This is a genomic window from Rahnella sp. RFA10(1/100), assembly GCF_004195115.1.
Lineage (GTDB): Bacteria > Pseudomonadota > Gammaproteobacteria > Enterobacterales > Enterobacteriaceae > Rahnella > Rahnella perminowiae.
This window is the reverse complement of record NZ_SEWR01000002.1, coordinates 1-57671: the sequence shown is the minus strand read 5'-3', so window position 1 is coordinate 57671 and position 57671 is coordinate 1. Positions and strand designations below refer to the sequence as shown.

The window sequence follows — 57671 nt, the reverse complement described above, 5'->3', positions numbered from 1 at the left end:
TCCTGTTCATGGACCGTGACAGCCTGCCTACCGAAGAAGAGCAATTCCAGGCATACAAAGCCGTTGCTGAAGCGATGGGGTCACAGGCGGTTATCGTACGTACCATGGACATCGGCGGTGATAAAGACCTGCCGTACATGAACCTGCCGAAAGAAGAAAACCCGTTCCTGGGTTGGCGCGCAATCCGTATCTGCCTTGATCGCAAAGAAATTCTTCACGATCAGTTGAAAGGCATCCTGCGTGCCTCTGCCTTCGGTAAATTGCGCATCATGTTCCCGATGATCATTTCAGTCGAAGAAGTGCGTGAACTGAAAGCAGAACTTGAACTGCTGAAAGCGCAACTGCGTGAGAAAGGTCAGGCATTCGATGAAACCATTGAAGTGGGTGTGATGGTTGAAACGCCAGCAGCAGCTGTGATTGCGCATCACCTGGCGAAAGAAGTTGATTTCTTCAGTATTGGTACAAACGATCTTACCCAGTATACTTTGGCAGTGGATCGCGGTAACGAGCTGATTTCTCATCTGTACAACCCAATGTCACCGTCTGTGCTTGGTTTAATTAAACAAGTTATTGACGCATCTCATGCTGCCGGTAAATGGACAGGGATGTGCGGCGAGCTAGCCGGCGACGAACGTGCTACACTTCTTCTATTGGGCATGGGGTTAGATGAGTTCAGCATGAGTGCTATCTCTATCCCACGCATCAAGAAAATTATTCGCAATACAAACTTCGAAGATGTGAAAGCGCTGGCAGACCAGGCCCTGGCCCAACCTACGGCGCAAGAGTTGATGAACCTGGTTAACAAGTTCATTGAAGAAAAAACACTCTGCTAATTGCGCGATGCTGGTAAAGCTGCCCAAATTAATGCTTAGGAGAAGATCATGGGTTTGTTCGATAAACTGAAATCATTGGTTTCTGATGATAAAAAAGACGTAGGTACCATTGAGATTGTGGCACCGCTGTCTGGTGAAATTGTCAATATTGAAGACGTGCCTGACGTTGTTTTCGCTGAGAAAATCGTAGGTGACGGTATTGCTATTAAACCTGCTGGCAACAAAATGGTTGCTCCGGTTGATGGCACTATCGGTAAAATCTTCGAAACTAACCATGCTTTCTCAATCGAATCCGACAGTGGCATCGAGTTGTTCGTGCACTTCGGTATCGACACCGTTGAACTGAAAGGCGAAGGCTTCAAACGCATCGCTGAAGAAGGCCAGCGCGTTAAGAAAGGCGATTTGGTTATCGAGTTTGATCTGGCGCTGCTGGAAGAGAAAGCGAAGTCTACTCTGACTCCGGTTGTTATCTCTAACATGGACGAGATCAAAGAGCTGATTAAACTGACGGGTAGCGTGACTGTGGGCGAAACCCCGATCATCCGCATCAAAAAGTAATTCGCTCAGCGAGAAATAAAAAACGGCGCCTAATCAGCGCCGTTTTTTATTGCCTGTAAATATCTGTCCGCAAAATAATTAGAGTGACAGGACAAAAGGCTATAGCTTTTTGAACAGCGCTTGCGCTGGCCCCAATGCATCTTCAGCCCGGATTATGACGCAGGCTTCCAGTGCGGGACTTGAAGGCTGATAATTAGCCCATGAGGCTGCGCGTTACGGGCATCCACTTTACCTTCATGGGCCAACATCACTTTACGGGTGATAGCCAGCCCAAGGCCATAGCCTTTGCCTGACAGCGGCGATTTAACGCGCACGAACGGGTCAAAGATACTCGAAAGCTTATCCTCTTCCACACCCGGCCCCTGATCGGCCACTTCAATCTGCAAATACTGCTCAATCTGTGCCAGTGAAACACTGATAGTTTGCCCGCGGGCCGAAAAGCGCAGCGCATTACGCACTACGTTATCTACCGCACGACGCATCAGTTCAGCATTGCCTTTTACCGTGTAATCCAGGTTATCCGGAGACGGGGGATACATCGCAATTTCAACACCCGGCAACTGCGCTTCATAGCGCGCATCGTTAACCACGGCTTCCACCAGCCCGTAGAGATCAAAGTACTCTTCATCAGGAATTTCACTGCTTTCGGTGCGCGATAACGCCAGCAGTTCGCCGATCATTTTATCCAGCCTCCCCGCCTCGTGTTCTATGCGGCTCAGGGAGCTTTCGACGTTCGACGGATTCTGCCGCGCCAGACCGATGGCCAGTTGCAAGCGCGCCAGCGGGGAGCGCAGTTCGTGCGAGACATCATGCAGCAGCTCTTCCCGCGCCCTGACCAGCACTTGCAGGCGTTCAGCCATCGAGTCGAAATCGCGCGCCACTTCGGACAATTCATCGTGCCGCTTACCCATGCTGCTAAACAGACGTACCGATAAATCGCCTTGCGCCACCCGATCAAAAGCTTTACGCATTTGCAGCATCGGCCGTGTCAGGTTCCACGCCAGAACGGCACTGAACAGCAACCCGCCAAGCCCGCCCAGCCACAACAATGGCGGTGGCATATTCAGCAGTTCGCGGTGGTGCTTTCGTGGCCGGTATTCATCCATCAGCCCCGCCACGTCATAACGCAGACGGTAACCCTGGCCGTCGGGCCCCTGCACAAACTCCACCACTTCATGCGGCGTTTTTCCGGGCTCAAGCTCCTGCATGCTGCTACCTTTTGCCGGCAGCAAAGACGGTGACACCGAAAAGAACTGCCGGTCATCTTGCGGCCAGTCAGCAATCATGGCATTCAGTGCAGGCATACCGCCGGAATGCAGCGTGGACACAGCCGAAGTAATTTGAAGTTTCACAAACCGGCGGGCAATACCACTTTCCGGCGGTTCATGCGGATTGTAGAAAGCAAAAACCACCCAGAGCCCCTGAGCGATTGCCACGAAAGTAAACCAGAAACCCAGCAATATTTTCCAGAACAACCTGCCGCGCAGTCGTTTAGCGGATTCGATAGCCAATGCTGCGCACCGTTTCAATAGTCAGCATATCGCCACCTTCAAGTGACCCCAGTTTCTGGCGGATGTTACTGATATGCACATCAATACTGCGGTCATACGCTTCACGCGGACGCCCGAGACCTTTTTCCGACAATTCATCTTTGGAGACCACACGTTCAGGCGAACGCAACAGTAATTCCAGCAGGTTGAACTCAGAAGCGGTCAGATCGAAGGGCACGCCGCGCCATTCACTGCTCCGGGTCGCCGGATTCAGCGTCAGATCACCATAGTTGACCGAGGACGTATCAGCGTGTGATTGCTGCTGTTCTTCCACACGACGCAATACAGCACGCAAACGTGCCACCAGTTCACGTGGATAGCACGGTTTCGGCATATAATCATCCGCCCCCATTTCCAGACCGATGACGCGATCAATGTTGTCCCCTTTCGCGGTCAGCATGATGATCGGCAGCCGGCTGTTTTTACGCACCTGACGCAATACATCAATACCGCTCATGTCTGGCAGCATAATATCCAGGATCATCGCGGTGTATTCGCCAGACATCGCACCTTCCACACCCGCTTTACCGGTCAGCACCAGAGACGCATCAAAACCTTCTGCAATCAGGTATTCACTGAGCATGGTGCCTAATTCAAGGTCGTCATCGACTAATAAAATTTTCATTGTTCATTTCCGCCTGGCTAAAATTTTGGTCATTTTTACCACTAAGCCAGCCATTCGCAGCCGCTTTTACTCTAATTTTACATTCAACAGCTGAATATAGAATTAAACATTAAAAACCCCAGTGGATAAATAACGGTCACCGCGATCACAAATAATCGCCACTATCACGCTGCCCGGATGGCTTCTGGCCACGCGCAACGCACCCGCTACCGCGCCGCCGGAACTCACCCCACAGAAGATACCTTCCGACCGCGCCAGCGCCCGCATGGTATCTTCTGCTTCGTTTTGTCCCATATCCATCACTTCATCGACCAGTTCCGGATTGAAAATGCCCGGGAGATAGGCCTGCGGCCAGCGGCGTATACCGGGAATACTGCTGCCTTCAGAAGGTTGCAACCCGACAATCCTGACGCCAGCATGCTGGCTGCGCAGATAACGGCTGACACCGGTAATGGTGCCGGTGGTGCCCATGCTGGACACAAAATGGGTGATCCGTCCGTGCGTCTGTTGCCAGATTTCAGGGCCTGTTGTCGTGAAGTGCGCGAGCGGATTATCAGGGTTATTAAACTGATCCAGCACTTTCCCCTGCCCCTGTTTTTCCATTTCCAAAGCAAGATCGCGCGCGCCTTCCATGCCCTGCGCACGACTGACCAGCAACAGTTCGGCACCATACGCCCGCATCGATGCCTGACGTTCGAGACTCATATTCTCCGGCATCAGCAATTTCAGCTTGTAGCCTTTGAGTGCAGCAATCATCGCCAGCGCAATCCCGGTATTTCCGCTTGTGGCTTCAATCAGCGTATCACCAGGGCGAATTTCACCCCGTTTTTCCGCCTGCTCAATCATAAACAGTGCGGCACGATCTTTTACCGATCCGGCAGGATTATTCCCTTCCAGCTTAACCCAAATCTCGCTGTCCAGACCCTGCGTCAGACGCTGTAATCTCACCAGAGGGGTATTGCCGATGTAATGTTCGAGCGTACTCACGGGCCCGCCTTATATTAAAAAATTATATCTGCCGATAAAAAATACATAAACAGATATCAGACGATAAAAAGGGCGGCCCGATGACCGCCCTGAGAAAAATTCTGATCAAAAAATATCAGGCACTCTTCGCTAACGCAACGGGTTGCAGAGGCTGGTCGCCCGCATACAGACGGCCATTCAGCCCGCCGACATAGAACCGATCGCCGCGCTGAGGTGCGCTGTTACCGTGGGTTTCGGAAAGCACAACCGAAAGCGGTTCGTCGTGCCAGCCCTCGGCCTGCACGATAAGCTGCCAGAAATGGCCACGCGGGCTGACTTCGAGCACCTTCACCGGCAACGGGCAACGCGCTGTACTGTGCGGCGTAATTTCCATTTCCCATGGACGCAGGAATAAGTCGACTGCGCCCTGATGCAGCGGCGGATTATCCAGTGGCCAGTGGTATGCACCGACGTACAGCTGAGAGCCCCGGATTTCACCGCTGATCTTGTTGACTTCACCCATGAATTCCAGCACGAAACGGGTTGCCGGTTCACGCCAGATTTCCTGCGGTGCGCCGACCTGTTCGATATTGCCCTGGCTCATTACCACCACACGATCAGCCACTTCCATGGCTTCTTCCTGATCGTGCGTCACGAACACGCTGGTAAATTTCAGTTCTTCATGTAACTGCCGCAGCCAGCGGCGCAACTCTTTACGCACCTGTGCATCCAGTGCGCCAAAGGGTTCATCGAGCAGCAGAATTTGCGGTTCAACCGCCAGCGCACGCGCCAGTGCCACACGTTGTTTCTGACCACCGGAAAGTTGTGCCGGATAACGGTTTGCCAGATGGCCTAACTGCACCATTTCCAGCAATTTAGTAACTTTCTGTTTGATCGCACCGGCATCCGGACGCTCGCGGCGCGGCAACACCGTCAGACCAAACGCGATATTATCGAACACGGTCATATGACGGAACAGCGCGTAATGCTGGAATACAAAACCGACCTGACGATCGCGGGCATGAAGGCGCGTCACGTCTTTGCCGTGGAAGCTCAGGTGGCCGGCGTTTTGATTTTCCAGCCCGGCGATAATACGCAGCAGCGTGGTTTTACCTGAACCGGAAGGCCCGAGCAGCGCAACCATCTCTCCGGAAGCAATATCGAGCGAGATATCATTGAGCACCTTAGTGCGGCCAAAATATTTGTTGATACCGTTAATTTCAATGCTCATGACTTCCCTCCCGCTCAAGACGGTCATTGTGGCGCTTCAGACGCCATTGCAGGCCGCTTTTCAGAAATAATGTGACAATTGCCATCAGGGTTAACAGCGCAGCGGCAGTAAACGCGCCTGCAGTGTTGTAATCCTGATGCAGTAATTCGACTTGTAGAGGCAGCGTGTAGGTTTCGCCACGGATAGAACCGGACACTACCGATACTGCGCCAAACTCCCCAATGGCGCGGGCGTTGGTCAGCACCACACCGTATAACAATGCCCAGCGGATATTCGGTAATGTCACGCGGCGGAACATCTGCCAGCCTGACGCCCCCAGCAACACTGCCGCTTCATCTTCATGACTGCCCTGGCTTAACATCACCGGCACCAGCTCACGGATAACAAACGGACAGGTGACAAATACTGTCACCATCACCATACCCGGCCAGGCGAACATAAACTGAATATTATGGGCATCCAGCCAGCCGCCAATCGGACCGTTGGTGCCGTAAAACAGCAGATACAATAGCCCTGCCACCACCGGCGACACCGCGAACGGAATGTCGATAAGCGTCAGTAACAGCTGACGTCCCGGAAAATTAAAGCGGGCCACCAGCCAGGCCAGCAGTGTGCCGAAAATCAGGTTAACCGGCACGGTGATCAGCGCCATCAGCACCGTCAGCCAGATGGAGTGCAACATGTCAGTGTCAGACAGGTTCTTCCACACGGCAGCAAGGCCGTCGGAAACCGCGAGTACGAAAATGCTAATCATCGGGATCAGCAACAACAGAACACAAATCAGCACACCGGTGCCGATCAGTGACCATTTGACCCAGTCAATACGCTGGCGTTTTTCGCCTGCAAAAGCCGGAACATCAGACATTACTGGCCTCCCAGACGACGGCCATAACGGCTCTGTAAGGTATTAATCGCAAACAACAGCAGCAACGATGCCGCGAGGATCACCGAAGCGATGGCGCTGGCTGCCGGGTAATCAAATTCCTGTAAGCGAATAAAAATCATCAGTGAGGTCACTTCGGTTTTCCACGCAATGTTACCGGCGATGAAAATGACCGCGCCGAATTCTCCCAGACTGCGGGTAAAGGACAACGCCGTACCCGCCAGAAGCGATGGCATCACTTCAGGCAACACCACACGACGGAAGCTCTGCCAGCGCGATGCACCCAGTGTTTCAGCGGCTTCTTCATATTCCGGGCCTAATTCTTCCAGCACCGGTTGCACGGTACGAACCACAAACGGGATGCTGGTAAATGCCATCGCCACGGCAATACCCAGCCAGGTATACGCTACTTTGATATCAAAATGCGCCAGCCACTGACCGTAAAAACCGGTGGTAGAAAACAATCCTGCCAGCGTTAAACCGGCCACGGCCGTCGGCAGGGCAAACGGTAAATCCATCAGACCATCCACCAGGCTTTTACCGGGGAACTCATAACGGGTCAGGATCCATGCCATCAGCATGCCGAAGAAACAGTTAAAAATACTCGCCACACCTGCCGCCAGCAGCGTCACTTTATAGGCCGCCACCACCTGACCGTTGGTGATGACATCCCAATATTGCGCCAGTGTCATTTGTGACAACTGCATCACCAGCGCACTCAGCGGCAGCAACAGCACGAGGCACACGAACAACAAACTGCTGCCGAGGCTCAGGGTAAATCCGGGTAATACGCGTTTGCTCGACAACAACATTACTTGTGACCTTGCGCTAACAGTTTGTCCAGCTCACCGCCGGTACTGAAATGGGTTTCCATCACTTGTGGCCAGCCACCGAACTGATCTTCAACTTTGAACAATTTAGTTGCCGGGAACTGCTCTTTCGCTGCCGCCATTGCTGTTTTGTCATACACACGGTAGTTAAAACTGGTGATGATTTTCTGCGCCTGCGGGCTCCACAAATAATTCAGATAATCTTTTGCAGCTTTCTCTGTGCCATTTTTCTCGACATTTTTATCCACCCAGGCGACCGGGAACTCCGCCAGGATATCCACCTTCGGAACAATGACTTCGTATTTATCATCACCGTACTGCTTACGGATGTTGTTCACTTCCGATTCGAAACTGATCAGTACATCACCCAGTCCGCGTTCGACAAAAGTGGTGGTGGCGCCACGGCCGCCGGTATCAAATACCTGCACGTTTTTCAGGAAACTCGCCATCTTTTCGCGGGTCTGCGCCTGGTTTTTATTATCCTCCAGATTGAAGGCGCCCCAGGCACCGAGATAGGTATAACGGCCATTACCGGAGGTTTTAGGATTCGGGAAAATCAGGCTCACGCCCGGACGCGCTAAATCGTCCCAGCTGTGAATATTTTTTGGATTGCCCTTGCGCACCAGAAACGCCATGGTTGAATAGAACGGCGAACTGTTATTAGGCAAACGGCTTTGCCAGTTGGCCGGGATCAGATTGCCACGGTCATGCAAAATCTGCACATCCGTCACCTGATTGTAAGTGACCACATCGGCCTTAAGTCCCTGCAAAATGGCCAGTGCCTGCTTGGACGAACCGGCATGCGACTGTTTGATATCGAGTTTGTCGCCATTATTTTGGTCCGCCCACTGTTTCTGAAAAGGCGGGTTCAATGCGGCAAACAGTTCACGGGAGACATCATAAGAGCTGTTGAGCAATTCAGTGGCCGAAGCCGCCCCGCTGGCCAGCAACACTGCCGCGACAGATCCTTTAAGCAGGCTGCCTGTAAACCACGCTTTAACAAACCCTGTTTCTGTTTTCATGCTCAGCCTTTGGTGAATTCATCGATTTGCGATACGCATATGAACCGCTCAATACTACACAGTGTATTTATAACTGAGGGTCAGGCTGTAACGGTTTTATATACCATTTGGTGATTTTCAAGCATGAAAAGCTATAAGACGTTAACAAACGCGAAGGGAATAACAGGAGGGACAGAAACAGCGCGTTCGCAACGGAACGCGCCGGGAGGTGTTAAAGCGCTAACAGGCGGGTCAGGGAGGGGGCAAAATAATAGCTGCCGGTCACCGGACGGGTGAAGCGCAGCATAGCATCGCGTTTGCCATCAAGATCGCCAAACATGCTCAGCAGTTGTTTCTCAATATTCCACAAACGGGCGCAATAGCTGATGAAATACAAGCCGTGTTCACCACTGGCCGTACCGTAAGGCAGGCTCTGGCGCAGGATTTTCAGGCCCTTGCCGTCTTCTTTCAGATCAACACGGCTGACGTGGGAGGTGGCCGGACGGGTTTCTGAATCCAGCTCTTCATCCGTTTCTTTAGTACGCCCTATCACTTCTTCCTGTTGTTGCACAGTGAAGCGTTCCCATTGCATCAGATTATGTTTCCAGCGCTGGACCATCACGTAACTGCCACCGGCATCGACGCTACCCTCAGGGATAATGGCCGCCTGAGCGCGGGCTTCTGCTTTCGGGTTTTCAGTGCCGTCGACAAAACCACTGAGGTCACGTTCTTCCAGCGCACGGAATCCGTGAGTTTCTTCTTCGACAGTGATTGAACTGCCGAATGCTTTTAATGCCGCCTGTGCCAGCGCAAAATTCACGTCATGACGCAGCGACTGAATATGCAGCAACATATCACGCTGCGTCGCCGGTGCCAGCCCGTTGCCCAGCGGCTCGAAAGGTTTCAGTTCTTCTGCACCCTGATTGCCGGATAAATCACGCCATACATCGTTGCCAAAGGCAATGACCGCACCAAGATGTTCTGCGGGAAATTTTTTCTGCATGTCTTCCAGTACGGCCACAAATGCACGGCAGCCCTGCCGGAGCGCATCCAGGTCACCCTGAGCTTTCGCTTCGATGTAAATCGCGAAACGGCAATGTTCGGGTAAAATGCCGCTCTGAACCTGAGTCATTTTCTCATCCTCGTTAATTTGACCGGCGACATCATACCGGATGTCAATAAAAATGCCTTGCGCGAAGGCAAGGCATTGAGGGCTTTTTAAACACAGATTCCCGTTTTATTGCGCGTTATTTGCCGGATTAGCACGCCAGATGATTTTGCTGACCTTCCAGTCTTTCAGGGCATCATCCGAAGGCATCAGCGAATCCGGACCATGCCAGATACCGCTGAACACATAGGTTACGTGAGCACTTTGCGGCGCTTTACACTCGACGTTTTCGGCATCATCCCCTTCGCCTTTGACGCAGACATCGAAGGCCTTGCTGTAAAGCGTGCTGAAAGGTGTGCCGATTTTGACACCCCATTCACTTTCAACTTTCGGATCCACCACATCAACGCGTTGAACATTGCCTTTCGGCTCACCGCTGATGGACATTTTCACGTCTTTGCCGTCCATCGCCTGGAAGAAACTCAGCATTTTTCCATCGCTCATCGACATCCCGCTGCGCAGGGTATAGTCGCCGTCCAGCGCGTCTTTAACGGCTGTTTCTGTCAGCGGTGTGCTGCTGGTTATTCCGCCCACGCCTTTATCGCTGACTGTCAGGCTGCTGCCAAACCAGTTAAGCGGATTCATACCCGACCAGGAAATATCTGGCCACGACATGTTAGACAGTGATGAACAGCCCGTAAGAATTAACGGCAGCGCCAGCAACATCGGGCGAACCCGTATGCGAACAGTCATTCGGTACACTCCTTGACTCCCCGTTCCCGTCGGCCGGTGCGGCCTGGCGGATAAACCGGCAGTGAAATTATTGTTTATTTATGCATGAGGGTTTAGCGCCAGTTCGAGTACTTTTCTGGTTAAAAAGTTCATCCCCGAATGGAATATGCATCAGGCCAGACGGCGCGTGGCATCAAAACAGGCGCGCAGACGGCGGCTCATGAGCCAGTAAGCCAGCGCCGCTGCATCCAGCAAGGCCAGCACGATATCCACGCCGGAAATCGTATCTGTACTTTGCCATAACCCCAGCCCCTGCAAGGCAAATGTGACAAACATGCCAGCCAGCAGCAACCAGTAACCGGCCTGCCAGATACGCGGCCATACATGACGACGCCCGCTGAGTAAAAACAACAGCGCGGGTGGCAATCCGAGTAACATTCCGGACCAGAAATTTTGCGACTCAGGATAAAACAACGCCAACAGGTCACTGCCCTGCTGGCGCGACGCCCCGACCATCACAAATAATATCCAGGTCCGCGCCTGCAAAATCAAAATAGTCCAAAACCACAATGGCAAGCGCAACATACCATGGTCGTTATAATCATCCGGGTTCATAAAAAGGACAACGTTCCTGCAAATGAAGTTAAGTTTTTAAAATATATCAAGAGCATACCTAAAATAATTCGAAGTACAGAAAAACAGCCAGCGGAGTGATCCGATGAACTTACTCAGGTAAGTGATTCACATCACTGAGCGCAGCCAACACCTCTGCAATTTTAAGTATGCCGGGTATAGGCTTAAGAAACTGTTAAGAACTGTCTGCTTTACTGGTCTCCAACGCGGCAACACATCCGAAAAGATGTCATCGTTGCCGGTACTCTGGAAACGTTAACTTAAGGAAGACTATTATGATGAAGAAGATCACGCTGGCAACCCTCATTGCACTTTGTTCAGCCACTGCCTTTGCCCAGCAGGCTGGCGGATTTAACGGCCCGTCGGCGCAGGAATCACAAACCCAGCCTGCCCCACAGGGTGGCTTCACGGGTACCACGGCGCTGAGTACAGTGAAAGACGCGCAAACCATGAAGGATGATCAGTGGATCATGCTGGAAGGGTTCATCGATCAGCGTATCGACCATGATAAATACATTTTCCGCGACAATACCGGCACCCTCAATGTCGAAATTGACGGCAAACGCTGGCAGGGACAGAACGTGTCACCCAAGGACAAAATCCGCATTGAAGGTAAAGTCGATAAAGACTGGAATTCTGTCGAAGTGGATGTCAAAAGCGTAAAACTGATCAAGTAACTCAGAAAACGAAGCCCCGGCGGATCACTCCTGCCGGGGCTTTTTTATTCGCCGGAATAACGGTTTAGTATTCCTGATCTTCGATCAGTCGTTTACCCAGTAAAAGCGTATCCGAAATTTCATAACCCAGTTTTTCATACATGCTGACTACCGCATCGTTTTCAGCACGCACCATTAAATTCATTTTCGGGCAACCACGGGCGATTAACTTCTTCTCCAGACGGTTTACCAGCGCATTGGCAATGCCACGGCCGCGATAATCCGGATGTACCCCCAGATAATTGGCTGATCCGCGATGACCATCGTAGCCGCCCATCAGCGTCGCCACCACTTCACCGCCCACTTCCGCCACCAGGAAAAACTCAGGGCTGTGGTTAATTTTACGTTCAATATCCAGCTCTGGATCATTCCACGGACGCAGTAAATCGCAGCGTTCCCATAAGGTCAGTACTTCTTCGAAATCTTCTTGACGGTATACGCGAATTTCCATCACTGTTCGCCGCTGTTAATCGGGGTTTATATGATTATCGCGTGATCTGTTTGATACGCAACATCAAAATCACCAATTGTGTACTTTATAAACCGTTTTGAGCGATAAAATCTTTACATAAAACACCATGACGCTCTGTCTGTCCTGGATAGTTATTCGGTCATGACATCATTCACGACACATTATTCATAAAAAGTAATAGTTCTCAGGTCGAAACGATAAAAAAGATACTCTATAACATAGGGCATTCTGCATTTTTTCTGACGGTAACGGACTGATGTTAAACCCCCTGAATAAATTTTTGCATTTCCAGCCTTTGCCTGCCGCCGCCACCCGTCGCCAGCTGCTACTTTCCGGGCTTGGTTTGGCGATTGCCGCTTTCGGTTCACGTTCTGCCAGCGCCGCGCAGCATGAACACATCACCCAATCTGCACCGGCCCCTAAACCTCCGGGTGCGAAAAAACTGGTGATGATTGACCCCGGACACGGTGGCATCGATTCCGGTGCGGTGGGTCATGAAGGCTCGGAAGAAAAACATGTCGTGCTGGAAATCGCCAACTATGTGCGGGAATTCCTGGGCGAGCAAAGTCATATTGACGTTAAACTGACCCGCGATTCTGATCACTTTATACCGCTTTATCAGCGGGTTGAACTGGCTCATCAGCATCAGGCCGATTTATTTGTTTCGATTCATGCCGATGGTTACACCAGCCCGACGGCTTCAGGCGCGTCTGTTTTCGCCCTCTCTAATCGCGGGGCCAGCAGCGCGATGGCGCGGTATATGTCTAAAAAAGAAAACGATGCCGATCTGGTCGCGGGCGCGAAATATGCCAAAGAAGACAATAATTATCTGCAACAGGTATTGTTCGATCTGGTGCAAACCGACACCATCAAAAACAGTCTGACACTGGGGCATCATGTGCTCGACAGAATCCGTCCGATACACCATCTGCACAGCCAGCAGACCGAACAGGCGGCATTTGCTGTATTAAAATCCCCGTCGATACCGTCGATTCTGGTGGAAACATCGTTTATTACCAATCACCAGGAAGAACAGTTACTCAGCACTACGGCGTTCCGTCGTGAAATCGCGCAGGCCATTTCACAGGGGATCGTAAATTTCTTCAGTTACTTCGATGCCAACGAACGTAAGCCCCGGTAACGTCTTTGCACTGCTAAAAGCAGGCGTCTCTAGCCGACGCGGATGTTTTTGGGTATATAATCACTTCCTCTTTTTGATTCAGCGCCCGCAAGGCGCTGAATGCCTCTTAAGTCAACGTCTGCGAGTTTGCCCGTGAGCCAATCCATTCCCGACATCCAGCAAGTTAAAACTTTTCTGCTTAAACTCCAGGATCACATTTGCCAGCAACTGGCTGCCGCCGATGGCAAGGGCCGGTTCGCTGAAGATCAATGGGTACGGGAGGAAGGTGGTGGTGGCCAGAGCCGGGTGCTGACCCATGGCGCAGTGTTTGAACAGGCAGGTGTCAACTTTTCGCATGTTGCCGGTGCAACCCTGCCCGCTTCCGCAACCGCGCATCGACCTGAACTGGCTGGTCGCAGTTTTCAGGCCATAGGCGTTTCACTCGTTATTCATCCGCTGAATCCTTACGTGCCAACCAGCCATGCCAACGTACGCTTTTTCATTGCGGAAAAACCCGGTGAAGCGCCGGTCTGGTGGTTTGGCGGTGGCTTTGACCTCACGCCATACTACGGTTTTGAAGAAGATGCCCACCACTGGCACCAAACTGCACAACAGCTTTGCCAGCCGTTCGGCGATGATGTCTATCCGAAATACAAAAAATGGTGTGACGATTACTTCTTTATTAAACACCGTAACGAAGCACGCGGTATCGGCGGCTTATTCTTTGATGACCTTAATTCGCCGGATTTCGCCACTTGTTTCAGTTTCATGCAGGCTGTGGGCAACGGCTTTACCGACGCCTATATGCCCCTGGTAGAAAAACGCAAAGCTCTGCCGTGGGGCGAGCGTGAGCGCCAGTTCCAGCTTTACCGCCGGGGGCGTTACGTTGAGTTCAATCTGGTATGGGATCGCGGAACCCTGTTTGGCCTGCAAACCCGTGGCCGCACGGAATCTATTTTAATGTCGATGCCTCCGCTGGTGCGTTGGGAATACGGCTATCAGCCGGAAGAAGGCAGCCCGGAAGCCGCACTTTATAACGACTTTCTGCCGGTTCGCGACTGGCTGGCTGAAAAGGGAGAGCCAAACTGATGCAAATCTGGGTTGATGCAGACGCCTGTCCGAATGTCATCAAAGAAGTGCTGTTCCGCGCCGCCGAACGTACCGGCATGATGGTGACGCTGGTTGCCAACCAGACCATCCGTACACCTCCGTCAAAATTCCTGCGCACCTTACGCGTAGAAGCGGGCTTTGACGTAGCAGATAACGAAATTGTAAAACGCACTGAGCCAGGTGATCTGGTGATCACCGCCGATATTCCGCTGGCAGCGGAAGTCATTGAAAAAGGCGGCGTGGCGCTGAATCCGCGCGGTGAGCGTTATACCACCGAGACCATCAAAGAACGCCTGAACATGCGTGATTTTATGGACACCATGCGCGCCAGTGGCGTACAAACCGGCGGACCGCCCGCGCTTAATCAGCGCGACCGTCAGCAATTTGCCAATGAACTGGATAAGTGGTTGCAACAGGCCAAAAACTAATTCCCCTTCATGCAATTCGAATGATTTTGGGGACTGATAAAAGTGGATAAATTGAAAAGGATGTAAAAAATGGTCAAAAAGATCATCCTTGATTGCGATCCTGGGCACGACGATGCTATCGCGATGTTACTGGCACACGGTAACCCAGACATCGAACTGCTGGCTGTCACAACGGTCGTCGGTAATCAGACGCTGGAGAAAGTCACCCGCAATGCCCTCGCCGTGGCACGTGTGATTAACCTGACTGGCGTGCCGTTTGCGGCGGGCGCAACCCGTCCGCTGGTACGTCAGGTTGAAATTGCTGACGAAATCCATGGTGAGTCCGGTCTGGATGGTCCGGTGCTACCGGAAGCGACCCTCACTCTTGAACCTGTTCATGCTATCGATCTGATAATTGATCTGATCATGTCTCACCCGCCAAAAACCATTACGCTGGTGCCCACCGGTGGGCTGACCAATATTGCTATGGCTGTACGCAAAGAGCCTCGTATTGTTGAACGTGTGAAAGAAGTGGTACTCATGGGCGGTGGTTACCACGTGGGAAACTGGAGTGCAGTCGCAGAATTCAATATCAAAATTGATCCTGAAGCCGCGCATATTGTATTTAACGAGAAATGGCCGCTGACGATGGTCGGGCTTGATTTAACCCATCAGGCACTGGCTACCCCTGAAGTTGCCGCACGCATCGCCGCTGTAGGTACTCAGCCGGCTAAATTTGTCGGCGAACTGCTGGATTTCTTTGGCCTGAGCTACAAAGACCGCCAGGGCTTTGATTCACCACCGGTTCACGATCCGTGTGCCGTGGCTTATGTCATCGATGCGAACGTAATGACCGTGCAAAAGGTGCCGGTAGATATCGAACTGACGGGCACCTTAACACTGGGTATGACCGTCGCCGATTTCCGCGCACCGCCCCCGCCGGATTGCCATACGCAGGTGGCAGTCAAACTCGACCATCAGCGTTTCTGGGATCTGATCGTCGATGCGCTGGAGCGTATCGGCGAAGTGAAATACTGAGACGGCGATTGAGAAAAACGAGCATCGCTTTGATGCCCGTTTTTTACGCTAACAGTTGCGTGGTTATAAAGGTTCGGTTTGGGCTTCCACGACCGCCAGCGCTACCATATTGACTATTCGCCTGACCGAGGCAATTGGCGTCAGAATATGTACCGGTTTCGATACCCCCATCAGGACCGGTCCGACAGTTACCCCTTCCGAACACGATACCCTCAGCAGGTTGTAACTGATGCGCGCTGATTCCATATTCGGCATGATGAGAATATTTGCCGATCCTTTCAGCGGGCTGTCCGGCATCACATCCTGACGAATACTTTCCACCAGCGCCGCGTCACCGTGCATCTCACCGTCGATTTCCAGATCAGGATCGCGCTCATGAATCAATTCCAGGGTACGGCGCATTTTCAGCGCGGCCGGGCTGTCTGAGGTACCAAAACTGGAGTGCGACAACAGCGCGACTTTCGGCTCAATCCCAAACCGTCTCACCGTTTCTGCTGCCATCAGCGTGATTTCTGTCAGCTGTTCAGGGGTTGGATCATCATTGACGTAGGTATCAGCAATAAAGGTATTGCCGCTCGGCAGCAGCAGCGCATTCATCGCCCCGGCAACATGCGTACCTTTGCGAAAACCGAACACATTCGCCACGATATCGTAATGCTCATGATAGGTACCAACCGTGCCGCAAATCATCGCATCGGCTTCGCCGCGCAGCAGCATGATGGCAGAAATCAGCGTCGGATTGCCGATCACAGCCCGGCGCGCCTGTTCCTGAGATACACCGCGCCTTTTCATCAACGCATAATATTCGCGCCAGTATTCATTAAAACGCGGATCAGATTCGTTGTTCACCACTTCAAAATCCCGGCCTGCTTCCAGTTGCAAACCGAGTTTTTTGATGCGCATGGCAATGACGCTCGGCCGTCCGACCAGAATCGGCTTCGCCAGCCCGAGGGAAATCAGTTCCTGCGTAGCGTGCAGCACGCGTTCCTCTTCTCCTTCCGCCATTACCACCCGTTTGGCGTCTTTCTTAGCCTGCGAGAAAATAGGCTTCATGAACAGATTGGTTTTGTAGACGAACTCGGTAAGTTTTTCGGCATACGCCTCCAGATCCTCAATCGGGCGCATAGCCACACCGGACTCCATCGCGGCTTTCGCTACGGCGGGCGCAATTTTCACGATCAGGCGCGGATCAAAAGGCTTAGGAATAATATATTCAGGTCCGAAAGACAGCTCTTCTTCACCGTAAGCGGAAGCCACCACATCGCTTTGCTCGGCCATTGCCAGATCCGCGATAGCATGAACACAGGCCAGTTTCATTTCTTCATTGATGGTGGTTGCCCCGACATCCAGCGCACCACGGAAAATGAACGGGAAGCACAAGACATTGTTCACCTGATTCGGATAATCCGAACGGCCGGTACAGATAATGGCGTCGGGTCGCACTGCTTTTGCCAGCGGCGGTAAAATCTCCGGCTCAGGGTTAGCCAGCGCCAGGATCAGCGGATCTTTGGCCATGGTTTTCACCATCTCCTGCGTCAAAACTCCGGGGCCGGAACACCCCAGAAAAATATCGGCGTCCGGGATTGCATCCCCCAATGTGCGCTGGCCGTTATCTTCAATCGCATAAGCCGCTTTGGTTTCAGCCATGTTGTCTTCGCGCCCCTGATAAATCACACCACGGGAGTCGCAGGCCGTGATGTTATGGCGTTTCAGCCCCAGCGCCACCAGTAAATTCAGGCACGCAATGGCAGAAGCCCCCGCCCCTGAAACGACCAGCCGCACATCGGAAATGCTTTTCCCCACCACGCGCAGACCATTTAACACTGCGGCGGTACAGATAATGGCGGTGCCGTGTTGATCGTCATGAAACACCGGAATTTTCATGCGCTCCCGGAGCTTTTTCTCAATGTAAAAGCACTCCGGCGCTTTGATATCTTCAAGGTTGATGCCGCCGAACGTCGGCTCCAGCGCGGCGATCACATCGATCAGTTTATCGGGATCGTTCTCATCCACTTCAATATCAAACACATCAATACCGGCGAATTTTTTGAACAATACGCCCTTACCTTCCATCACCGGTTTCCCGGCCAGGGCACCGATATTTCCCAGCCCGAGAACAGCGGTACCGTTGGAAATCACCGCCACCAGATTGCCGCGTGCGGTGTACCGGTAAGCCGCCAGCGGATCTTTAGCGATCTCCAGACAGGGAGCGGCAACGCCCGGAGAATAGGCCAGCGCCAGATCACGTTGTGTCGCGAGAGGCTTGGTGGGTGAAACCTGAATTTTGCCAGGCACCGGAAACTCATGAAAATCGAGCGCACTTTGTTTGAGTTGTTCGTCCATTGCAGGATCCTTTTCGTGTTTCTTATTTTTTGCAGAGACAACAGGGTACGGGAAACATCAGCATCTGATTTTCCTGCTGACAAGTATAGATAACCCTGCCATGGCTAAGGGTGAATCACGACCAAAACTTAGCCGTTACATTGATTACTTTTCATTCATGGAAGACGTCTCGTAAAAATGCACTAAGCTTAAAGTTTGTCCTTGCGCTTTTCTCGCCAGACGCTCAGTTTGTCGGGCAACAGGGCCGCCATTGTTGAGACCCATTGCAGTAATCAGAAAAAGCGCATTCAGTTTGTTAACCGAATGATGCAGGGTAGGAGCCCTACGAAAGAGAGTCGTCAGACCTTATTGCTGTATCGTTTTTTCTCGCCAAGGAGCTAAGAGATGAACCAGTTAGACGCACTAAAAAAAATCACCACCGTCGTTGCCGACAGCGGTGACATTGAATCTATCCGTCATTTCGAGCCTCAGGATGCGACGACCAATCCTTCGCTGATCCTCAAAGCAGCCGACCTGCCGCAGTACCAAAACCTGATTAAAGACGCGCTGGACTACGCCCGCAAGCAAGGTGGCAGCAAAGAAACTCAGGTGATCAATGCGACAGATAAACTGGCCGTTAATATCGGGGCCGAAATCCTGAAAAGTGTGCCGGGGCGCGTCTCGACAGAAGTGGATGCCCGCCTGTCATTTAACCGGGATTTGTGTATCGAAAAAGCCCGCAAACTGATCGGTTTATATCAGGATCATGGCATCGATAAATCGCGCATCCTGATTAAACTGGCATCAACGTGGGAAGGTATCCAGGCCGCTAATGAACTGGAAAAAGAAGGCATCAACTGCAATCTGACCTTGCTGTTCTCTTTTGCTCAGGCACGGGCCTGCGCCGAAGCCGGGGTATATCTGATTTCGCCTTTTGTTGGCCGTATCTATGACTGGTACAAAGCCAAAGAGCCCAACGCCACCTACGACGTCGAAAAAGATCCGGGCGTAGAATCTGTCCGGAATATCTACGACTACTACAAATCCCACGGTTACGAGACTGTCATCATGGGCGCGAGCTTTCGCAAAGTGGAACAAATTCTGGCCCTGGCAGGTTGTGACCGCCTGACGATTTCACCAAACCTGCTGGAAGAACTGAAAGCCAGTGATGCACCGGTTGAACGCAAACTGCAGCCGTCTTCTCAGGCAGATAAAAAGCCGGCACCGCTGACACAGGCTGAATTCCTCTGGGAGCATCATCAGGATGCTATGGCCGTAGAAAAACTGGCCGAAGGTATCCGTTCATTTGCCGTCGATCAGAAGAAACTCGAAGATATGCTGTCGGCACAACTTTAGTTTTAACTGAATGTAAGTTTTGAATTTTAGCGTTGAAAAAAACAGATGGAGTGAATATGCCCTCTCGTAAAGAACTCGCAAATGCGATCCGTGCACTGAGCATGGATGCCGTTCAAAAAGCGAACTCAGGCCATCCCGGAGCCCCCATGGGAATGGCGGATATCGCTGAAGTGTTGTGGCGTGATTATATGAATCACAATCCAACCAACCCTAAATGGGTCGATCGCGACCGCTTCCTGATGTCAAACGGCCACGGTTCAATGCTGCAATACAGCCTGCTGCATCTGACGGGTTACGATCTGCCGATGAAAGAGCTGGAAAACTTCCGCCAGCTGCATTCTAAAACGCCAGGACATCCGGAATTTGGCTATACGCCGGGCGTGGAAACCACCACCGGCCCGCTGGGTCAGGGGATTGCGAACGCCGTAGGTTTCGCGATTGCCGAACGTACACTTGCGGCTCAGTTTAACCGTGAAAATCACGACATCGTCGACCACTATACCTACGTCTTTTTAGGCGACGGTTGCATGATGGAAGGTATCTCACACGAAGCCTGTTCGCTTGCCGGCACCATGAAACTCGGCAAGCTGATTGCGTTTTATGATGACAACGGTATCTCTATCGACGGTCATGTTGAAGGCTGGTTCACCGATGACACCGCCAAACGCTTCGAAGCCTATCACTGGCATGTGATCCGCGGTATTGACGGGCATGATCCTGACGCGGTGAAAGCGGCTATCGAAGAAGCCCGCAAAGTCACTGACAAACCGTCACTGTTGCTGTGCAAAACCGTCATTGCTTTCGGTTCACCGAACAAAGCCGGTACTCACGGTGCCCACGGTGCTGCGCTGGGTGATGATGAAGTTGCAGCCACCCGTGAACATATCGGCTGGCACTACCCGCCTTTCGAAATCCCACAAGATATTTATGACCAGTGGGATGCCAAAGAAGCCGGCAAAGCGAAAGAGAAAGCCTGGAATGAGAAGTTTGCCGCGTATGCCAAAGCCTATCCGGCACTGGCCGCAGAATTTGAGCGCCGCATGAGCGGCAAACTGCCTGCGCAATGGCAAAACGAATCGCAGAAATACATCGAAGAATTGCAGGCGAAACCGGCCAATATTGCCAGTCGTAAAGCCTCGCAGAATACGCTGGAATCCTTCGGTAAAATTCTGCCGGAATTCCTTGGCGGCTCCGCTGACCTCGCGCCAAGTAACCTGACAATGTGGTCTGGTTCCAAATCCATCGGTGATGATCAGGCGGGTAACTACATTCATTACGGTGTTCGTGAATTTGGCATGACCGCCATTACTAATGGTATCGCTTTGCATGGCGGTTTCCTGCCGTACTCCGCGACATTCCTGATGTTTGTGGAATATGCCCGTAACGCCGTTCGTCTTGCGGCACTGATGAAGATCCGCAACGTGTTTGTGTACACCCATGATTCAATCGGTCTGGGTGAGGATGGCCCTACGCACCAGCCGGTAGAACAAATGGCCAGCCTGCGCGTGACGCCAAATATGAACACATGGCGTCCGGGTGATCAGGTGGAGTCGGCTATCGCCTGGAAATACGCCATCGAACGTACTGACGGCCCTTCTGCGCTCATCTTCTCACGTCAGAACCTGACACAGCAGCCGCGTACGGCGGAACAGCTGGCTAACGTTGCACGCGGCGGTTATGTACTGAAAGATTCTGACGGTACGCCGGAGGTGATCCTGATTGCCACCGGTTCGGAAGTGGGCATCACGGTAGAAGCTGCGGACATTCTGGCTGCCGCGGGCACCAAAGTACGCGTGGTTTCCATGCCGTCTGCCGATGTCTTCGACCAACAGGACGCGGCTTACCGCGAATCGGTTCTGCCGAAAGCCGTGACCGCAAGGGTTGCGGTTGAAGCGGGTATCGCCGATTACTGGTACAAATATGTCGGCCTCAATGGTGCCATTGTCGGCATGACAACCTTCGGGGAATCTGCGCCAGCCGAGCAACTGTTTAAAGAGTTCGGTTTTACCGCTGATAATGTCGTCGCTAAAGCGCAGGCATTGCTGAAGTAATTCTCTGTACTTGATTCCCTCTCCCCAGGAGAGGGATTTCCTCTTCATTGCGCATCCTATCTGACTTGATGAATCGCCCTCTCTCCGGTAAAGTCCCGTCCCTTCTTTGGCATGGGGAACAATGATGTTTATTGGATTTGACTACGGTACAGCGAATTGCTCCGTTGCAGTGATGCGTGACGATAACGCTCACCTTCTGGCGCTAGAAAATAACGATCCTTACTTACCCTCCATGCTTTGTGCACCGACACGTGAAGCGGTCAGCGAATGGCTGAACCGTCACGGGCAGGTTCCCGCAGGCAGTGATGAAAATCTGGCGCTGCTGCGTCGCAGTATCAGCTTTAACCGCGAGGAAGATATCCCGGTTAATGCCAACAGCGTAAACTTCGGTTTGCGGGCACTTTCGACCTATATGGAAGATCCGGAAGAAGTGTACTTTGTGCGTTCTCCCAAATCGTTCCTCGGCGCAAACGGCCTGAAGCCACAACAGATCGCCCTGTTCGAAGATCTGGTTTGCGCGATGATGTTCCACATCAAACGTCAGGCTGAGTCTGTCCTGCAGGAAAGTATTGAACAGGCGGTTATTGGCCGCCCGATTAACTTCCAGGGCATGGGCGGTGATGAAGCCAATGCTCAGGCACAAGGTATTTTGCAGCGTGCGGCAGAACGTGCGGGTTTTCGTGATATCGCTTTCCAGTTTGAACCGGTCGCGGCCGGTCTGGATTTCGAAGCCACACTGACCGAAGAGAAAACGGTGCTGGTTGTCGATATCGGCGGCGGTACGACTGACTGCTCGGTACTGCTGATGGGGCCACAATGGCGTGATAAAGCAGAGCGTCAGAACAGCCTGCTTGGTCATAGTGGTTGCCGCATCGGCGGTAATGATCTGGATATCATGACCGCATTCAAACAGCTGACTCCACAATTTGGTATGGGCAGTGAAACCCAGAAAGGTATCGCTATCCCGGCCCTGCCTTACTGGAATGCCGTCGCGACCAACGATGTTCCGGCGCAACTGGATTTCTATAGTGTGGCGAACGGCCGCATGTTACGTGATCTGATCCGTGATGCAGCGCAGCCTGATTTGATCAAACGCCTGCTGAAAGTTCAGCAACAACGTCTGAGCTACCGTCTGGTTCGTGCAGCGGAAGAAAGTAAGATTGCATTGTCTGAACGTGAAAGCGTGACGGCAGCCATGGACTTCATTGAATCGGGTCTGGCAGAAACCATTACCCAGCAGCAACTGAGTGACGCGATTTCTCAGCCCCTGGAACGTATTCAGGAGCAGGTCAGTCTGGCACTCGCCAGCAGCGAAATTAAACCGGATGTGATTTATCTGACCGGTGGCAGTGCACGTTCACCGTTGCTGCGCGCCGCTTTGCAGGCGCAGTTACCCGGGATCCCGCTGGTTGGAGGAAATGATTTCGGCTCGGTTACGGCAGGTCTGGCGCGCTGGGCCCAAACGTTATTCCGTTAGGATTTAAAGAGGCCGATAAACGCAAACCGCCTGAATCCAGGCGGTTTTTTATGGTTCAGAGCCAGGACTTACCAGGCACTGGCATCATTTAACGTCCTGATATCAGACTCATCCAGCTTCAGGGTCGCAGCCTGCGCCAGTTCGTTTAGCTGTTGCAGAGAGGTCGCACTGACAATCGGTGAAGTGATACCCGGACGGGCAATCTGCCAGGCCAGTGCTACCTGTCCCGGCTGAGCACCATGCTTACCGGCAACCTGATCCAATCCGGCCAGTATTTTCAGGCCACGCTCATTCAGGCAACGCGCAATCACACTTTCACCGCGTTTACTCTTCCCTGCATCGGCTCTGGTACGGTACTTCCCGGTCAGAAAACCGGCTGCCAGGCCATAGAAGTTGATGACACCTAAGCCGTTATCCGTCACGACTTTTTCCAGCGCTTCTTCATATACTTTACGGTCATACAAATTATATTGCGGTTGCAGCGTTTCATAACGCGCCAGTCCGTTTTCCTGACTGACTTTCAGCGCTTCAACCAGACGTGGTGCGCTGTAGTTGGATGCCCCAACGGCACGCACTTTCCCTTCTTTAATAAGCCGGTCAAACGCCGCCATGGTTTCAGCCAGCGGTGTATCGGCATCGTCATCATGTGACTGATACAAATCAATATAATCCGTTTGCAGACGCTTCAGCGAGGCCTCTACCGCCTCTTTGATATAGCGTGGCGACAACCCGACTTTTCCCTCACCCATCGGTTTTCCGACTTTGGTGGCGAGAATAATCTGGTCACGCTTACCGGTTTTTTTCAGCCAGTTACCGATAATGGTTTCGGATTCACCCCCTTTATTACCTTCAACCCAGCTCGAATAGACGTCAGCTGTGTCAATGAAATTCAGTTGATGATCCAGCAAGACATCCAGCAGGTTAAACGAGGCTGCCTGATCGACGGTCCAGCCAAATACATTGCCACCGAAGGTTAACGGCGGCACCTGGATACCTGTACGACCCAGTTCTCTTTTGTTCATCATTATCTCCCTTTTAAACGCTCAAATCAGACTTACTTTGCATGCGAACGGTTGATGGTCAAAGGTCAACCTTAGCATTTTGATATAAAATGTCAGGCTGAAAGCTATTCTTTATAGTCAGAAGTATTGTCAAAAAATGGGAAAGACTCTCCTTATTTCCTCCATTTTCTGCTGAAACATTCTGGCTACACTGTAAGCCGGTCTGCAGGTTAATTCCCGCCTGAAATACCGCAACAATGATTGTGCTGATGCGATGACTCATGAAATCTGAAAACACTGACACTTTACCTCCTTCCACGCCGCTGCCAGCTTCAGTTCGCTGGCAATTATGGATCGTCGCCTTTGGCTTTTTTATGCAGGCCCTTGACACTACGATCGTTAATACTGCCCTGCCGTCGATGGCCCGCAGTCTGGGTGAAAATCCGTTGCACATGCATTCGGTCATTGTGGCTTATGTGCTGACGGTCGCGGTGATGTTACCGGCGAGTGGCTGGCTGGCGGACAAAGTCGGGGTTAAGTGGGTATTTTTTTCAGCCATTGTGCTGTTCACGCTCGGTTCGCTGCTGTGCGCACAATCGGAAAGCCTGCGCGAACTGGTGATGTCACGCATCGTTCAGGGGATTGGCGGCGCGATGATGGTGCCTGTTGGCCGGCTAACAGTGCTGAAAATTGTCCCGCGCAGCGAATACATGGCAGCGATGACAATGGTGACATTGCCCGGTCAGGTCGGCCCGTTACTGGGCCCGGCGTTAGGCGGTTTTCTGGTGCAATATGCAAGCTGGCACTGGATTTTCCTGATCAATTTGCCGGTCGGTCTGGCCGGATGCATCGCCACATTAATGATCATGCCGAACTATAAAATGCAAACCCGGCGCTTTGATATCAGCGGGTTTGTTATGCTGGCAGTGTGTATGGCCACGCTGACGCTGGCGCTGGAAGGCAGCCGCAGCATGGGGCTGACGGCGCTGGAAATCGTATTACTGGTCATCGCCGGTGGTGCGGCGCTGGGCATTTACTGGTTACACGCTCGCGGTAATCTTTCAGCACTGTTTTCCTTGCGCCTGTTCCATACACCGTCTTTTAAAATTGGCCTGACCGGCAGCTTGCTGGGGCGTATCGGCAGCGGCATGCTGCCGTTTATGACACCGGTCTTCCTGCAACTTGGAATGGGCTTTACGCCCTTCCATGCCGGACTGATGATGATCCCAATGGTGCTGGGCAGCATGGGGATGAAACGCGTGGTGGTCCGGCTGGTGAATCAGCTAGGTTATCGTTCGGCACTGGTCAGCGCCACATTGCTGCTGGCATTGATTACCCTGATTTTTCCGCTGGTGGCGATTTACGGCGCCGTATGGATGATCCCGATTGTGCTGTTCTTCCAGGGAATGGTGAACTCGCTGCGCTTCTCGTCGATGAATACCCTGACACTTAAAGATTTACCGCCACGCCTTGCCAGCAGTGGCAATAGCTTACTGTCGATGATCATGCAATTGTCAATGAGCCTCGGTGTCAGCGTTGCCGGTTTACTGATTGGCCTGTTCGCACACCAGCAAGCAATGACACCTGACAGCAGTACCCTGCACACCGCTTTTCTGTATTGCTATATGTCGATGGCGCTGGTGATTGCCCTGCCTGCCTGGGTATTTTCCAAAGTGCCGCCTGACAGGCAGAAAAACGCCATCATTAACCGGCGTCGTGCGGCGGCCGCTTCCCCCGATCCGATGAGAAAATCATGAAACCTGGTATCACCGCCAAGCTGTTTATGGCCATCTTTTGTACCTGCGCACTGGTGTTGATCATCATGAACTGGGGCGTGCGGATGAGCTTCGAAAGAGGCTTTATTGACTATATCCGTCAAAGCAACGAACAGCGCGTCGAACTGTTAGCGGACACGTTGCAGGAGCAATACAAGCAGCATGGCAGCTGGGAGTTTCTGGAAACAAATGATCGGTTGATCTACCAGCTGATGCGCTCCTTTGAACAAAACAGCAGTTCGAAAATGCCGCCACAGGGCTGGCGGACAAAATTCTGGATCCTCGACAGTCACGATCGCCGGATCGGCGGTTACGATCAACCGGTCCCGCCCGATCTGCAAGGGCCGCGTCGCGTGATGACCGTCAATGGCGTGATCATCGGTTCAGTAATTTCCACGCCCGCTGAGCGCCTGACCCGCGATGCCGATATCAACTTCGAGCGTCAGCAGAGCCGCACCAGTTGGATGATTGTCGCTTTTACCGCACTGCTGGCCGCCGTCGTAACCTGGGTGTTATCTCGCGGTATGCTCGCGCCGGTAAAACGGCTGGTTAATGGCACCCATCAGCTTGCTGCGGGAAATTTCAGCACCCGCGTGGAAGTCGACAGTGAAGATGAACTGGGGAAACTGGCGCAGGACTTTAACCAGCTGGCAATGACGCTGGAGAAAAACGAACAGATGCGCCGGGCATTTATGGCAGATATTTCCCATGAGTTACGCACCCCGCTGGCGGTATTGCGCGGTGAGCTGGAAGCCATGCAGGATGGTGTGCGTAAAATGACCGTCGGTTCACTGGAATCGCTGCAATCTGAAGTGGCGATTCTGACCAAACTGGTCGATGATCTGCATCAGCTTTCTCTGTCAGATGCCGGTGCGCTGGCTTATCGCAAAGTCGATACCGACGTTGTACATCTGCTACAACTGGCCGAGGCTGGCTCGCGTGACCGTTTCCACAGCAAACAGTTAACGCTCAACAGCCATCTGCCGGAAAGTGCTGAAGTCTTTGGTGACCCGCAGCGGCTGTCGCAGCTTTTCAATAATCTGCTGGAAAACAGCCTGCGCTATACTGATCCGAATGGCGGCCTGGAAATCCTGGGAGAAATCTGTGAAAAAACGCTGAATCTGATTTTCCAGGACAGCGCGCCGGGCATCAGCGATGAGCAGCTCATCCGTATTTTTGAACGGTTTTACCGTACCGAAGGCTCGCGTAACCGCGCCAGCGGCGGCTCGGGTTTAGGTCTGGCAATTTGCCAGAATATCGTCGAAGCCCACGGCGGGCAGATCAGCGCAAGCCACTCCCCGGCGGGTGGCGTACGCATTACGGTCGTCCTGCCTCTTTCTGTCCCACATGGCCCGAGAAACTGAATGAACGACTCTGCATTGTCCGGCCCTGCGCCGTTGAAAATCCTGATCGTGGAGGATGAGCCTAAACTCGCCCAGTTACTGATTGATTATCTCGAAGCGGCAGGTTATGCCACGCAGTGGTTACCCGACGGCAACGACGTGGTTACGCTGGTTAAAACCCAGCCCCCGGCACTGATTCTGCTGGATCTGATGCTGCCGGGCAGCAGTGGTTTAACGATATGCCGTGACATCCGCCAGTTCTCCGATGTGCCGGTCATGATGGTGACTGCCAAAACGGAAGAAATTGACCGTCTGCTCGGGCTGGAAATTGGCGCAGATGATTATATCTGTAAGCCTTATAGCCCGCGGGAAGTGGTCGCGCGCGTGAAGGTTATCCTGCGCCGTTGTGTACGTCCGGATGAGCACGTGACAAAAGATACCGGCCTGCATATTGATGAGGCTCGCTTTCAGGCCACTTTTCAGGGACACGAACTTGAGCTGACTCCGGCGGAATTTCGTCTGCTAAAAACCCTGTCTGTGAAACCCGGGTATGTCTTTACCCGGGAAGTGCTGCTCAATAATCTTTATGACGATTACCGCGTTGTGACGGATCGCACCATCGACAGCCACATCAAAAACCTGCGCCGTAAGCTCGAATCACTTGATGGTGAAAAGGCATTTATCCGCGCGGTATACGGCGTCGGTTACCGCTGGGAAGCGGAGCCTTGCCATTTAGTTTAATGTTCTTCGGGCCGGCAATTCAGGTTTGTAAAGTTACTGAAAGTCTGTCGGCCAGCTCACATTTCATACCTTAAATTTCCGCTATCGCCGCGAAAAAGTCTCCATTAACTACACTTATTTCTGAAAAATAACCCCTCTTATGGAGATTACCTTTATGGCTAATAGCCACTATGAGCTGATTAAGGCGAGGAACGGGCAATATCACTTTATCCTTAAAGCCGGTAACGGAGAGATTCTTCTCACCAGTGAAATGTATGCCAGCAAAGCATCAGCGGAAAACGGCATCTTATCGGTACAAAACAACGTCTCAGAAGAAGCCCAGTACGAGATCAAACCCACGAAAGACGGGCAGTTTTACTTTGTCCTGAAAGCAAAAAATCATCAGGTCATTGCCATAAGCGAGATGTACACCGCACCCCGCACCGCTAAAAAAGGGGTGCTGTCCGTTATCAAAAACGGGCTAAGCCCGGAGATCCGTGATCTCACCCAGCAAATCGCCTGACCTCGTTATCCTGAGGTTGCTACATTTCCTGCTGCAACCTCAGGATCCAAAAATTGATCTGCCCCGGTAAAACTTCAAATACCCACACGAACTGGCTGCTTTTAAACAACTCAGACGTTACAATTCTGACCTTTCGTCGCCCCGCATCCGGGACGGCCCTGACTTGTGATCAGACTGAGATTGACTATGTTTACCCGCGATTCTTTTGTTCCGGAACTGCTGTCCCCTGCCGGCTCCCTGAAAAATATGCGTTATGCTTTTGCCTACGGTGCTGATGCGGTTTATGCCGGCCAGCCCCGCTACAGCCTGCGTGTGCGTAATAACGAATTTAACCACCAGAACCTGGAAACAGGCATTAACGAAGCCCACGCCCTGGGTAAAAAATTCTATGTGGTGGTCAATATCGCCCCGCATAACGCCAAGCTCAAAACCTTTATCCGTGATTTACAACCGGTCATAGATATGGGACCGGACGCCCTGATCATGTCCGATCCGGGCCTTATCATGATGGTACGCGAAGCGTTCCCGCAAATGGATATTCACCTCTCGGTGCAGGCCAACGCCGTGAACTGGGCAACAGTGAAATTCTGGAAACAAATGGGGCTGACGCGCGTCATTTTGTCCCGCGAGCTGTCGCTTGAAGAGATCGCTGAAATCCGTGCTCAGGTGCCGGACATGGAAATAGAAATTTTCGTGCACGGTGCACTGTGCATGGCGTATTCCGGCCGCTGTCTGCTTTCCGGTTATATCAATAAACGCGATCCGAATCAGGGGACCTGCACCAACGCCTGCCGTTGGGAGTATAAAGTTCAGGAAGGCAAAGAAGACGCCATCGGCAACATCGTGCACCAATACGAACCGATCCCGGTTCAGCAGGTAGAAGCCGCAGAACCCACGTTAGGCATCGGCCAGCCGACGGATAAAGTATTTATGCTGGAAGAAGCGATGCGTCCGGGTGAATACATGAGTGCTTTTGAAGATGAGCATGGCACTTATATTATGAATTCTAAGGACCTGCGTGCGATTCAGCATGTGGAAACCCTGACTAAAATGGGCGTACATTCGCTGAAAATAGAAGGCCGTACCAAATCCTTCTATTATTGCGCCCGCACCGCACAGGTTTATCGCCGTGCCATTGACGACGCAGTGGCCGGAAAACCGTTTGACCCGACGCTGCTGTCAACGCTGGAAGGCCTGGCGCATCGCGGTTATACCGAAGGTTTTCTGCGCCGTCATACACATGACGCACAACAGAACTACGAATACGGTTTCTCGGTCAGTGACCGCCAGCAATTTGTCGGTGAATTTACCGGTAACCGTAAAGATGGCTGGGCAGAAATCGACGTAAAAAATAAGTTCAGCGTCGGCGACAGCGTGGAAATGATGACGCCGCAGGGCAACGTTCAGTTCACACTCGACGCGTTACGCAACAAAAAAGGTCAGCCGACCGACGTGGCACCGGGTAATGGCCACTTCGTTTATGTTGCGCTGCCGGAAGATGTCAGCCTGGAATTCGCTATTTTGTTGCGTAATCTGCAAGAAACCGACACCCGGAATCCGCATTCAAAATAAGGAATTCTTCGAAAATAAGAATTCGATCACATCTATTTTTAGAGTAGCTGGTTAATATGTATTCGCAATTTACTTCGAATGCAAAATAAAGCACCGGACTACACTAGGAACCACCTCCTTGGCCAGCTCAATCTCCCTTGAGCTGGCTTTTCTTTGAATATTCGGGCAACTTCTTGTACTTCCATTCATCAAACAAATAATCTCTTTCCTCCCTAAAAAAATAAAATATCTTTTGCAGATAAATAAGTATTTTATTGAATGACTTTAACTGAAATTATTTAATACCAAAGAGAACGCTTCACTGATTTATCCGATAGCCAAATACGGTCACAATCATCTATTGTTGTTATGTATAGATAAAAGGAGCATACATGACCACAGCACTGCTGATTTTAAACGGAAAAGGGGCCGCCATCGAAGAACTGCGCGAGGCGGTGAGCGCACTGCGTGACGAAGGCGTCAGACTGCATGTACGGGTCACCTGGGAGCAGGGTGATGCGGCTCGTTATGTCGCCGAAGCCGTTGGTCTTGGCTGTGAAACCGTGATCGCCGGCGGCGGTGATGGCACAATTAACGAAGTGGCGGGTGCGCTGGCGCAACTCAACGGTGTAAAGCCGGCGCTGGGAATTGTGCCGCTGGGGACGGCGAACGATTTCGCTACCGCCTGCAATATCCCCCCGGTGCCTGAGCAGGCACTACAGCTGGCGGTAAAAGGCAACGCTGTTGCTATCGATCTGGCACGCGTCAATAGTCAGCATTTCTTTATCAATATGGCCACCGGCGGCTTCGGGACGCGCATCACCACAGAAACTCCGGAAAAACTGAAAGCGGCACTGGGTGGCGTTTCGTATTTCATCCACGGGCTTTTACGTCTGGATACGCTCAAAGCGGATCGCTGCGAAATCACAGGCCCGGATTTTCAGTGGGAAGGCGATGCGCTGGTGATCGGCATCGGTAATGGCCGCCAGGCCGGTGGCGGACAACAGATTTGCCCGGACGCATTGATCAACGACGGCCTGCTGCAGCTCCGTCTTCTGACGTCAGAAGAGCTGCTGCCGTCATTCCTGCGTAGCCTGCTCAATAATGAAGAAAACAAAAATATCGTTTCCGTCAGCCTGCCATGGCTCGACATCACCGCGCCCCACGACATGACCTTCAACCTTGACGGCGAACCGCTGACCGGTAAACAGTTCCATATTGAAGTGTTGACTGGTGCCATTCAGTGCCGTTTACCCCCTCAGTGTGAGCTGCTCGGCTGATATCCTCCCTTCTCATTGTTCATTCTCTGTACTGTGATCCGTCTTGCAGTACAGAGGAATTCTGCTCTCCTTTTTGTGATCTGGTCCGATAAAACACGTTTCGCATACTTGTATGGTAGATATACATTACTTAATTTTACTCTGCCGATGTCGCTGAATACTTCATTTATGAACTTCTGCGGGCACAAACGACGCATTTCTTTTTACGACTCTTATTTATCCGGTGACGGAATGCAGGGGTAGTATGATTAATCATCATAAAGAAAGACCGATATCGGTAAAAAATATGCTGGCCTACGGCGGGGGAGATTTCTTCGGCGGGGGATGTTTTGCGGTATTGGGTCTGTGGATAATGTTTTTCTATACCACCTATGCCGGATTAAGTCCCGCAGAGGCCGGTGCCGTTATTGCTACAGCACGCCTGCTGGACGCTTTTTTCGATCCGCTTATGGGGTATGTCACGGATAATTTCTACCGTAATGCGTGGGGTAAAAAATACGGCCGCCGAGGTTTCTTCTTCTTATTTGGTGCTCCGCTGATTATGGTAACCTACATTATTATGTGGGTCAGCGGCATGGGATTCTGGTATTACCTGCTCACTTATATTTTATTCTATGCCGCTTATACGCTGGCCATTGTACCTTATGAAACACTGGCAGCGGAAATGACCTCCAGCTTTAAAATGCGCACCAAACTGACTGGCGTGAGAATGTTTTTCTCTACCGGCGCCGCGATATTAGCCGCCTGGTTACCGGGCCGGATAATTGCCTATCTCGGTGAAGATTCATCATCATCGTTTCTGATTATGGGCGTCATTTTCGGCGTACTGTTTGCCGTGGTGATCCTGATGCTTTACTTTTACACATGGGAGCGCCCGATCCCGGTTGATGTCGCCGCGCCAAAACTCTCTTTTCGCCGCGACATGAAACATTTGTTTAAATCCCTGATCTCGACGATGAAAGTACGCACCTTCCGTCAGCACGTGGGGATGTATCTGGGCGGTTATGTCGCTCTCGACGTACTCGGTGCAGTGCTGGCCTACTACATTATTTTTGTCCTCGGACAAAACGCCGTGACGGCCTCGAATGCCATGACATTAATGACACTGGTACAGTTTGTCTGTGTCGCGCTGTTTATTTTCCTGTGCATGAAATTAGGTAATGGCGCATCTTACCGTATCGCACAGTTATTTATGTTAGCCAGTGTCGGGTTGTTTTTAGCCATCCATTTATTACAACTGCCGTTTAATATGGCGCTGATTTATCTCTCCGTCATTTTAATGGGTGTTGGCCGTTCAGGTACCAGTTATGTTTGCTGGAATATTTACAGTTTTATTCCGGATGTGGATGAAATGCTGACCGGAAAACGACGCGAGGGGATATTCGCCGGCGTCATGACTTTCGTGCGCAAAGCCGTTCAGGCGGTGGCTTTATTTGGGGTTGGCCTGTTATTACAGCATTACGGATTTACCCCGAAAAGCGCAACACAACCTGCTGAAGCCGTGTACGGGATCACGCTGGTATTTGGCACAGGTTCAGTCATCTTCCTGCTGGTGGGTTTATACAGTTCAATGAAATTCCGTCTGACACGTCATAACCATGCGTTGCTGGTCAATGAGATTGAGCGCCTGAAAGCCGGCGGCAGTAAATATGATGTCACACCGGAAACCCGCTTAATTACCGAACAGCTGACCGGCTGGCCATACGAAAAATGTTGGGGTGATAATAATATTCTTAGCCAGACGGAAGAATTATCCACACTCACGCCAGATGATCTCTCAACCGGAGCCGACCATGCAAAGAATTGAATTCAGCCTGATGCAACAGACTATCTTTCACGCCCTGCAAAAAGCGGGACTTGATGAAGCAAGCGCACGTACCTGCGCACGCATACATACAGAGTCCAGTTGCGACGGCATTTCATCCCATGGCCTGAACCGTGTGGCGCGTTTTGTCGATTACGTCAATAAGGGCTGGATTGATATTCATGCCAAACCGGAGCTGGAAAAATCCCTTGGTGCCATCGCCATCTATAATGGCAACCGCGGTATCGGCATCACCAATGCCTTGTTTGCCGTTGATAAAGCGGCAGAGATGGCAAAGGAATACGGTGTCGGCATTGTCGCGCTGAAAAACAGCAGTCACTGGATGCGTGGCGGAAGTTATGGCTGGCATGCGGCACAACAAGGCATGGCGGCGATTTGCTGGACCAATACTGAATCCTGCATGCCCGCGTGGGGCGGCAAAAACACCCGAGTGGGCAACAACCCGTTCGTGATGGCCGTACCCCGTGCCAGAGGCCCGATCGTACTGGATATGGCAATGTCGCAATATTCCTACGGCAAATTGCAGGTCACGCGGCTGAAAAATGAAAAACTGCCCTTCCCCGGCGGCTACGACAAAGAAGGTCATCTCACAGACGATCCTGGTCCTATCGAAGCCTCTATGCGTATTTTACCGACGGGTTACTGGAAAGGCTCCGGACTGGCCATTGTGCTGGATGCCATGGCCGCGCTGTTATCGGCCGGATCACCCACCAATGAGATCGACAAAATTGGCAAAGGCAGTTGCACCGGTGCCAGCCAGATTTTCATGGTATTTGACCCGACACAACTCGGGGGTGCCGAATTCACCGAACGCATGGCCGACAGCGTCGCAGACTACGTTAACCAGTCGGAACCTGCCGAAAACAGCCGCGATGTCCGTTATCCGGGCCAGACCGCTGCATCTAACCGTGAACAAAACCGCCGTCTGGGCATCCCGGTCGATGAAGCGGTATGGAACGAAGTTATGCGCCTGGCGGAATAGTCTCCGCTTTTTCCTGCCAAATAACGCCTGTTAACCGCAGGCGTTTTCTTTTTAATCCCTGCAACATTTCCCTCACAAAGTGTGATCCTCTCCGGCAAAAAACGCTAAACATACTTGTATGGTAGTTAGCAAAAGGCGTATTTATAACCAAAGAAAATGCATCCTACTTTTACTGCAAAAGGTCGTAACCGATGAAAATCGTGAATGCTGAAGTTTTTGTCACCTGTCCGGGACGCAACTTTGTGACGTTGAAAATCACCACTGAAAGCGGGCTGACCGGCATTGGTGATGCCACACTAAATGGCCGCGAATTACCGGTCGCATCCTATCTGAAAGATCATGTGTGTCCGCAGCTGATCGGCCGCGATGCGCATCAGATCGAAGACATCTGGCAGTTTTTCTATAAAGGCGCTTACTGGCGTCGCGGACCGGTCACCATGTCTGCCATTTCTGCCGTGGACATGGCGTTATGGGACATCAAAGCCAAAGCCGCCAATATGCCGTTGTACCAGTTGCTCGGCGGCGCATCCCGCACCGGCGTCATGGTTTACTGTCACACCACCGGTCATTCCGTTGATGAAGTACTCGATGATTACGCCAAACATAAAGAACTGGGCTTTAAGGCGATCCGCGCACAATGCGGTGTACCGGGCATGAAAACCACTTATGGCATGGCGAAAGGCAAAGGTCTGGCCTACGAACCGGCGACGAAAGGCAACTGGCCGGAAGAGCAGTTATGGTCAACGGAAAAATACCTCGATTTCACGCCAAAACTGTTCGAAGCCGTGCGTAATAAATTTGGTTTCGATGAACATCTGCTGCACGACATGCACCACCGCCTGACGCCCATCGAAGCGGCGCGTTTTGGCAAAAGCATTGAAGAATATCGCCTGTTCTGGATGGAGGATCCGACGCCTGCTGAGAATCAGGAATGCTTCCGCCTGATCCGCCAGCATACCGTGACACCAATTGCCGTCGGCGAAGTGTTTAACAGCATCTGGGATTGCAAGCAGCTTATCGAAGAACAGCTGATCGACTATATCCGCACTACGCTGACGCACGCTGGCGGCATAACAGGTATGCGCCGCATCGCCGATTTCGCCTCGTTATATCAGGTGCGCACCGGCTCGCACGGCCCTTCCGATCTTTCGCCGATTTGTATGGCTGCGGCCCTGCATTTCGACCTGTGGGTGCCGAATTTCGGCGTACAGGAATATATGGGGTATTCCGAGCAAATGCTGGAAGTCTTCCCGCATAACTGGACGTTCGACAACGGCTACATGCATCCGGGCGAAAAACCGGGTCTGGGCATTGAGTTTGACGAAAAACTGGCGGCGAAATATCCGTACGAGCCGGCGTATCTGCCGGTGGCCCGTCTGGAAGACGGCACGTTGTGGAACTGGTAAGGGAGCGAAACATGAACAGCGTCGTTATTGAGCAACCTGGAAAATTAGTCATCGAGCAACGTGCTTTGCCGGTACCTGCCGCCGGCGAAGTACGAGTTCGGGTCAGTCATGCGGGCATCTGTGGTTCAGATGTGCATATTTATCACGGCCACAATCCGTTTGCGAAATACCCGCGGGTTATCGGCCATGAGTTCTTCGGCCACATCGACAGCACCGGCGAAGGCGTCGATACCGCACGTATCGGCGAACGTGTGGTGATCGATCCGGTAGTCAGTTGCGGGCATTGCTACCCGTGCTCGATCGGCCGCCCGAATGTTTGTGCAGAACTGCAGGTTATCGGCGTCCACCGCGATGGCGGTTTCAGTGATTACGCCTGTGCACCGGCGAAAAACGCCTATGTGGTGCCGGAAGTGATCCCGGACAAACTCGCCAGCATGGTCGAGCCGTTTACTATCGCAGCGAATATCACGGCATTTCTCAAACCGACACCGCAGGATACCGCACTGATATACGGCGCAGGTCCGATGGGACTGACGGTGATTCAGGTGCTGAAAGGGGTTTACGGGGTGCAGAAAGTCATTGTCGCTGACCGTATCGACGAACGGTTGCAGATGGCGCAGGCAAGTGGCGCAGACTGGATCATCAATAACAGCGACCGCAGCGTGACTGATGTGCTGGCTGCAGAAGGTATACGCCCGACACTTATCGTCGATGCTGCCTGCCATCCGGCGATCTTACAGGAGGCCATTCTGCTGGCGTCTCCGGCAGCACGTATCGGTATGATGGGTTTCTCCGGCGAGCCGAGCCTGATCACGCAGCAAAGTATCACCAGCAAAGAGATTTCACTGTTTTCTTCACGCCTGAACAGTCACCGGTTCCCGCAGGTTATTGAATGGATGGAGCAGGGAAAAATCGCGCCCGAAAAACTGGTGACGCACTGGATGCCCGCCAGTGAAGTAGAAGCGGCATTAACGCTGTTCGAGAAAGATCAGCGTTCCTGCTGCAAGGTTTTACTGACATTCTGATTTAGCGTTAATTTTTGCAACAAGGCGGGAAGGTTTCAAATATCTTCCCGCCTGCCGTACCTCATATTCTACCTATAAAAACGCAACACTATTAAAACGACACCTACAAGTGGAGCACGCATCTATGTTTAAGAACCTACGCTGGATCATCGTATTCCTGCTGTTTCTGGTTTATATGATCAATTACCTCGACCGCGTTGCGCTGTCGATTACTGTGCCTATGATAGAAAAAGAACTGACCATTAATCCCGAGCAATTCGGCATGATATTTGGCAGTTTCTTCTTTGGTTACGCGATATTTAACTTTATCGGTGGCCTGGCCGTGGATAAATTCGGCCCGACGCTGGTGATGGGATTAGCTGTCGGCTTATGGTCAGTATTTTGTGGCATGACCGCTATCGCGACCGGCTTTTATTCCATGCTGATTTTGCGGGTATTATTCGGCATGGCCGAAGGCCCGATTTGTGCTTCGGCAAATAAAATGATCAACGGCTGGTTCCCGAAGAAACAGGCGGCAACCGCGATGGGCTTGCTCAGTGCCGGTTCTCCCCTGGGTGGCGCAGTGGCCGGGCCGATTGTCGGATATCTGGCAATTTCCTTCGGCTGGCGTCCGGCGTTTATGGTCATTGCCAGTATCGGCATCGTCTGGATGGTGGTGTGGTTCTTTACGGTTGCGGATAATCCGCTGAAAAGCAAACGCGTTTCACCGGAAGAACTGCGTTTAGTTGACGAAATGAAGAATGAGCATTTAAGTGAAGAAGAGAATATGGCGCAGGCTTCACACGGTCTTGGGTATTATTTACGTCAGCCGATTATTCTGGTTACTGCATTTGCCTTCTTCTGCTACAACTATATTTTATTTTTCTTCCTCAGCTGGTTCCCGGCTTATCTGGTACAGGCACATGGACTGAATATTAAAGAGATGAGCCTGACGACAGTTATTCCCTGGATTGTGGGTTTTGTCGGCCTGGCATTGGGTGGTTATATTTCTGATAAAATTTTTAATATTACCGGCCGCTTATTGCTGTCGCGTAAAATTATATTAGTGGTCAGCCTGTTAGCTGCGGCTGTTTGTGTCGCACTCGCCGGGATTGTCACCAGCGTGGTTCCGGCAGTCATCCTGATGTCAGTGTCTATTTTCTTCCTGTATACGACCGGTGCGATTTACTGGGCGATTATCCAGGATGTGGTGCATAAATCCCGCGTCGGCGGCACCAGTGGATTTATTCATCTGGTCGGCAGCATCTCGGGTATCATCGGCCCGGTCGTGACGGGTTTCATTGTTCAAAACACCGGACGCTTTGACAGTGCCTTTATTCTCGCTGGCGGCGTCGCCGCGCTGGGCGCTATTTTGGTGTTCTTCGTGATTAAACCGCCAAAACACCTGCCCGACTCCACGCTGTCTCACAGCTGATGGTCTGAATGTGCATGTCGCTCCCCGTCAACGGGGAGCGCAGCCAATATTCAGTCAGATTACAGGATGGCGATTTTATTCGTCCACCCACACCCGCATTTCTCCCTCTCCGCGATTCGCCCAGGTAAAGTACGGTACAAAGGTCAGGGTTTGCGGCACAGTGTCTTCCACAGGCGGATTATAGTGATAAAGCGGCTGCTGACTGGCCTGAACGGATGCCCGGCGCCCGCCCTGCGCCTGCAATAATGTTTTACCGGCGAACAATCCGCTGCCGGAAAACAGGCGGAACGTTGCATCATGCGGCAGGCGGATGTTATGCAGCTCACTGCCGTTGTCAGCCTGCTCAAGGCAATACACCAGCGGCCCCCGCTGCACTGCCACTTTGCCTGCAACGTGCCGCAACAGCGCATTGCCTTTCACCCGTATCACCGGCATCGGCAGTATCATTTCAAGCCGATCGCCTTTCTGCCATGTCCGGGTCAGACGCAGATATCCATGTTGCGTCAGGCTGGCCAGCGCCAGCGGATTACCATCGAGCGAAACCTGCGGGCTGTCACACCAGTCGGGTAAACGCAATGCCAGTGTCGCCTCCAGCGGCTGATCGGTATCGACGTCAATCAGCACGCATTCTGTCCACGGGTAGCCGCCGGACTGTTTCAGCCGCAACGCTTTTCCGCCAATTGTCGCTTCGACATCGCTGCCGATATACAGATTGATATCCACACCGTCCGGGCGCTGGGTATAGATATAGTGGCCGAGCGATGTCAGCAGACGCGCAATATTCGGCGGACAGCAGGCGCAGCCGAACCAGCGCTGACGCACCGGTTTTACATGGTCATAAATGTGGTTGAACGGAATGCTTTTCGGATGCACTTCCAGAGGATTGACATAGAAGAAATGTTTGCCATCAAGCGCCATCCCGGCCAGCACAGTGTTGTAGAGCGCCCGCTCCATCACGTCGGCATAACGGCTGTCAGGATCCATCTGCAACATACGGTTGGCGAACATCATCAGGCCAATCGATGCGCAGGTTTCGGTATAAGCCGTGTCATTGGGTAAATCATAATCGGAAGAAAAAGCTTCACCGCTGCTTTGCGATCCGACAGAACCGGTAATGTACATCTGCCGCCGGGTCATATTTTCCCACACACGCTGGCACACTTCGCGTTTTTCCTGATCCTGACTCAGCCGCGCCAGATGGGCCACACCGGCATACAGATACACAAAACGTACCGCATGGCCGACAGCCGTTGTCTGCAAGGCCACCGGCACATGCGCCTGGCTGTAGGCCTTGTCTTTCACCATCCACGCCGGTCCGTAGGTATTCCAGTGCGATGTTTTTCCACGTTTTTCATATTCGATATCGTAGAAATGCGGCTGTGTACCCCGTTGCTCAACAAAATAACGGGTCAGGTCAAGATAACGCTTTTCGGCGGTTTGTTCATACAGACGCATCAGTGCCAGCTCAATTTCCGGATGTCCCGGGTAGCCATGCAACTGCTTCTCACCCGGCCCGAAGACATGTGCGATGTGATCAGCCAGCTTGCAGACAATCTCCAGCAAACGGGTTTTGCCTGTGGCCTGCACATAAGCCACACCGGCTTCAATCAGATGTCCGGCGCAGTAAAGTTCGTGACATTCAGCCAGATTAGTCCAGCGTTGTTGCGGCTCTTTGACGGTGAAGTAAGTATTCAGATAGCCGTCAGGTTGCTGCACTGCGCCGATCAGCTCAATCAGTTGATCGGCCGTTTCCTCCAGCGCGGGATCCGGCGTTTTCGTCAGTAAATACGCCACCGCTTCCAGCCACTTAGCAACATCACTGTCCTGAAAAACCATACCGTAGAATTCACCATCACTTTGCCCGGCGGCAATACGGAAATTTTCAATCGCGTGACTTGGTTCGGCGTCGGCGACATCATCATTGAGCGCTTTCCACTGGTACGGCACCACCACCTCTTTCACCAGACGCTGATATTCCAGCCAGAATGCATCGGAAACATTCACCTTTTGCAAAGGCACTTCTAAAGAATCTACCGGAGAAAACGGCATACAACCTCCTGAAAAAGTTAAATTAAATTTTTGCAGCTAAATCGTGCGACATCCGCGACAGCAATTTGTTATCGAGTTTGCAAAACATCAGCGTTCCCGCCAGCAGCAGATGCATCGCCGCCGGTAACAGGGTTTCCAGCAAGGTGATCCCGCCGAGTGATGCCGCAGTCTGGTGCTCTGCGCCAGCCTGATAAGAGACCAGAATGAAGACCAGGCTGATGATCCCGGCACTGGATGCCCAGGCCAGTTTGATAAAGAAGAGGTTGAAGGCAAAGTTCATGCCGGAGGAACGGATACCGTTTTTCCAGTGCCCGTAATCATCGGCGAACGCCATGATGGAAAAATGCAGCGGCAACGTGAACCCGAGGATCACGCAGTGTACAAAGATGATACCGAGCCACAATATCTGGTGATGTTCACCGGCAGGAACAAACCACAGCATCAGGGAAAACACCGCCAGTACCAGATTTGTCAGCATATACAGCCGCACGCTGTCGATGAATTTGGTCAGCTGATTGACGATGACCGCGCCGAAAATGGAAGCCAGTGTCACCATACCGAAGAACAGCGAAGCGTAGCCTGCCCCGCCTTTCAGCACATACGTGATGAAATACATATAGCCGCCGCCGCGCAGATTGAACACATTGATCAGCAGGAAAGACATCAGTAAAACCAGCAACAACTGATCGTTTTTCAGCAATCCGCGGATGTGTTCTTTAACGCTGAACTGCCCGAGCAACGCAAGGGGCAGGCGTTCGCGCACGGTGAAGAAACACCACAGAAACATCACTACCGCCACTGCACACAGCAACCCCACGCCCTGCTGATATCCCAGTGCCGCATTGCCTTTACCCAACACCTGTACCAGCCACGGCAGCCCGACGGATACCATAAAGCCCGCTACACCGCACAGGACAAAGCGCCACGACTGACAAGACATCACTTCGCGATGATCGGTGGTCATGGTGTTAATCAGTGCGCAATACGGCACGTTGATTGCCGTATACGACACGGAAAGCAGGAAGTACGTGAAGAAGGCGTAGGCAATTTTGGCATCTCCACTCAGGCCGGGCACCGTAAAGGTGAGAAACCCGATCACGCCAACAGGTAACGCAATCCATAACTGCCAGGGACGAAAACGTCCCCAGCGACTTTGCGTACGGTCAGCCAGTATGCCCATCAGCGGATCGGAAATCGCATCAATCACCCGCAGGGAAATAAACAGCGTACCGACGATAGCAGGCGTCAGCCCGAAAACATCGGTATAAAAAAATGTCAGAAAACTGGTGATCAGACAGGTCATTATCGTGCCACCGGCATCACCTAATCCGTAACCGATTTTTTCACTGACCGAAAGTCTGGCATGGGCAGAAGTTATTCTGCTCTCTCCGTTTACCGTTGCAGAACCGGTATTAACTGAATCTGTTGGCATTATTTTTCCTCGCTTTTATATCGTTATTAATAAGCTGTAGGAACACAATAAATAAGGCTAATTATGGGTGTCAGCCCTGGATTTAAATAAGGTACGCCATAAATCTGGCATAATGGCCTCATGCCAACAAGAGGAGGATAAAGTAGTTAAACGGGACAATTCCGACTCACGATCAGAATCTGTGAAGCAGATCAAAACCTCTTTAAACCTGGCTGGAGATGCATGTTCTCTATGCTACTGTCAGGTATATCCAGCCTGATGAGTGCCTTAAAATGACTGAAATGCTTACCTTTCCCGTCAATATCCCGGTGAAAGTACAAAACGGCGGTTTGTTCATTTCCCGCGGAATAGGCACACATCCGACCCGGAGACTCAGTTCGCATGAATTAATTTATGTTGTCCGGGGCTCATTGTCTTTACAGGAAGAAAATAGCCGTTTTGATTTACACGAAGGAGAAAGTCTATTGTTATTTCCCGGCAGGGAACATAAAGGCGTCACCACCTTTGATGCTGATTTAAAATTTTACTGGCTGCATTTTGATATTGTGAAAGATATAGCAATAAATAATTCACAGCAAAATAATCCCTCTTTACAGCTGAATATTCCACAACATTGTAAAGTCAGGGACCGCGAAACGCTGCTAACGCTGTTCAGATTATTTTTATATGAACAGGAACGCGGCGGTAATTCTCTGGATCTGTTTCTGATTTTGCTGTTAGAAGAAGTCTCGCGCACCTGGCCGGAGAATGTTGAACCGGGCGGCCCCGGTGTGGCGCTGGCCTATAAAGCCCGTCAGCTGATTACGACACAATTCCATCTGCCGCTGGGAGCCTCTGAACTGGCGGAACGGCTGCATTGTAATGCCGATTATCTCGGGCGGGTTTTCCGCCTGACCTTTCAGATGACGCTGACAGAGGCGCTGCATAAACAACGGGTCTCGGCAGCAGAAAAACTGCTACTGGCCAATACCGGCAATGTGGCGGACGTGGCACGCCTGACGGGGTTTAACGACGTGGCGTATTTTCGTCGGGTATTTCGTAAACTACTGGGCATTACCCCTGCGGCCTACAAAAAGCTGTATTGCCGTGAGCATATAAACTCCCAATAATTTGATAAAACCTTGCGCTAACAATCTCAAAAACATCAGAAAACTCATGTTAGTATTGGGGTCTTCCGACTTTAAAGACAACTTTTGCCCATGACAGACTCCTTTGAATTTCTCAGTAATGTGCCGGTTAATCAGCAGATTTATCGCACCTTGCGTCAGGACATCGTCACCTGTGCCATCGCACCGGGGGCATTCCTGTCGGAGAAAGAGATTTCCACACGCTTTAATGTGTCCCGTCAGCCGGTTCGTGAAGCCTTTATCAAACTGGCCGAAGCCGGACTGGTTCAGGTTTTACCGCAACGCGGTACGTATGTAATGAAAATTTCCTCCAAACGGGTCGCTGACGGACGTTTCATTCGCGAAGCCGTTGAAACCGCCGTGGTACGCCGTGCAGCCATGGTCGCTACGGACAAAGATCTGGCGCTGCTCGGACATAATCTTGAGCGTCAGACACTGGCAGCAAAGCGTCAGCAAACGCAGGAATTCCTGCTACTGGATGATGAGTTCCACCGCACGATCGCACAAATTATCGACTGCCGTCTGGCATGGGAAACCGTCGAGCACATCAAAGCGACAATGGATCGCGTCCGCTTTCTGACACTCAGCAAAGTGTCACCGCCGGAAAATCTGATTGCACAGCATTATGCGATTTTTGACGGACTGCAAGCGCATGACCCGGACGCCGCAGAAAAAGCCATCCGTATTCATTTGCAGGAAATGATTTCCACCATTACGCCCATTGCCGAACAAAACAGTGACTGGTTTGATGCCGAGTAAGTAAAGGGAGGAAGTACAACACAAGCAGTTTGCGACGGCGTTCAAATTTTGCGGGTTAGCCCTGAAATCTGTATGACAACTTGGTGTAAGCTGTAAACCACACCAATATCGTGGATACTTTTATGCCAGCCGCTGCCACCCTGAAAAAAAGCTACTACAGTGCCGATCAGTCACTCTCCCTCTCCCAACTCGATAACGAGAAAATCAGTCAGATCGTCCGGGATCTGGACGTGGCAGAAAGCGAAAAAGAACATTACGTCACGGGCTGGATGGGCCAGAACAGCGTGGTCCTGGTGAGGAATTATCAGGACAAACGGGGCACGTCCAGCGGCCTGGTGATGTCGCGTGGCAATCGTTACAAACTCACCGTTCAGGCCATCACTTTCCGTATCCCCAAAGTGCTGCTGTGGGTCACGTTCCGCCGTAAGCCCCGCACCATGACCGTGATTGCCTATAACAAGCTGGGCGAACAGGCGACCGGCCTGCAACAGTTCATGCATGTGCAGGATCCTGAACTCAGGGAGAAGCTGGAGCAGGACTGGCGTGAACTGAACGATTATCTCGGCATGGCCTGCTGGCAGATGGATAACAACCGCCCGCAATGGCGCCAGTTGCACGGCGAAATCACGTCGCAATCCCTCGTTTCGCTGGCTGAATCGCCATGGTTCAGCGGTAAAAAACTGCAAAAAGATGGCGAACTGGAAGGGTTGTGGTTGCACGGGCAGTTTATTGGCCGACGCAGCGGCGAACAGGCGGCATTGCTGCTGTCATGGAAAGACGAAGAGAACGACGATATTGCCAGCTATCTGTTTGAACGGATGTCAGCGGACAAAATTCGCGTGATGCTGCGCCCGCGTAAAGAAGAAAAATTCTATCCGCTGAACCCGTTTGATGCCGTGCATTTGCAACAGGCACTGACGAAATTCCGTCAGGCTGAACAGGCGCTGAGTGAAACCCTGCGCCTCGCATAATCTGTGGTTACCACCAGCGGTGGAAATGATGTACCGGCCCGATGCCGTGACCGACGTCAAGTGAATCGGCCTGCATCAGCGCCTGCTGTAAATAGTCTTTGGCTTCACGCACAGCACCGGCCCAGTGTTGATGACGCGGACGTAAAGCGGCCAGCGCGGCCGACAGCGTACAACCTGTGCCGTGAGTATGTCGGGTATTCACGCGCGGCGCAGTAAACCGCTCGCGGGAACCCGGTGTAAACAGCCAGTCAGGGCTTTCCTCATCGCTCAGATGCCCCCCTTTCATCAGCACTGCGCCACATCCCATCGCCAGCAGTGCTTCTCCCTGCTCACGCATTTCGGTTTCGTTCACTGCGACCGCACATTCCAGTAACGCCGCCGCTTCCGGCAGGTTTGGCGTAATCATCGAAGCCTGCGGGATCAGCAAACGGCGCACCGCATCAACGGCTTCCGGCAGCAGCAAAGGATCGCCACTTTTCGCCAGCATCACGGTATCCAGCACCACAAACGGTGGCTGATAATGCCGGATCCGCTCCGCCACCGCTTCCACAATCTGGCTGTTTGCCAGCATGCCAATTTTGGTACTGTCGATCCGCACATCGCTCAGTACGGAATCAAGCTGTGCTGAAACAAACCCTGGCTCAATGTTATAGACCGACTGCACACCACGGGTATTTTGGGCTACCAGCGCGGTGATCACACTGGTACCGTACGCGCCAAGCGCCGAAAAGGTTTTTAAATCCGCCTGGATCCCTGCCCCGCCACTCGGATCAGTGCCTGCAATCGTCAGTGCATTAATACGTTTCATTATCTGCCTCGCCGTTCAGCCATTCTTCGCCCATTAAATACAGATTATCGAGGAATTCAGGCGTGAAACTGCCCGGCCCTTTCACGGCCATACAGGCGCGTTCGCCCGCGCAGGACATCACCCGACAGGCGGCGGCCACGTTATCCAGACGATCGCCCGGCAAAGCCGCAAAGGCGGCTACTACTGCGGATAGTGCGCATCCTGTTCCCACCACTCGGGTCATCATCGGGTGCCCGCCAGCCACAGCCCAACTGCGCTGGCCGTCGGTGACATAATCGGTTTCACCGGTGACAGCCACGACTGCGCCGGTCTCACGCGCCAGTTGCTGTGCGGCAGGTAAAGCAGAAAAGGAATCATCGCCGCTGTCAACGCCGCGCCCGGACGCACTGACGCCGCTGAGGGCCAGGATTTCGGAGGCATTGCCGCGGATTGCTGCGGGTTTAAGTGTGATGAGTTCACGACAGAATTCTGTACGCCAGTTCAGGCCGCCGACGGCAACCGGATCCAGTACCCAGGGCTTTCCGGCCTGACTGCCTGCCTGAATGGCCGCCAGCATTGCCTGCGCATGGGGATGTGTCAGCGTACCGACATTGACCAGCAGGGCATCGGCGATGGCACTAAATTGTGCCGCTTCGGCGGGATCAACCACCATCGCAGGAGATGCGCCCAGCGCCAGCAGGACGTTGGCGGTAAAAGATTGCACCACGTCATTGGTCAGGCAGTGAACCAGCGGCGCTGCAAAGCGAAGTTGTTTCAGAGAAGTGGCGGCTAAAGCGCCGGGAATGTAGGTAGGTCGGGTATTCATAAGTCTCCCTACCGGCGCTCAAGAAGGCGGTATCAGGAGAGATACCTGACTTCCCTACGCTGGCATAATCCAGATCAGGTAATACGGGTAAAATCTCAGCCCTGCTTTGCAGCGGGCACCCCGAGTCAAGGGAGCATTATTGGCGGCGGAGGTCAGAAGATCAATCAGCAAATGCGTTAAAAAACCAATCAGTGAAGCTTATTGAACTCATTCCGCTTCACTGGCAGTATCTGGGCACAGACCTGAATAACATACGTTGATGAAAAACTTCCTCAGGAGTCAATGCTTGCCCTCAACAATGACTGTACGCCCTTATCAAGAAGCCGACCGCCCGTTTTTACGTACGCTCTATCTGGCCTCGCGCAAGCACACCTGGACATGGCTGGAAGACGATTTTCAGCTGGAAGATTTTGACCGGGCAGTGCTCGGCGAGACAATACTGGTCGCAGAACGTGACGGACATTTACTGGGATTCGCCTCAATTTTCACTCAGGAAAATTTTTTGCATAACCTGTTTGTTGATCCGCAGTATCAGGGAACCGGTGCAGGTTCGGCATTGCTTCACGCTGCTGAAGAAACCTTTACCCGTCAGGGATCGCTGAAATGTTTAGCCAAGAGTAAAAATGCCGTCGCTTTTTATCTGTCAAAAGGCTGGACCATCATCTCTGCGGGGGACAGCCCAAAAGGTGAATACTATTTATTTCATTCACCAAAGAAATAATTGAGAAGAAAATGATTATCCCGAAAAACCTTATTTTCGTGGTTCTGACGAATATCATTTTTTCTTTGTCGTTAAGAGGTTAAATTCCGCAGCAGTGCTATACATACGATGGCTTCCTTAAAAATTTCGAGGGTATGAATGAAAACAATGAAACTGATGCAGATTGCTGCAGTGACCGGTGCGCTGTTCCTGGCCGGTTGTACCAGCCATATTACCCAGACAGAAAAATACTCCGGTTTTTTAGGTGATTATTCCGGTCTGAAGGAAGTCAAAACTGCATCAGGTAATCCGGTGCTGCGCTGGATAGATCCTGCTTTCAAAAAAGCCAATTATTCTTATATCAAATACGAACCGATTAAATTCTATCCGGAACCTCAGCCAACGGAACAAATCGACAAAGCTACCTTGCAGGGGGTGCTGGATTACGCCAACAGCCGCATGAAACCGGCACTGGCAGAGCGCATGCCACTGACAGATCACGCAGGGCCGCGCACACTGATTTTCAAAGGTGCGATCACCGGTGTGAACACCTCGGCAGAGGGTTTGCAGTTCTATGAAGTCATCCCGGTCGCGCTGGTTATTGCGGGTACTGAAACCGCCACAGGCCATCGTACGCGTGATACTGAAGTTTACTTTGAAGGTGAGCTGATCGATGCCAGCACCGGCAAACCGGTGATTAAAGTCGTGCGTAAAGGCTTCGGTAAGCAGGTTGCCAACGATACTCAGAAAGTCACTGCTAACGATTTAAAAGTTGTAGTAGACAGCCTGGCGAACGATACCAAGCTGTTCAAAGAATAACTCCCGAAACAGCATAACAATGAGGGCAGCCAGAGGGCTGCCTTTTTTGTTTACCGGGAATGATAAACCTTCAGACTGAATCAGCGATAAATTCCCGTAACCACTGATGTGCCGGGTCACGGTGCGCACGTTCATGCCACACCATAAACATGTCAAAACCCGGTACATCAAGCGGGGCTTCGGTTATCTGCAAAGCAGGATTTCCCCGCACTAAACGTTCGGGCAACATCGCCACCAGATCCGTGGTCATCAGCACCTGAAGCACAAACAGGAAATGCGGTACTGACAAGACCACACGCCGCGTTAAACCCGCCGCCGCCAGCGCGGTGTCGGTATACCCATAAAATCCGCCGCCGTCGGGTGAAACCATCACATGCTCCAGCCCGCAGAACTCTGTCAGCGTCACCGGCCCGTTGACGGACGGATGCCCTTTCCGGCTGACCAGCACATAGCGCTCGGCAAACAGGAATCTGCTGTGCAGCCCGTTTATTACCGCATCAGAGGTATGAAACGCCAGGTCCAGTTCACCCTGCTCCATTTTGCGGATAATCCGCGCAGGTGATGTTTCAAAAATAGACAGCCGCGCGGAAGGTGCGGCCATACGCAATGCCCGTAAGGCCGGTAAAACGATAGTGGATTCGCCGTAATCCGCGGCACCCAGAGTCCAGGTAGGGTTCGCCTTTGACGGGTCAAAAACCTCTCCGGCAATGATCGCATTTTCCAGCGCGGCAAGGGCCTGCCGCAGCGGTTCCCGCAATTCGTCCGCACGCGCCGTCGGACGCATTCCCCGCGGCCCCGGCAGCAGCAACGGATCATCAAAAAATTCACGCAACTTAGCGAGCTGAACGCTGACCGAAGGTTGCGAAAGGTTACGGCGCTGCGCAGTTCGCGTGACATTTTGTTCAGCCAGCAAAACATCCAGCGTCAGCAACAAATTGAGATCCAGACGACCGAAATTACTCATCGCTATACCTGCTATATGATCAATTCATTTCAACTATACCTGACGACAACCTACTCTGCCTTTATCCCATTAACGGAGGTTTCGTCATGAATGTATTGATCGTCTATGCTCACCCTGAATCACACTCGCTGAACGGCTCGCTGAAAGATTTTGCGGTCAGCCATTTGCAGGCCGCCGGGCACAATGTGCAGATTTCGGATTTGTATGCCATGCAATGGAAAGCCGTGCTGGATGCAGGAGATAACACCGAACCGTCGCCGGGGCCTTTTCACCCTTCGCAGGATTCTCAGCGCGCTTACAAAAATGGCACGCAAAGCGATGACATCGCCGCCGAGCAGGAAAAATTACAATGGGCGGATACCGTGATTTTCCAGTTCCCGCTGTGGTGGTTTTCAATGCCTGCCATTATGAAAGGCTGGGTTGAACGTGTTTATGCTTATGGATTTGCCTATGGTGTTGGTGAGCATTCCGACACGCACTGGGGCGACCGTTACGGGGAAGGCAAAATGGCCGGAAAACGCGCCATGCTGATGGTCACCACCGGCGGCTGGGAACCCCATTACAGCGCGCGTGGGATTAACGGCCCGATCGACGACCTGTTGTTCCCGATCCACCATGGCATCCTGCATTATCCGGGCTTTACCGTGCTGCCGCCACTGGTGTTCTACCGCACCGGACGCATGGATGAGACCCGCTACGCGCAAATTTGCGGGGAGATGGCTCACCGGCTGGATACAGTTGAAAGCACCACGCCAATTTCATTTCGCCAGCAGAATGGCGGCGATTACGCTATACCGTCACTGATATTGAAACCGGACATTGCGCCGGGGAAAAGCGGGTTTGCGGCGCATCTGAAATAATCCCCTGAGAGCATGCCAGGCATAAAAAAACGCCAGTGGATCTTGCGATCGCACTGGCGTTTTTACGGGCGTTCAGCCTTTATTTTTGCTAAAACATTCCCACTCAATGACAAATAAACATAAATAACACTTACACAACAATAGGTTAAAAACAATCTACTATCAAATACCATTAAAAATACCATACAAAGAAAAAGCACATCAGAGCATGAGCAGCATCGTAGCGGACTGTCAAAGAACCCCGAGCCTTAAGGGCTGCGTTGTACTGTTTCCAGTTGGTAGCTCGATAGCGGGACTTGCGGGGCTGACTCATGCTGCAAGCCTACCGCTTGAAGGGCAACGATTTATGCAATAACGCCTTTTTGAGAAAGATCTAATTGCCAAGGTCCTATGCTACATTTGATTCAAATTGTAAAATAATGGAATAGGTGCAGCATGAGTTTCTTCGATAAATTCTGCGCGGACAAGTTGAAAGATGCGGCTGCAGTTGCCAAAAAGAAGCTTGGTGACGCAGCGGCCAAAAGCGCAGAGGCGGCAACCGCCGCGTCACAAATGGTCAAAGACTTCGATTATCAAGAAGCGCAAGCAACTGCTAAGCGGACTGCGTCAAACATAGCGGACCAGGCGGGCAAAGCTACAACGAAGGCTATCGATACAGTCATGGAACATGACTATGCGGGCACCCGTGACTATCTTGCAGATCAGGCCGTCAAGGCGAGCGATGGCGTTGTGAACATGAAAGACAGTGCCGTCGATGCCGTACAGAATTTCGACCTGAACGAAACAACAGAAGCCGCTATAAAATTTTCCAAGCAATCAGCAAGCAAGCTCAACCTCATGTTCCGCGATACGCTAGAACTGGATAAGACCACGTTCGACATGGTCAACGACGTTAAAAAGCGTCTACCTACCCCAGCAAGCTCCGTGGACGACATCTACGAGCAATGCCGCAAAGAATCAATTCGACGCGCGATTGCTGCTTTTATGCTAGGAGACATCCTAGATGAAAAAAGTGCTGCTAAATATGGCAAGCTGACTGACGACTACGATACCTATCGACACGATAAACATGGCACGTTTGGTGACTACTCCCATGCAAAGCCCTCTGATAAAACGCCGAACGGCACGGTTTTCCGGAATGACTACAACCCAGATGAACCTTTGGTCTATGAACGAGATAAGGCTACTATTGTCTCGGTCGATCACATCACCTCAAGAAAAGAAATCTTCTCTTCTCAGCTGTTGAAAATGGGCCTGACCGATGAACAGTTGGGTAAGGTCGTGAACGACCCCGGCAATCTGAAGTACATGCACCGAAGCATCAACAGCCAAAAGGGTGAGGCTGACCTGTATGACTGGCTGTCCACGAATTCCAAGCCACATCCTACCGATGACGGTAAGTTGATCGTGACGATCAAGGGATCAGGTAAAGAGCATGTCATCGACAAAAAGGCGGTCGATAAAATTTATGCAGAGAGTAAGCAGGTTATCCGCTCTGCAAAAATCCGAGCAGTTAAAGAGATCGGTACCACTGTTGCCCTCACTGGCGCGACCATGGCCGCACAACAGGTCGTGGGCCTGATTGTGGTGGAGACCATTGACGTGTTCCTGGACGAACTGAAACGCATGAAGTTTGTCTCCGAAGAAGGAATTGTTGAGGAGATGAAGCTCAGCAAGAATCGCCTGAGCGCTGAACTCGGCAAGCGTTTTGAAGAACGTCAAATTTGGTCGCGTGCGAAATCGCTGGGCATCGAGGCTGGCGTAGCAGGCGCCTTGAGCGTGATACCTCAGATTCTCATTTCTTTGGTATTGAAGATGCCTTCATTTGTCTATGCGCTGATTCGTGAGAGCACCCTCAGCGTTGTGCGTGCAATCCGTATCGTTACCAGCAATGAGCCAGACAAACTGGTGGCCTTGCAAGTCGTGATTATGGGTGCGGCATCGGCTGTTGTCGGCATTTACGCCCAACGGGTTATTAGCCAAGGCATTGCCGCAGTGCCATTACTGAATAAATTCAACTCACAAGTCTCCTCGGTCCTGTCAGGGGTGATTATCACCGCTGTCCCCTTGGCCGCGATTTACACGTTCGAGCAAAACAAATCAAAGTTGGTGCTAAAATTGGTCGGTCCCAAATAGCAGAAAGCCACTATGCAAAACAAAAAGTCCCGCCAAAACAACTGGCGGGCCTTTTTGTAATCTGAGAGCTCTATGCTGCGGGCATGATGAGTTTGAATATGCCAGCCTCAAGCTGCGCAGGTTCGGATTGGACCATTCGCAGACATTCGTCTGCGAATGGTCTGTCCCCGATAGAGTTCGAGAGACGTATTCCTGTGCCGTCCAGGAAAACCGACCGTACTAACTAAAGATTGTGTCTAATACTAGGGACAGATCAATCAGTCTCACAACGATCCCTAAAGGATTTTTACCATTCTAATCTTTTGAACAATTCCCTTGATGCAGAAATGTTCAACAAAGTATAATTACTGGACGTGGAAAAATAATTGATATGCTATGGATAAAATGAATATTGGATTAACTGAAATATTATCATTTGCTGCATTAATTGTATCGGCATTCAGTATGCTGTATGCAAAAAAGCAAAGTGATTTTGCAAAGAGAAATCATTTTAATGACTATCGTTCTCATTTATCTCAATCTCATTTGGCATATAGAAAAGCACTACTTAAAACACAAAACAAACATAAAAATGATCTTCTTGAATTAAGTAGGCTAGCTGGGGAAACATTAGTAAAAATAGTTAACCATTTCGACCGATATGACACCAATCAACATGCAGAGAGATATCTAAGGCATTTACTGCATGAAAGTTCAGAAATGGTTTTCCGTACATTCCAGGGGCAACTTGCCTGGCAAACTTCAGAAAACATATCACATAGATTTTACCAAATATCTTTTATTGAGGATAATCTCAATCCAGTTAAAAATATATTTGGAGATTGTTCTTTCAGAGAAAAAATAAATTTAAAGTATCATTTAGAACCAAATACATACCTAGAGGCGGATTTAATGAATGATACTTATTTTTGCAATCTGGTTTTAGAGATGAATGCAAGACTTGATCAATCTAAACTACAAGAGTTGATGAGCAACGTTCAAAAAGAAATGATTAACTTCAATACGTTGTACAACAATCTAAAAGCCAATCTTACCATAAGCGCTAAGTACCTTGACGATTTAATCCTTCAGGGAAATAAAGAGCACTTCCAACTGAGAGAATCCCCACAACTTTACTCTGAAATGAAAAGAACAAAAACACAATTGAGAACATTAGGTTATATAAACATGCCTGAGGGCTTAGATAAGTCTTTTAGTGGGAAGCTTTATTTCTCAATATCCAAAAGTATCCATTTATGTGCTCTCCTTCATGCAATACAATGTTTATATTCATGGGGCTGGGACTATGAATAATAAAGTATTCTTAATTTAATACGGGAATTTAAATCTTTCATATTCTTAAAAAGAACACCAATAGATAAAATTTATTGGTGTTCTTTTATCAAGTCAGGCAATTAAAAAATCGCCCCCTCATTCCCACTCAATCGTTGCCGGTGGCTTGCCCGAGATGTCATAAACAACGCGGGAGATGCCGTCGACTTCGTTGATGATGCGGTTGGAGCAGCGGCCGAGGAAATCATACGGCAGGTGCGCCCAGTGCGCGGTCATGAAGTCGATGGTTTCGACTGCGCGCAGAGAGACAACCCAGTCGTATTTACGGCCATCGCCCATCACGCCGACAGAGCGGACCGGCAGAAAGACCGTGAAAGCCTGGCTGACTTTGTTATACAGGTCGGCTTTATGCAGCTCTTCGATAAAGATAGCATCGGCGCGGCGCAGCAGGTCGCAGTACTCTTTCTTCACTTCGCCCAGTACGCGAACGCCCAGCCCCGGCCCCGGGAACGGGTGACGGTAAAGCATGTCGTATGGCAGGCCGAGTTCCAGACCAATTTTACGCACTTCGTCTTTGAACAGCTCTTTCAGCGGCTCAACCAGACCCAGTTTCATCTCTTTCGGCAGACCGCCCACGTTGTGGTGCGATTTGATCACATGCGCTTTGCCGGTGGCAGAGGCCGCAGACTCAATCACGTCAGGGTAAATGGTGCCCTGCGCCAGCCATTTCACTTCATCCTGCTTGCAGGCTTCTTCGTCGAATACTTCAACAAAGACGCGGCCGATGATTTTACGTTTGGCTTCCGGCTCATCCACACCTGCCAGCGCAGACAGGAAACGTTCTTCCGCCGCGACGTGAACGATATTCAGACCGAAACGGTCACCGAACATTTCCAGCACCTGATCCGCTTCGTTCAGACGCAGCAGACCGTTGTCGACGAACACGCAGGTCAGGCGGTCGCCGATGGCGCGGTGCAGCAGCATGGCGGTCACGGAGGAGTCAACACCGCCGGACAGACCGAGGATGACGTGATCGTCGCCGATCTGCACACGAAGACGCTCAACGGCGTCTTCAATGATTTTTGCCGGCGTCCACAGTGCTTCGCACTCGCAGATATCCATGATGAAACGTTCGAGCATACGCAGGCCCTGACGGGTATGCGTCACTTCCGGGTGGAACTGCACACCGTAGAAGCGCTTTTCTTCGTTCGCCATAATGGCAAACGGGCACGTCTCGGTACTGGCAACGGTCACGAAATCAGACGGAATGGCCGTTACTTTATCGCCGTGGCTCATCCAGACATCAAGCAGCGGTTTGTTGTTCTCGCTCAGGGCATCCTGAATGTCGCGGATCAGCGCGCTTTCAGTCTGAACTTCCACCTGCGCATAACCAAATTCGCGCTCGTTAGAACCTTCAACATGGCCGCCTAACTGCATCGCCATGGTTTGCATGCCGTAGCAAACGCCCAGAACCGGTACACCGGCTTCAAAGACGTAGTCTGGTGCACGCGGGCTGTTATGCTCGGTTGTACTTTCCGGGCCGCCGGACAGGATGATCCCGTTCGGGTTGAATTCGCGGATTTGGGCTTCGGTTACGTCCCAGGCCCAGAGTTCGCAATAGACACCCAGTTCACGCACGCGGCGCGCAACAAGCTGGGTGTACTGGGAGCCGAAATCGAGGATCAGGATACGGTGCTTGTGAATATTTTCGCTCATGAGGGGGCGTTTTCCAGAAAGCAATAAAAGCGTTAAAACGGAATATTAATCAGCCCGGAAAATACGGGCTGGATATAAATTTGTAGTGACTCGATCCAGGCGCCCGTGAGGCAAAGCGGAGGCTGGCGAAAAAGCGCAGTTTACATAACGTAAATGAGCATTTTAAGCCAGCTTCCCACGCCGGATCGCCGACGCGCAGCAGCGACTGTGGGATTAAGAACCCATGCGGTAGTTCGGTGACTCTTTAGTAATGGTCACGTCATGCACGTGGCTTTCCTGGATCCCTGCACCGCTGATGCGGACAAACTCAGCCTTGGTGCGCAGGTCGTCGATGGTAGCACAACCGGTCAGCCCCATACAGGAGCGCAGGCCGCCCATTTGCTGGTGGATGATTTCTTTCAGACGGCCTTTATACGCTACGCGACCTTCGATACCTTCAGGTACCAGTTTGTCTGCGGCGTTATCCGTCTGGAAGTAACGGTCAGAAGAGCCTTTGGACATGGCGCCCAGAGACCCCATGCCGCGATAGGATTTGTACGAACGGCCCTGATACAGCTCGATTTCGCCCGGAGATTCTTCCGTACCTGCCAGCATCCCACCCACCATCACGCAGCTTGCGCCTGCCGCGATGGCTTTCGCGATATCGCCGGAGAAGCGGATACCGCCGTCAGCGATGACCGGAATACCGGTGCCTTCCAGCGCTTCAACCGCGTCAGAAACCGCGGTAATCTGCGGAACGCCCACGCCGGTCACAATACGGGTGGTACAAATGGAGCCAGGGCCGATACCGACTTTCACCGCGCTCACGCCCGCTTTAGCCAGTGCCAGCGCACCTGCGCCCGTCGCGACGTTACCGCCGATGATTTGCAGATCCGGATATTTTGCGCGGGTGGCACGGATACGTTCCAGCACGCCTTCGGAATGGCCGTGAGAAGAGTCAATCAGCAATACGTCAACACCGGCAGCCACCAGCGCATCGATACGCTCTTCGTTGCCCGCACCCGCGCCAACCGCAGCACCGACGCGCAGGCTGCCCTGCTCATCTTTACAGGCGTTAGGTTTACGTTCGGCTTTCTGGAAGTCTTTGACGGTGATCATACCGAGCAGATGGAATTGCGCGTCAACCACCAGCGCTTTCTCTACGCGTTTTTCGTGCATTTTCTGCAGCACGACTTCGCGGGCTTCGCCTTCTTTGACCGTCACCAGACGTTCTTTCGGCGTCATGACGGCGGTCACAGGCTGTTCCAGATCGGTCACGAAGCGCACGTCACGACCGGTAATAATACCGACCAGTTCGTTTTCTTCCGTCACGACCGGATAACCGGCAAAACCGTTAATTTCAGTGAGTTCTTTAACCTGACGCAAAGTGGTCGATGGCGTGACAGTTTTAGGGTCAGCAACAACGCCGCTTTCATGCTTCTTCACGCGACGGACTTCTTCCGCCTGACGCTCAATAGACATGTTCTTGTGAATGAATCCAAGGCCGCCTTCCTGCGCAAGAGCAATCGCCAGATTCGCTTCAGTCACGGTATCCATCGCTGCGGACAGCATAGGGATATTCAGACGGATTTTAGCGGTCAGTTGAGTACCGAGGTCGGCAGTGTTAGGCAGAACTGTGGAGTGGGCTGGAACAAGGAGAACGTCGTCGAACGTTAGTGCTTCTTTTGCGATACGTAGCATGGGCAATATCTCACCAAGGTGGATGCGGAAAAGATAAAATATTGCAGCGGGAGTATACAGGTGAGTAGGCATTTCGACCAGAACTATTTCAAAAACTTCTTGATTACCTTTTGCGGGCATGTAGTATCGTTCGATTAAGTCTCTGTATTTGAATTTGATCTGGATCACATGCCACTACCTTCTTCGCCTCCTATTTTTACCGTAAGCCGCCTCAATCAGACGGTCCGACAGTTGCTGGAAAACGAAATGGGTCAGGTCTGGCTCTCCGGTGAAATCTCAAACTTCTCACAGCCTTCCTCTGGCCACTGGTATTTTACGCTCAAAGATGACCGCGCTCAGGTCAAATGTGCCATGTTCCGTAATACCAACCGCCGCACCACATTCCGTCCGCAAAATGGTCAGCAGGTTTTGGTTCGTGCGACCATCACGTTGTACGAACCGCGTGGCGATTATCAGCTGATTGCCGAAAGTATGCAGGAAGCAGGCGACGGTTTATTGCAGCAAAAATTCGATCTGCTGAAACAGCAACTGGCCACCGAAGGTTTGTTTGATGCGCAGTATAAACAACCGCTGCCCTCCCCGGCCAAATGCGTCGGTGTGATCACCTCCGCCAGCGGTGCCGCATTGCACGACGTCTTAAATGTCTTAAAGCGTCGCGACCCGTCGTTACCCGTCATTATTTATCCGACCGCCGTTCAGGGTGCCGATGCCCCGGCGCAAATCGTCCGCGCCATTCAACTGGCTAACGCCCGCGAGGAAGTGGATGTGCTGATTGTCGGACGCGGTGGCGGTTCGCTGGAAGATTTATGGAGCTTTAACGATGAGCGCGTGGCACGGGCGATTTTCGCCAGCCGCATTCCCATCGTCAGCGCCGTTGGCCATGAAACCGACGTCACCATTGCCGATTTTGTTGCGGATTTACGCGCGCCGACACCGTCTGCCGCCGCCGAACTGATCAGCCGGAACCAGCTGGAATTGCTGCGCCAGATCCAGTCGCAGCAGCAGCGTCTCGAAATGGCGATGGATTATTATCTCGCCCAACTGACGCAGCGCTTCACGCGCCTGAATCACCGTCTGCAACAGCAGCACCCGCATTTGCGGCTGGCCCGCCAGCAGACGGCGCTGTTCAGGCTGCGCCGTCGTCTCGATGAAGCCATGCAAAATCAGCTGCGCCAGATGCTGCGTCGCACCGACCGTTTGCAGCAACGCCTGACGCAACAGCAGCCGCAACCGCGCATTCACCGTGCCCAGCAACGGGTTCAGCAACTTCAGTACCGGCTGCAACAGGCGATGTCTTCACAGCTGGCGGAAAGCCGTCAGCGTTTCGGCACTGCCTGTACGCAACTGGAAGGCGTCAGCCCGCTGGCGACCCTGGCACGTGGCTACAGTGTGACCACCACACCACAGGGCGCATTGCTGAAGAAAACCACGCAGACAGCACCGGGCGATACGCTGAAAACCCGTCTGGCCGATGGCTGGATTGAAAGTGAAGTGAAATCGGTTGTGGTGGAAAAGAAAGCGCGGAAACGTGCGGTTTAGCCCGGAGTTGAATTTAAAACCCTCTCCCGGCCTCCCCCGTCGCTGAACTGAACCCCTGAAGTTGGACATCAGAACTACGTCAGGGGAACATATGAGTCCGGTAGGCTACCGGGCTCATACCATCCAGTTTCATTTTGATCCGGTCGCGATTGTAGTACCCGATGTATTCC

Annotated in this window: 50 protein-coding genes, 1 pseudogene and 1 riboswitch (1 of these 52 running past the window's edge); of the genes and pseudogenes, 30 read left to right on the top strand and 21 right to left on the bottom strand. The window is 51.9% G+C overall.

Features of this window, described 5'->3' with window-relative positions:
* A pseudogene (gene ptsI, locus ETV65_RS06990) lies at positions 1 to 903 on the top strand (phosphoenolpyruvate-protein phosphotransferase PtsI); it begins 895 nt to the left of the window's first position.
* Positions 882 to 1391 (top strand): PTS glucose transporter subunit IIA, encoded by a 510-nt coding sequence (crr, locus tag ETV65_RS06985; protein WP_101076258.1) that lies wholly within the window; start codon positions 882 to 884, stop codon positions 1389 to 1391. Before ptsI ends, crr begins: the two are co-directional and overlap by 22 nt.
* A 152-nt stretch (positions 1392 to 1543) precedes the next feature.
* On the opposite strand, the gene ETV65_RS06980 is transcribed toward crr, so the two are convergent.
* The 10 genes from ETV65_RS06980 to ETV65_RS06935 form a co-directional block, all read right to left on the bottom strand.
* Positions 1544 to 2902: an ATP-binding protein gene (locus ETV65_RS06980; RefSeq protein WP_129952197.1), complete on the bottom strand. Its 1359-nt coding sequence runs from the start codon at positions 2900 to 2902 to the stop codon at positions 1544 to 1546.
* Positions 2883 to 3566 (bottom strand): response regulator transcription factor, encoded by a 684-nt coding sequence (locus tag ETV65_RS06975; protein ID WP_129952196.1) that lies wholly within the window; start codon positions 3564 to 3566, stop codon positions 2883 to 2885. The genes ETV65_RS06980 and ETV65_RS06975 overlap by 20 nt, the downstream gene beginning before the upstream one ends.
* Positions 3567 to 3668: 102 nt before the next feature.
* Positions 3669 to 4553 carry a cysteine synthase CysM gene (gene cysM, locus ETV65_RS06970; protein WP_129952195.1) on the bottom strand — a complete coding sequence of 295 codons (885 nt, stop codon included), beginning with the start codon at positions 4551 to 4553 and terminating at the stop codon, positions 3669 to 3671.
* A gap of 115 nt (positions 4554 to 4668) precedes the next feature.
* Positions 4669 to 5763 carry a sulfate/thiosulfate ABC transporter ATP-binding protein CysA gene (gene cysA / locus ETV65_RS06965; RefSeq protein ID WP_129952194.1) on the bottom strand — a complete coding sequence of 365 codons (1095 nt, stop codon included), beginning with the start codon at positions 5761 to 5763 and terminating at the stop codon, positions 4669 to 4671.
* Positions 5753 to 6628, bottom strand: coding sequence for a sulfate/thiosulfate ABC transporter permease CysW (gene cysW, locus ETV65_RS06960; RefSeq protein ID WP_129952193.1), 876 nt, complete (start codon positions 6626 to 6628; stop codon positions 5753 to 5755). Before cysW ends, cysA begins: the two co-directional genes overlap by 11 nt.
* A complete protein-coding gene (cysT, locus tag ETV65_RS06955; protein WP_129952192.1) occupies positions 6628 to 7458 on the bottom strand; it encodes a sulfate/thiosulfate ABC transporter permease CysT in 831 nt (276 codons plus the stop codon). Before cysT ends, cysW begins: the two co-directional genes overlap by 1 nt.
* Complete coding sequence (locus tag ETV65_RS06950; RefSeq protein ID WP_129952191.1) at positions 7458 to 8498, bottom strand: sulfate ABC transporter substrate-binding protein; 1041 nt, start codon at positions 8496 to 8498, stop codon at positions 7458 to 7460. The genes cysT and ETV65_RS06950 overlap by 1 nt, the downstream gene beginning before the upstream one ends.
* A gap of 211 nt (positions 8499 to 8709) precedes the next feature.
* On the bottom strand, positions 8710 to 9609 hold the full coding sequence (locus ETV65_RS06945) for a Dyp-type peroxidase (RefSeq protein ID WP_129952190.1): 900 nt from the start codon (positions 9607 to 9609) through the stop codon (positions 8710 to 8712).
* A 105-nt stretch (positions 9610 to 9714) separates the two neighbouring features.
* Complete coding sequence (locus tag ETV65_RS06940) at positions 9715 to 10338, bottom strand: RpoE-regulated lipoprotein (RefSeq protein WP_129952189.1); 624 nt, start codon at positions 10336 to 10338, stop codon at positions 9715 to 9717.
* A 150-nt stretch (positions 10339 to 10488) separates the two neighbouring features.
* Positions 10489 to 10932 carry a DUF2919 domain-containing protein gene (locus ETV65_RS06935; protein ID WP_129952188.1) on the bottom strand — a complete coding sequence of 148 codons (444 nt, stop codon included), beginning with the start codon at positions 10930 to 10932 and terminating at the stop codon, positions 10489 to 10491.
* Between the two features lie 296 nt (positions 10933 to 11228).
* Here ETV65_RS06935 and ETV65_RS06930 point away from each other — a divergent pair, with 296 nt between their 5' ends.
* Positions 11229 to 11627: a YgiW/YdeI family stress tolerance OB fold protein gene (locus tag ETV65_RS06930; RefSeq protein WP_205951576.1), complete on the top strand. Its 399-nt coding sequence runs from the start codon at positions 11229 to 11231 to the stop codon at positions 11625 to 11627.
* Positions 11628 to 11691: 64 nt separating this feature from the next.
* Here ETV65_RS06930 and ETV65_RS06925 read toward each other — a convergent pair whose 3' ends face one another.
* Positions 11692 to 12117 carry a GNAT family acetyltransferase gene (locus ETV65_RS06925; protein WP_095922987.1) on the bottom strand — a complete coding sequence of 142 codons (426 nt, stop codon included), beginning with the start codon at positions 12115 to 12117 and terminating at the stop codon, positions 11692 to 11694.
* A gap of 277 nt (positions 12118 to 12394) precedes the next feature.
* On the opposite strand from ETV65_RS06925, the gene amiA reads away from it, so the two are divergent.
* The 4 genes from amiA (at position 12395) to ETV65_RS06905 (ending at position 15813) form a co-directional block, all read left to right on the top strand.
* Positions 12395 to 13279 (top strand): N-acetylmuramoyl-L-alanine amidase AmiA, encoded by an 885-nt coding sequence (gene amiA, locus ETV65_RS06920; protein ID WP_129952186.1) that lies wholly within the window; start codon positions 12395 to 12397, stop codon positions 13277 to 13279.
* A gap of 99 nt (positions 13280 to 13378) precedes the next feature.
* Entirely contained in the window at positions 13379 to 14347 is a 969-nt protein-coding gene (gene hemF, locus ETV65_RS06915; protein WP_129952185.1) for an oxygen-dependent coproporphyrinogen oxidase, read from the top strand.
* A complete protein-coding gene (locus tag ETV65_RS06910) occupies positions 14347 to 14796 on the top strand; it encodes a YaiI/YqxD family protein (RefSeq protein WP_129952184.1) in 450 nt (149 codons plus the stop codon). The genes hemF and ETV65_RS06910 overlap by 1 nt, the downstream gene beginning before the upstream one ends.
* A gap of 69 nt (positions 14797 to 14865) precedes the next feature.
* Positions 14866 to 15813, top strand: coding sequence for a nucleoside hydrolase (locus tag ETV65_RS06905; protein ID WP_129952183.1), 948 nt, complete (start codon positions 14866 to 14868; stop codon positions 15811 to 15813).
* 63 nt (positions 15814 to 15876) lie between these two features.
* Here ETV65_RS06905 and maeB read toward each other — a convergent pair whose 3' ends face one another.
* Entirely contained in the window at positions 15877 to 18156 is a 2280-nt protein-coding gene (gene maeB, locus ETV65_RS06900) for an NADP-dependent oxaloacetate-decarboxylating malate dehydrogenase (RefSeq protein WP_129952182.1), read from the bottom strand.
* Positions 18157 to 18540: 384 nt separating this feature from the next.
* Here maeB and tal point away from each other — a divergent pair, with 384 nt between their 5' ends.
* The 3 genes from tal to yegD all read left to right on the top strand — a co-directional run bounded on the left by tal (position 18541) and on the right by yegD (position 23019).
* Positions 18541 to 19491 (top strand): transaldolase, encoded by a 951-nt coding sequence (gene tal / locus ETV65_RS06895; RefSeq protein ID WP_129952181.1) that lies wholly within the window; start codon positions 18541 to 18543, stop codon positions 19489 to 19491.
* A gap of 56 nt (positions 19492 to 19547) precedes the next feature.
* Positions 19548 to 21542 (top strand): transketolase, encoded by a 1995-nt coding sequence (gene tkt / locus ETV65_RS06890; RefSeq protein ID WP_129952180.1) that lies wholly within the window; start codon positions 19548 to 19550, stop codon positions 21540 to 21542.
* Between the two features lie 124 nt (positions 21543 to 21666).
* Positions 21667 to 23019 (top strand): molecular chaperone, encoded by a 1353-nt coding sequence (gene yegD / locus ETV65_RS06885; RefSeq protein WP_129952773.1) that lies wholly within the window; start codon positions 21667 to 21669, stop codon positions 23017 to 23019.
* A gap of 68 nt (positions 23020 to 23087) precedes the next feature.
* Here yegD and ETV65_RS06880 read toward each other — a convergent pair whose 3' ends face one another.
* Positions 23088 to 24041 carry an aldo/keto reductase gene (locus ETV65_RS06880; protein WP_129952772.1) on the bottom strand — a complete coding sequence of 318 codons (954 nt, stop codon included), beginning with the start codon at positions 24039 to 24041 and terminating at the stop codon, positions 23088 to 23090.
* 260 nt (positions 24042 to 24301) lie between these two features.
* Here ETV65_RS06880 and mdtD point away from each other — a divergent pair, with 260 nt between their 5' ends.
* The 11 genes from mdtD to ETV65_RS06825 all read left to right on the top strand — a co-directional run bounded on the left by mdtD (position 24302) and on the right by ETV65_RS06825 (position 37864).
* Positions 24302 to 25777, top strand: coding sequence for a multidrug transporter subunit MdtD (mdtD, locus tag ETV65_RS06875; RefSeq protein WP_129952179.1), 1476 nt, complete (start codon positions 24302 to 24304; stop codon positions 25775 to 25777).
* Complete coding sequence (gene baeS / locus ETV65_RS06870; RefSeq protein ID WP_129952178.1) at positions 25774 to 27159, top strand: two-component system sensor histidine kinase BaeS; 1386 nt, start codon at positions 25774 to 25776, stop codon at positions 27157 to 27159. The genes mdtD and baeS overlap by 4 nt, the downstream gene beginning before the upstream one ends.
* Positions 27160 to 27879, top strand: a complete 720-nt coding sequence (gene baeR / locus ETV65_RS06865; RefSeq protein ID WP_129952177.1) for a two-component system response regulator BaeR — start codon at positions 27160 to 27162, stop codon at positions 27877 to 27879. It begins immediately after the preceding gene.
* A gap of 154 nt (positions 27880 to 28033) precedes the next feature.
* Entirely contained in the window at positions 28034 to 28381 is a 348-nt protein-coding gene (locus tag ETV65_RS06860; RefSeq protein WP_129952176.1) for a YegP family protein, read from the top strand.
* 186 nt (positions 28382 to 28567) lie between these two features.
* A complete protein-coding gene (gene yegQ / locus ETV65_RS06855) occupies positions 28568 to 29953 on the top strand; it encodes a tRNA 5-hydroxyuridine modification protein YegQ (protein WP_129952175.1) in 1386 nt (461 codons plus the stop codon).
* A gap of 371 nt (positions 29954 to 30324) precedes the next feature.
* The gene (gene yegS / locus ETV65_RS06850) at positions 30325 to 31212 is read left to right on the top strand and encodes a lipid kinase YegS (protein WP_129952174.1); all 888 of its coding nucleotides are present in this window, start codon (positions 30325 to 30327) and stop codon (positions 31210 to 31212) included.
* 244 nt (positions 31213 to 31456) lie between these two features.
* Positions 31457 to 33019: an MFS transporter gene (locus ETV65_RS06845; protein WP_129952173.1), complete on the top strand. Its 1563-nt coding sequence runs from the start codon at positions 31457 to 31459 to the stop codon at positions 33017 to 33019.
* The gene (gene yiaK, locus ETV65_RS06840) at positions 33006 to 34019 is read left to right on the top strand and encodes a 3-dehydro-L-gulonate 2-dehydrogenase (RefSeq protein ID WP_129952172.1); all 1014 of its coding nucleotides are present in this window, start codon (positions 33006 to 33008) and stop codon (positions 34017 to 34019) included. Before ETV65_RS06845 ends, yiaK begins: the two co-directional genes overlap by 14 nt.
* A gap of 191 nt (positions 34020 to 34210) precedes the next feature.
* Positions 34211 to 35425: a starvation-sensing protein RspA gene (gene rspA, locus ETV65_RS06835; protein ID WP_129952171.1), complete on the top strand. Its 1215-nt coding sequence runs from the start codon at positions 34211 to 34213 to the stop codon at positions 35423 to 35425.
* Between the two features lie 11 nt (positions 35426 to 35436).
* Entirely contained in the window at positions 35437 to 36450 is a 1014-nt protein-coding gene (locus ETV65_RS06830; RefSeq protein ID WP_129952170.1) for a Zn-dependent oxidoreductase, read from the top strand.
* A gap of 124 nt (positions 36451 to 36574) precedes the next feature.
* Positions 36575 to 37864, top strand: a complete 1290-nt coding sequence (locus ETV65_RS06825) for an MFS transporter (RefSeq protein ID WP_129952169.1) — start codon at positions 36575 to 36577, stop codon at positions 37862 to 37864.
* Positions 37865 to 37939: 75 nt separating this feature from the next.
* Here the strand turns inward: ETV65_RS06825 and ETV65_RS06820 are convergent, their stop codons facing one another.
* Both ETV65_RS06820 and ETV65_RS06815 read right to left on the bottom strand, forming a co-directional pair.
* Positions 37940 to 39913 carry a beta-L-arabinofuranosidase domain-containing protein gene (locus ETV65_RS06820; RefSeq protein ID WP_129952168.1) on the bottom strand — a complete coding sequence of 658 codons (1974 nt, stop codon included), beginning with the start codon at positions 39911 to 39913 and terminating at the stop codon, positions 37940 to 37942.
* 22 nt (positions 39914 to 39935) lie between these two features.
* Positions 39936 to 41345, bottom strand: coding sequence for an MFS transporter (locus ETV65_RS06815; protein ID WP_129952167.1), 1410 nt, complete (start codon positions 41343 to 41345; stop codon positions 39936 to 39938).
* A 272-nt stretch (positions 41346 to 41617) separates the two neighbouring features.
* On the opposite strand from ETV65_RS06815, the gene ETV65_RS06810 reads away from it, so the two are divergent.
* The 3 genes from ETV65_RS06810 to ETV65_RS06800 all read left to right on the top strand — a co-directional run bounded on the left by ETV65_RS06810 (position 41618) and on the right by ETV65_RS06800 (position 44202).
* Entirely contained in the window at positions 41618 to 42454 is an 837-nt protein-coding gene (locus tag ETV65_RS06810; protein WP_129952166.1) for an AraC family transcriptional regulator, read from the top strand.
* Positions 42455 to 42544: 90 nt separating this feature from the next.
* Positions 42545 to 43231, top strand: a complete 687-nt coding sequence (locus tag ETV65_RS06805) for a GntR family transcriptional regulator (RefSeq protein WP_129952165.1) — start codon at positions 42545 to 42547, stop codon at positions 43229 to 43231.
* 122 nt (positions 43232 to 43353) lie between these two features.
* Positions 43354 to 44202 (top strand): hypothetical protein, encoded by an 849-nt coding sequence (locus ETV65_RS06800; protein ID WP_129952164.1) that lies wholly within the window; start codon positions 43354 to 43356, stop codon positions 44200 to 44202.
* Between the two features lie 7 nt (positions 44203 to 44209).
* Here the strand turns inward: ETV65_RS06800 and thiD are convergent, their stop codons facing one another.
* Both thiD and thiM read right to left on the bottom strand, forming a co-directional pair.
* Complete coding sequence (thiD, locus tag ETV65_RS06795) at positions 44210 to 45010, bottom strand: bifunctional hydroxymethylpyrimidine kinase/phosphomethylpyrimidine kinase (protein WP_129952163.1); 801 nt, start codon at positions 45008 to 45010, stop codon at positions 44210 to 44212.
* On the bottom strand, positions 44997 to 45815 hold the full coding sequence (gene thiM / locus ETV65_RS06790) for a hydroxyethylthiazole kinase (RefSeq protein WP_129952162.1): 819 nt from the start codon (positions 45813 to 45815) through the stop codon (positions 44997 to 44999). Before thiM ends, thiD begins: the two co-directional genes overlap by 14 nt.
* 34 nt (positions 45816 to 45849) lie before the next feature.
* A riboswitch (TPP riboswitch) is annotated at positions 45850 to 45948 on the bottom strand.
* Positions 45949 to 46101: 153 nt separating this feature from the next.
* On the opposite strand from thiM, the gene ETV65_RS06785 reads away from it, so the two are divergent.
* Together ETV65_RS06785 and ETV65_RS06780 are read left to right on the top strand one after the other, a co-directional pair.
* Entirely contained in the window at positions 46102 to 46536 is a 435-nt protein-coding gene (locus ETV65_RS06785) for a GNAT family N-acetyltransferase (RefSeq protein WP_129952161.1), read from the top strand.
* Positions 46537 to 46674: 138 nt separating this feature from the next.
* Positions 46675 to 47334: a DUF3313 domain-containing protein gene (locus ETV65_RS06780; RefSeq protein ID WP_129952160.1), complete on the top strand. Its 660-nt coding sequence runs from the start codon at positions 46675 to 46677 to the stop codon at positions 47332 to 47334.
* A gap of 70 nt (positions 47335 to 47404) precedes the next feature.
* Here the strand turns inward: ETV65_RS06780 and ETV65_RS06775 are convergent, their stop codons facing one another.
* The gene (locus tag ETV65_RS06775; protein ID WP_129952159.1) at positions 47405 to 48298 is read right to left on the bottom strand and encodes a LysR family transcriptional regulator; all 894 of its coding nucleotides are present in this window, start codon (positions 48296 to 48298) and stop codon (positions 47405 to 47407) included.
* Positions 48299 to 48384: 86 nt separating this feature from the next.
* Here ETV65_RS06775 and ETV65_RS06770 point away from each other — a divergent pair, with 86 nt between their 5' ends.
* From ETV65_RS06770 to ETV65_RS06760, 3 genes are all read left to right on the top strand, one after another.
* Complete coding sequence (locus ETV65_RS06770) at positions 48385 to 49158, top strand: NAD(P)H-dependent oxidoreductase (protein WP_129952158.1); 774 nt, start codon at positions 48385 to 48387, stop codon at positions 49156 to 49158.
* 435 nt (positions 49159 to 49593) lie between these two features.
* A complete protein-coding gene (locus ETV65_RS06765) occupies positions 49594 to 51294 on the top strand; it encodes a hypothetical protein (RefSeq protein ID WP_129952157.1) in 1701 nt (566 codons plus the stop codon).
* Positions 51295 to 51669: 375 nt separating this feature from the next.
* Positions 51670 to 52587, top strand: a complete 918-nt coding sequence (locus tag ETV65_RS06760) for a hypothetical protein (protein WP_240782817.1) — start codon at positions 51670 to 51672, stop codon at positions 52585 to 52587.
* A gap of 117 nt (positions 52588 to 52704) precedes the next feature.
* Here the strand turns inward: ETV65_RS06760 and guaA are convergent, their stop codons facing one another.
* Both guaA and guaB read right to left on the bottom strand, forming a co-directional pair.
* On the bottom strand, positions 52705 to 54282 hold the full coding sequence (gene guaA, locus ETV65_RS06755) for a glutamine-hydrolyzing GMP synthase (RefSeq protein WP_129952156.1): 1578 nt from the start codon (positions 54280 to 54282) through the stop codon (positions 52705 to 52707).
* A 213-nt stretch (positions 54283 to 54495) separates the two neighbouring features.
* Entirely contained in the window at positions 54496 to 55962 is a 1467-nt protein-coding gene (guaB, locus tag ETV65_RS06750) for an IMP dehydrogenase (RefSeq protein ID WP_015689478.1), read from the bottom strand.
* A gap of 168 nt (positions 55963 to 56130) precedes the next feature.
* Here guaB and xseA point away from each other — a divergent pair, with 168 nt between their 5' ends.
* Positions 56131 to 57501, top strand: coding sequence for an exodeoxyribonuclease VII large subunit (gene xseA, locus ETV65_RS06745; protein WP_129952154.1), 1371 nt, complete (start codon positions 56131 to 56133; stop codon positions 57499 to 57501).
* A gap of 79 nt (positions 57502 to 57580) precedes the next feature.
* Here the strand turns inward: xseA and ETV65_RS06740 are convergent.
* On the bottom strand, positions 57581 to 57671 hold a 91-nt coding region (locus ETV65_RS06740), incomplete at its 5' end, for an IS3 family transposase (protein ID WP_129952153.1).

Coding starts and splice junctions, on each gene's coding strand:
- yegS (WP_129952174.1), top strand. CDS start 30,325: ATGACCACAGCACTGCTGATTTTAAACGGAAAAGGGGCCGCCATCGAA.
- cysW (WP_129952193.1), bottom strand. CDS start 6,628: ATGTCTGATGTTCCGGCTTTTGCAGGCGAAAAACGCCAGCGTATTGAC.
- yiaK (WP_129952172.1), top strand. CDS start 33,006: ATGCAAAGAATTGAATTCAGCCTGATGCAACAGACTATCTTTCACGCC.
- tkt (WP_129952180.1), top strand. CDS start 19,548: ATGCCCTCTCGTAAAGAACTCGCAAATGCGATCCGTGCACTGAGCATG.
- cysT (WP_129952192.1), bottom strand. CDS start 7,458: ATGTTGTTGTCGAGCAAACGCGTATTACCCGGATTTACCCTGAGCCTC.
- thiD (WP_129952163.1), bottom strand. CDS start 45,010: ATGAAACGTATTAATGCACTGACGATTGCAGGCACTGATCCGAGTGGC.
- ETV65_RS06780 (WP_129952160.1), top strand. CDS start 46,675: ATGAAAACAATGAAACTGATGCAGATTGCTGCAGTGACCGGTGCGCTG.
- amiA (WP_129952186.1), top strand. CDS start 12,395: ATGTTAAACCCCCTGAATAAATTTTTGCATTTCCAGCCTTTGCCTGCC.
- ETV65_RS06805 (WP_129952165.1), top strand. CDS start 42,545: ATGACAGACTCCTTTGAATTTCTCAGTAATGTGCCGGTTAATCAGCAG.
- cysA (WP_129952194.1), bottom strand. CDS start 5,763: ATGAGCATTGAAATTAACGGTATCAACAAATATTTTGGCCGCACTAAG.
- maeB (WP_129952182.1), bottom strand. CDS start 18,156: ATGGACGAACAACTCAAACAAAGTGCGCTCGATTTTCATGAGTTTCCG.
- ETV65_RS06935 (WP_129952188.1), bottom strand. CDS start 10,932: ATGAACCCGGATGATTATAACGACCATGGTATGTTGCGCTTGCCATTG.
- xseA (WP_129952154.1), top strand. CDS start 56,131: ATGCCACTACCTTCTTCGCCTCCTATTTTTACCGTAAGCCGCCTCAAT.
- mdtD (WP_129952179.1), top strand. CDS start 24,302: ATGAAATCTGAAAACACTGACACTTTACCTCCTTCCACGCCGCTGCCA.
- guaA (WP_129952156.1), bottom strand. CDS start 54,282: ATGAGCGAAAATATTCACAAGCACCGTATCCTGATCCTCGATTTCGGC.
- ETV65_RS06820 (WP_129952168.1), bottom strand. CDS start 39,913: ATGCCGTTTTCTCCGGTAGATTCTTTAGAAGTGCCTTTGCAAAAGGTG.
- thiM (WP_129952162.1), bottom strand. CDS start 45,815: ATGAATACCCGACCTACCTACATTCCCGGCGCTTTAGCCGCCACTTCT.
- ETV65_RS06930 (WP_205951576.1), top strand. CDS start 11,229: ATGAAGAAGATCACGCTGGCAACCCTCATTGCACTTTGTTCAGCCACT.
- ETV65_RS06975 (WP_129952196.1), bottom strand. CDS start 3,566: ATGAAAATTTTATTAGTCGATGACGACCTTGAATTAGGCACCATGCTC.
- ETV65_RS06775 (WP_129952159.1), bottom strand. CDS start 48,298: ATGAGTAATTTCGGTCGTCTGGATCTCAATTTGTTGCTGACGCTGGAT.
- ETV65_RS06950 (WP_129952191.1), bottom strand. CDS start 8,498: ATGAAAACAGAAACAGGGTTTGTTAAAGCGTGGTTTACAGGCAGCCTG.
- hemF (WP_129952185.1), top strand. CDS start 13,379: ATGCCTCTTAAGTCAACGTCTGCGAGTTTGCCCGTGAGCCAATCCATT.
- guaB (WP_015689478.1), bottom strand. CDS start 55,962: ATGCTACGTATCGCAAAAGAAGCACTAACGTTCGACGACGTTCTCCTT.
- ETV65_RS06860 (WP_129952176.1), top strand. CDS start 28,034: ATGGCTAATAGCCACTATGAGCTGATTAAGGCGAGGAACGGGCAATAT.
- ETV65_RS06800 (WP_129952164.1), top strand. CDS start 43,354: ATGCCAGCCGCTGCCACCCTGAAAAAAAGCTACTACAGTGCCGATCAG.
- ETV65_RS06910 (WP_129952184.1), top strand. CDS start 14,347: ATGCAAATCTGGGTTGATGCAGACGCCTGTCCGAATGTCATCAAAGAA.
- yegD (WP_129952773.1), top strand. CDS start 21,667: ATGTTTATTGGATTTGACTACGGTACAGCGAATTGCTCCGTTGCAGTG.
- ETV65_RS06825 (WP_129952169.1), top strand. CDS start 36,575: ATGTTTAAGAACCTACGCTGGATCATCGTATTCCTGCTGTTTCTGGTT.
- ETV65_RS06770 (WP_129952158.1), top strand. CDS start 48,385: ATGAATGTATTGATCGTCTATGCTCACCCTGAATCACACTCGCTGAAC.
- baeR (WP_129952177.1), top strand. CDS start 27,160: ATGAACGACTCTGCATTGTCCGGCCCTGCGCCGTTGAAAATCCTGATC.
- ETV65_RS06945 (WP_129952190.1), bottom strand. CDS start 9,609: ATGACTCAGGTTCAGAGCGGCATTTTACCCGAACATTGCCGTTTCGCG.
- rspA (WP_129952171.1), top strand. CDS start 34,211: ATGAAAATCGTGAATGCTGAAGTTTTTGTCACCTGTCCGGGACGCAAC.
- crr (WP_101076258.1), top strand. CDS start 882: ATGGGTTTGTTCGATAAACTGAAATCATTGGTTTCTGATGATAAAAAA.
- baeS (WP_129952178.1), top strand. CDS start 25,774: ATGAAACCTGGTATCACCGCCAAGCTGTTTATGGCCATCTTTTGTACC.
- ETV65_RS06905 (WP_129952183.1), top strand. CDS start 14,866: ATGGTCAAAAAGATCATCCTTGATTGCGATCCTGGGCACGACGATGCT.
- ETV65_RS06810 (WP_129952166.1), top strand. CDS start 41,618: ATGACTGAAATGCTTACCTTTCCCGTCAATATCCCGGTGAAAGTACAA.
- ETV65_RS06830 (WP_129952170.1), top strand. CDS start 35,437: ATGAACAGCGTCGTTATTGAGCAACCTGGAAAATTAGTCATCGAGCAA.
- ETV65_RS06815 (WP_129952167.1), bottom strand. CDS start 41,345: ATGCCAACAGATTCAGTTAATACCGGTTCTGCAACGGTAAACGGAGAG.
- ETV65_RS06760 (WP_240782817.1), top strand. CDS start 51,670: ATGGATAAAATGAATATTGGATTAACTGAAATATTATCATTTGCTGCA.
- tal (WP_129952181.1), top strand. CDS start 18,541: ATGAACCAGTTAGACGCACTAAAAAAAATCACCACCGTCGTTGCCGAC.
- ETV65_RS06940 (WP_129952189.1), bottom strand. CDS start 10,338: ATGACTGTTCGCATACGGGTTCGCCCGATGTTGCTGGCGCTGCCGTTA.
- ETV65_RS06925 (WP_095922987.1), bottom strand. CDS start 12,117: ATGGAAATTCGCGTATACCGTCAAGAAGATTTCGAAGAAGTACTGACC.
- ETV65_RS06765 (WP_129952157.1), top strand. CDS start 49,594: ATGAGTTTCTTCGATAAATTCTGCGCGGACAAGTTGAAAGATGCGGCT.
- ETV65_RS06845 (WP_129952173.1), top strand. CDS start 31,457: ATGATTAATCATCATAAAGAAAGACCGATATCGGTAAAAAATATGCTG.
- yegQ (WP_129952175.1), top strand. CDS start 28,568: ATGTTTACCCGCGATTCTTTTGTTCCGGAACTGCTGTCCCCTGCCGGC.
- ETV65_RS06880 (WP_129952772.1), bottom strand. CDS start 24,041: ATGAACAAAAGAGAACTGGGTCGTACAGGTATCCAGGTGCCGCCGTTA.